Origin of the sequence: Candidatus Competibacter phosphatis (assembly GCF_012939995.1) — a bacterium.
GTDB lineage: Bacteria > Pseudomonadota > Gammaproteobacteria > Competibacterales > Competibacteraceae > Competibacter > Competibacter phosphatis.
This window is the reverse complement of the sequence record NZ_SPMZ01000026.1, coordinates 1-57,338: the sequence shown is the minus strand read 5'-3', so window position 1 is coordinate 57,338 and position 57,338 is coordinate 1. Positions and strand designations below refer to the sequence as shown.

The 57,338-nt window shown below is 58.1% G+C and carries 57 protein-coding genes and 1 pseudogene (1 of these 58 running past the window's edge); 39 read left to right on the top strand and 19 right to left on the bottom strand.

Annotation, left to right across the window (positions count from 1 at the left end; all coding sequences use genetic code 11):
- Window positions 1–320: the 3' end of a UDP-glucose 4-epimerase GalE gene (galE, locus tag E4P82_RS09775; RefSeq protein WP_169248706.1), read on the top strand. Its footprint begins 655 nt before the window's first position; only the last 320 of its 975 coding nucleotides appear in the window; its start codon lies off the left edge, out of view; it ends in the stop codon at window positions 318–320.
- Window positions 321–333: 13 nt separating this feature from the next.
- Here galE and E4P82_RS09770 read toward each other — a convergent pair whose 3' ends face one another.
- Complete coding sequence (locus E4P82_RS09770) at window positions 334–738, bottom strand: acyl-CoA thioesterase (RefSeq protein ID WP_169248705.1); 405 nt, start codon at window positions 736–738, stop codon at window positions 334–336.
- 58 nt (window positions 739–796) lie between these two features.
- On the opposite strand from E4P82_RS09770, the gene E4P82_RS09765 reads away from it, so the two are divergent.
- From E4P82_RS09765 to E4P82_RS09740, 6 genes are all read left to right on the top strand, one after another.
- On the top strand, window positions 797–1,318 hold the full coding sequence (locus E4P82_RS09765; protein ID WP_169248704.1) for a 4'-phosphopantetheinyl transferase family protein: 522 nt from the start codon (window positions 797–799) through the stop codon (window positions 1,316–1,318).
- Window positions 1,227–1,586, top strand: a complete 360-nt coding sequence (locus E4P82_RS09760) for a 4'-phosphopantetheinyl transferase family protein (RefSeq protein WP_246327483.1) — start codon at window positions 1,227–1,229, stop codon at window positions 1,584–1,586. The genes E4P82_RS09765 and E4P82_RS09760 overlap by 92 nt, the downstream gene beginning before the upstream one ends.
- Window positions 1,587–1,628: 42 nt before the next feature.
- Complete coding sequence (locus E4P82_RS09755) at window positions 1,629–3,092, top strand: nucleotidyltransferase family protein (RefSeq protein WP_169248702.1); 1,464 nt, start codon at window positions 1,629–1,631, stop codon at window positions 3,090–3,092.
- Window positions 3,093–3,122: 30 nt separating this feature from the next.
- The gene (locus E4P82_RS09750; protein WP_169248701.1) at window positions 3,123–3,782 is read left to right on the top strand and encodes a thiopurine S-methyltransferase; all 660 of its coding nucleotides are present in this window, start codon (window positions 3,123–3,125) and stop codon (window positions 3,780–3,782) included.
- A 21-nt stretch (window positions 3,783–3,803) separates the two neighbouring features.
- Window positions 3,804–4,124, top strand: coding sequence for an MFS transporter (locus E4P82_RS09745; RefSeq protein ID WP_169248700.1), 321 nt, complete (start codon window positions 3,804–3,806; stop codon window positions 4,122–4,124).
- 138 nt (window positions 4,125–4,262) lie between these two features.
- Window positions 4,263–4,997: an MFS transporter gene (locus tag E4P82_RS09740; RefSeq protein ID WP_169248699.1), complete on the top strand. Its 735-nt coding sequence runs from the start codon at window positions 4,263–4,265 to the stop codon at window positions 4,995–4,997.
- Window positions 4,998–5,043: 46 nt separating this feature from the next.
- Here the strand turns inward: E4P82_RS09740 and E4P82_RS09735 are convergent, their stop codons facing one another.
- Both E4P82_RS09735 and E4P82_RS09730 read right to left on the bottom strand, forming a co-directional pair.
- Window positions 5,044–5,496, bottom strand: a complete 453-nt coding sequence (locus E4P82_RS09735; RefSeq protein WP_169248698.1) for a YaiI/YqxD family protein — start codon at window positions 5,494–5,496, stop codon at window positions 5,044–5,046.
- A gap of 34 nt (window positions 5,497–5,530) precedes the next feature.
- Window positions 5,531–6,769: a Bcr/CflA family efflux MFS transporter gene (locus E4P82_RS09730; RefSeq protein WP_169248697.1), complete on the bottom strand. Its 1,239-nt coding sequence runs from the start codon at window positions 6,767–6,769 to the stop codon at window positions 5,531–5,533.
- A 43-nt stretch (window positions 6,770–6,812) separates the two neighbouring features.
- Here E4P82_RS09730 and E4P82_RS09725 point away from each other — a divergent pair, with 43 nt between their 5' ends.
- The gene (locus E4P82_RS09725; protein ID WP_169248696.1) at window positions 6,813–7,475 is read left to right on the top strand and encodes a response regulator; all 663 of its coding nucleotides are present in this window, start codon (window positions 6,813–6,815) and stop codon (window positions 7,473–7,475) included.
- 6 nt (window positions 7,476–7,481) lie between these two features.
- Here the strand turns inward: E4P82_RS09725 and yjgA are convergent, their stop codons facing one another.
- From yjgA to aceE, 5 genes are all read right to left on the bottom strand, one after another.
- Entirely contained in the window at window positions 7,482–7,799 is a 318-nt protein-coding gene (yjgA, locus tag E4P82_RS09720) for a ribosome biogenesis factor YjgA (RefSeq protein ID WP_169248695.1), read from the bottom strand.
- Window positions 7,800–7,858: 59 nt separating this feature from the next.
- Complete coding sequence (locus E4P82_RS09715) at window positions 7,859–8,443, bottom strand: papain-like cysteine protease family protein (RefSeq protein ID WP_169248694.1); 585 nt, start codon at window positions 8,441–8,443, stop codon at window positions 7,859–7,861.
- Between the two features lie 75 nt (window positions 8,444–8,518).
- On the bottom strand, window positions 8,519–10,297 hold the full coding sequence (lpdA, locus tag E4P82_RS09710) for a dihydrolipoyl dehydrogenase (protein WP_169248693.1): 1,779 nt from the start codon (window positions 10,295–10,297) through the stop codon (window positions 8,519–8,521).
- Between the two features lie 16 nt (window positions 10,298–10,313).
- Entirely contained in the window at window positions 10,314–11,930 is a 1,617-nt protein-coding gene (aceF, locus tag E4P82_RS09705) for a dihydrolipoyllysine-residue acetyltransferase (RefSeq protein WP_169248692.1), read from the bottom strand.
- Between the two features lie 12 nt (window positions 11,931–11,942).
- Complete coding sequence (gene aceE / locus E4P82_RS09700; protein WP_169248732.1) at window positions 11,943–14,597, bottom strand: pyruvate dehydrogenase (acetyl-transferring), homodimeric type; 2,655 nt, start codon at window positions 14,595–14,597, stop codon at window positions 11,943–11,945.
- 246 nt (window positions 14,598–14,843) lie between these two features.
- Between aceE and E4P82_RS09695 the strand changes: the two genes are divergently transcribed.
- The 4 genes from E4P82_RS09695 to E4P82_RS09680 all read left to right on the top strand — a co-directional run bounded on the left by E4P82_RS09695 (window position 14,844) and on the right by E4P82_RS09680 (window position 18,364).
- Window positions 14,844–15,701, top strand: a complete 858-nt coding sequence (locus E4P82_RS09695; protein ID WP_169248691.1) for a transglutaminase family protein — start codon at window positions 14,844–14,846, stop codon at window positions 15,699–15,701.
- A gap of 243 nt (window positions 15,702–15,944) precedes the next feature.
- Window positions 15,945–16,151 carry a cold-shock protein gene (locus E4P82_RS09690; RefSeq protein ID WP_169248690.1) on the top strand — a complete coding sequence of 69 codons (207 nt, stop codon included), beginning with the start codon at window positions 15,945–15,947 and terminating at the stop codon, window positions 16,149–16,151.
- Between the two features lie 320 nt (window positions 16,152–16,471).
- The gene (locus E4P82_RS09685) at window positions 16,472–17,296 is read left to right on the top strand and encodes a transglutaminase-like domain-containing protein (protein ID WP_169248689.1); all 825 of its coding nucleotides are present in this window, start codon (window positions 16,472–16,474) and stop codon (window positions 17,294–17,296) included.
- Between the two features lie 201 nt (window positions 17,297–17,497).
- Complete coding sequence (locus E4P82_RS09680; RefSeq protein ID WP_169248688.1) at window positions 17,498–18,364, top strand: DUF72 domain-containing protein; 867 nt, start codon at window positions 17,498–17,500, stop codon at window positions 18,362–18,364.
- Window positions 18,365–18,426: 62 nt separating this feature from the next.
- Here E4P82_RS09680 and E4P82_RS09675 read toward each other — a convergent pair whose 3' ends face one another.
- Window positions 18,427–20,697: a serine/threonine protein kinase gene (locus tag E4P82_RS09675; RefSeq protein ID WP_169248687.1), complete on the bottom strand. Its 2,271-nt coding sequence runs from the start codon at window positions 20,695–20,697 to the stop codon at window positions 18,427–18,429.
- A gap of 101 nt (window positions 20,698–20,798) precedes the next feature.
- Between E4P82_RS09675 and E4P82_RS09670 the strand changes: the two genes are divergently transcribed.
- Genes E4P82_RS09670 through E4P82_RS09660 form a run of 3 tightly spaced genes read left to right on the top strand, consistent with a single transcriptional unit; the run spans window position 20,799 to window position 28,052 of the window.
- Window positions 20,799–23,978 (top strand): hypothetical protein, encoded by a 3,180-nt coding sequence (locus E4P82_RS09670; RefSeq protein ID WP_169248686.1) that lies wholly within the window; start codon window positions 20,799–20,801, stop codon window positions 23,976–23,978.
- Window positions 23,971–26,274: an FtsW/RodA/SpoVE family cell cycle protein gene (locus tag E4P82_RS09665; RefSeq protein WP_169248685.1), complete on the top strand. Its 2,304-nt coding sequence runs from the start codon at window positions 23,971–23,973 to the stop codon at window positions 26,272–26,274. Before E4P82_RS09670 ends, E4P82_RS09665 begins: the two co-directional genes overlap by 8 nt.
- A gap of 59 nt (window positions 26,275–26,333) precedes the next feature.
- Complete coding sequence (locus E4P82_RS09660; protein WP_169248684.1) at window positions 26,334–28,052, top strand: hypothetical protein; 1,719 nt, start codon at window positions 26,334–26,336, stop codon at window positions 28,050–28,052.
- Window positions 28,053–28,089: 37 nt separating this feature from the next.
- Here the strand turns inward: E4P82_RS09660 and E4P82_RS09655 are convergent, their stop codons facing one another.
- The 4 genes from E4P82_RS09655 to E4P82_RS09640 form a co-directional block, all read right to left on the bottom strand.
- On the bottom strand, window positions 28,090–29,523 hold the full coding sequence (locus tag E4P82_RS09655) for a trypsin-like peptidase domain-containing protein (RefSeq protein ID WP_169248683.1): 1,434 nt from the start codon (window positions 29,521–29,523) through the stop codon (window positions 28,090–28,092).
- A complete protein-coding gene (locus E4P82_RS09650; RefSeq protein WP_169248682.1) occupies window positions 29,520–30,221 on the bottom strand; it encodes a tetratricopeptide repeat protein in 702 nt (233 codons plus the stop codon). The genes E4P82_RS09655 and E4P82_RS09650 overlap by 4 nt, the downstream gene beginning before the upstream one ends.
- 17 nt (window positions 30,222–30,238) lie before the next feature.
- Complete coding sequence (locus E4P82_RS09645) at window positions 30,239–30,508, bottom strand: hypothetical protein (protein ID WP_169248681.1); 270 nt, start codon at window positions 30,506–30,508, stop codon at window positions 30,239–30,241.
- Between the two features lie 295 nt (window positions 30,509–30,803).
- A complete protein-coding gene (locus tag E4P82_RS09640; RefSeq protein ID WP_169248680.1) occupies window positions 30,804–31,487 on the bottom strand; it encodes a glycine zipper domain-containing protein in 684 nt (227 codons plus the stop codon).
- Window positions 31,488–31,705: 218 nt separating this feature from the next.
- On the opposite strand from E4P82_RS09640, the gene E4P82_RS09635 reads away from it, so the two are divergent.
- Entirely contained in the window at window positions 31,706–33,148 is a 1,443-nt protein-coding gene (locus tag E4P82_RS09635; RefSeq protein WP_169248679.1) for a caspase family protein, read from the top strand.
- 21 nt (window positions 33,149–33,169) lie between these two features.
- On the opposite strand, the gene E4P82_RS09630 is transcribed toward E4P82_RS09635, so the two are convergent.
- Together E4P82_RS09630 and E4P82_RS09625 are read right to left on the bottom strand one after the other, a co-directional pair.
- Window positions 33,170–33,784: a c-type cytochrome gene (locus E4P82_RS09630; RefSeq protein WP_169248678.1), complete on the bottom strand. Its 615-nt coding sequence runs from the start codon at window positions 33,782–33,784 to the stop codon at window positions 33,170–33,172.
- Window positions 33,785–33,984: 200 nt separating this feature from the next.
- Complete coding sequence (locus E4P82_RS09625) at window positions 33,985–34,272, bottom strand: hypothetical protein (RefSeq protein ID WP_169248677.1); 288 nt, start codon at window positions 34,270–34,272, stop codon at window positions 33,985–33,987.
- Between the two features lie 102 nt (window positions 34,273–34,374).
- Between E4P82_RS09625 and E4P82_RS09620 the strand changes: the two genes are divergently transcribed.
- The 22 genes and pseudogenes from E4P82_RS09620 (at window position 34,375) to E4P82_RS23635 (ending at window position 54,640) form a co-directional block, all read left to right on the top strand.
- On the top strand, window positions 34,375–35,415 hold the full coding sequence (locus E4P82_RS09620) for a Fe(3+) ABC transporter substrate-binding protein (RefSeq protein ID WP_420887087.1): 1,041 nt from the start codon (window positions 34,375–34,377) through the stop codon (window positions 35,413–35,415).
- Window positions 35,406–37,103, top strand: coding sequence for an ABC transporter permease (locus E4P82_RS09615; RefSeq protein ID WP_420887086.1), 1,698 nt, complete (start codon window positions 35,406–35,408; stop codon window positions 37,101–37,103). The genes E4P82_RS09620 and E4P82_RS09615 overlap by 10 nt, the downstream gene beginning before the upstream one ends.
- Entirely contained in the window at window positions 37,100–38,164 is a 1,065-nt protein-coding gene (locus E4P82_RS09610) for an ABC transporter ATP-binding protein (protein ID WP_169248675.1), read from the top strand. The genes E4P82_RS09615 and E4P82_RS09610 overlap by 4 nt, the downstream gene beginning before the upstream one ends.
- Before the next feature lie 96 nt (window positions 38,165–38,260).
- Window positions 38,261–38,884, top strand: a complete 624-nt coding sequence (locus E4P82_RS22040; protein WP_246327482.1) for a thiamine pyrophosphate-binding protein — start codon at window positions 38,261–38,263, stop codon at window positions 38,882–38,884.
- Window positions 38,881–39,111, top strand: a pseudogene (locus E4P82_RS22035) (acetolactate synthase large subunit); the annotation flags it as partial. The gene E4P82_RS22040 and the pseudogene E4P82_RS22035, both read left to right, overlap by 4 nt.
- Before the next feature lie 49 nt (window positions 39,112–39,160).
- Window positions 39,161–40,057: a thiamine pyrophosphate-dependent enzyme gene (locus tag E4P82_RS22030; RefSeq protein ID WP_246327481.1), complete on the top strand. Its 897-nt coding sequence runs from the start codon at window positions 39,161–39,163 to the stop codon at window positions 40,055–40,057.
- 851 nt (window positions 40,058–40,908) lie between these two features.
- Window positions 40,909–42,636: an MFS transporter gene (locus E4P82_RS09600; RefSeq protein ID WP_211203093.1), complete on the top strand. Its 1,728-nt coding sequence runs from the start codon at window positions 40,909–40,911 to the stop codon at window positions 42,634–42,636.
- Entirely contained in the window at window positions 42,620–44,218 is a 1,599-nt protein-coding gene (locus E4P82_RS09595; protein ID WP_169248673.1) for a hypothetical protein, read from the top strand. The genes E4P82_RS09600 and E4P82_RS09595 overlap by 17 nt, the downstream gene beginning before the upstream one ends.
- A gap of 23 nt (window positions 44,219–44,241) precedes the next feature.
- Window positions 44,242–45,468: an alanine/ornithine racemase family PLP-dependent enzyme gene (locus tag E4P82_RS09590; RefSeq protein WP_169248672.1), complete on the top strand. Its 1,227-nt coding sequence runs from the start codon at window positions 44,242–44,244 to the stop codon at window positions 45,466–45,468.
- 473 nt (window positions 45,469–45,941) lie between these two features.
- Window positions 45,942–46,058, top strand: a complete 117-nt coding sequence (locus E4P82_RS22025) for a hypothetical protein (protein WP_246327480.1) — start codon at window positions 45,942–45,944, stop codon at window positions 46,056–46,058.
- A gap of 452 nt (window positions 46,059–46,510) precedes the next feature.
- Complete coding sequence (locus E4P82_RS09580; protein ID WP_169248671.1) at window positions 46,511–46,717, top strand: hypothetical protein; 207 nt, start codon at window positions 46,511–46,513, stop codon at window positions 46,715–46,717.
- A 194-nt stretch (window positions 46,718–46,911) separates the two neighbouring features.
- Window positions 46,912–47,175, top strand: a complete 264-nt coding sequence (locus E4P82_RS09575) for an ABC transporter substrate binding protein (protein ID WP_169248670.1) — start codon at window positions 46,912–46,914, stop codon at window positions 47,173–47,175.
- Between the two features lie 150 nt (window positions 47,176–47,325).
- The gene (locus E4P82_RS09570) at window positions 47,326–47,526 is read left to right on the top strand and encodes a hypothetical protein (RefSeq protein WP_169248669.1); all 201 of its coding nucleotides are present in this window, start codon (window positions 47,326–47,328) and stop codon (window positions 47,524–47,526) included.
- 454 nt (window positions 47,527–47,980) lie between these two features.
- Complete coding sequence (locus tag E4P82_RS09565; protein ID WP_169248668.1) at window positions 47,981–48,955, top strand: ABC transporter substrate binding protein; 975 nt, start codon at window positions 47,981–47,983, stop codon at window positions 48,953–48,955.
- A gap of 1,933 nt (window positions 48,956–50,888) precedes the next feature.
- The gene (locus E4P82_RS09560) at window positions 50,889–51,644 is read left to right on the top strand and encodes a sensor histidine kinase (RefSeq protein ID WP_169248667.1); all 756 of its coding nucleotides are present in this window, start codon (window positions 50,889–50,891) and stop codon (window positions 51,642–51,644) included.
- Between the two features lie 95 nt (window positions 51,645–51,739).
- Window positions 51,740–52,093, top strand: coding sequence for an ATP-binding protein (locus E4P82_RS09555; RefSeq protein ID WP_246327479.1), 354 nt, complete (start codon window positions 51,740–51,742; stop codon window positions 52,091–52,093).
- Between the two features lie 779 nt (window positions 52,094–52,872).
- Entirely contained in the window at window positions 52,873–53,280 is a 408-nt protein-coding gene (locus E4P82_RS09550) for a response regulator (RefSeq protein WP_169248666.1), read from the top strand.
- 119 nt (window positions 53,281–53,399) lie between these two features.
- Window positions 53,400–53,594 carry a response regulator gene (locus E4P82_RS09545; RefSeq protein WP_169248665.1) on the top strand — a complete coding sequence of 65 codons (195 nt, stop codon included), beginning with the start codon at window positions 53,400–53,402 and terminating at the stop codon, window positions 53,592–53,594.
- A gap of 161 nt (window positions 53,595–53,755) precedes the next feature.
- A complete protein-coding gene (locus E4P82_RS22815; RefSeq protein ID WP_281383675.1) occupies window positions 53,756–53,887 on the top strand; it encodes a response regulator in 132 nt (43 codons plus the stop codon).
- A gap of 273 nt (window positions 53,888–54,160) precedes the next feature.
- Window positions 54,161–54,307 carry a diguanylate cyclase domain-containing protein gene (locus E4P82_RS23645; protein WP_169248664.1) on the top strand — a complete coding sequence of 49 codons (147 nt, stop codon included), beginning with the start codon at window positions 54,161–54,163 and terminating at the stop codon, window positions 54,305–54,307.
- 86 nt (window positions 54,308–54,393) lie between these two features.
- Window positions 54,394–54,468 carry a hypothetical protein gene (locus E4P82_RS23640; protein ID WP_420887089.1) on the top strand — a complete coding sequence of 25 codons (75 nt, stop codon included), beginning with the start codon at window positions 54,394–54,396 and terminating at the stop codon, window positions 54,466–54,468.
- Window positions 54,443–54,640 carry a diguanylate cyclase domain-containing protein gene (locus tag E4P82_RS23635; RefSeq protein ID WP_211203092.1) on the top strand — a complete coding sequence of 66 codons (198 nt, stop codon included), beginning with the start codon at window positions 54,443–54,445 and terminating at the stop codon, window positions 54,638–54,640. The genes E4P82_RS23640 and E4P82_RS23635 overlap by 26 nt, the downstream gene beginning before the upstream one ends.
- A 60-nt stretch (window positions 54,641–54,700) precedes the next feature.
- Here the strand turns inward: E4P82_RS23635 and E4P82_RS23630 are convergent, their stop codons facing one another.
- From E4P82_RS23630 to E4P82_RS09510, 4 genes are all read right to left on the bottom strand, one after another.
- A complete protein-coding gene (locus E4P82_RS23630; RefSeq protein WP_420887084.1) occupies window positions 54,701–54,919 on the bottom strand; it encodes a nucleotidyl cyclase domain-containing protein in 219 nt (72 codons plus the stop codon).
- Window positions 54,920–54,957: 38 nt separating this feature from the next.
- Entirely contained in the window at window positions 54,958–55,167 is a 210-nt protein-coding gene (locus E4P82_RS09520; RefSeq protein WP_281383674.1) for a diguanylate cyclase, read from the bottom strand.
- Between the two features lie 178 nt (window positions 55,168–55,345).
- Window positions 55,346–55,615: a response regulator gene (locus E4P82_RS23625; protein ID WP_169248661.1), complete on the bottom strand. Its 270-nt coding sequence runs from the start codon at window positions 55,613–55,615 to the stop codon at window positions 55,346–55,348.
- A gap of 695 nt (window positions 55,616–56,310) precedes the next feature.
- Window positions 56,311–56,460: a hypothetical protein gene (locus E4P82_RS09510; protein WP_169248660.1), complete on the bottom strand. Its 150-nt coding sequence runs from the start codon at window positions 56,458–56,460 to the stop codon at window positions 56,311–56,313.
- A 635-nt stretch (window positions 56,461–57,095) separates the two neighbouring features.
- Between E4P82_RS09510 and E4P82_RS09505 the strand changes: the two genes are divergently transcribed.
- A partial coding sequence (locus E4P82_RS09505; protein ID WP_169248659.1) for an IS4/Tn5 family transposase DNA-binding protein occupies window positions 57,096–57,338 on the top strand: 243 nt, incomplete at its 3' end.

The following is a 57,338-nucleotide window of genomic DNA, read 5'->3' as shown; positions in this document are numbered from 1 at the left end:
TCCGCGACTACATCCATGTGACCGATCTGTGCGAGGTGCATCTGTTGGCGCTGCAACGGTTGTGGGACGGGGCTGGCGGCGGCGCTTTCAACCTCGGCAACGGCAACGGTTTCTCGGTGCGGGAAGTGATCGACACCGCCCGCGCCGTCACCGGCCGCGAAATTCCAGTGGTATACGGCGAGCGCCGGCCGGGCGATCCGGCGCGGCTGGTGGCCGATTCCAGACGGGCGCGGGCCGAACTGGGGTGGAACCCGCGTTACGCGGATCTGGCGACCATCGTTGCCCATGCCTGGCGCTGGGAGGGCGGTCGTGAGGGATGAGCCGCGCCCGCGCTCAAGTTGCCAGCCGCTCTATCGCCACCCGCAATTCGCCCTCCAGCGGCGCGGCCTTGTCGGTGTGGGTGTCGACGATGACGAAGGTGACGTCGGCGTCGGCAACCACGGTATCGCTGTCCTTGAGAGTGACCCGCTGGTGCATTACGCAACTGCGGGTGCCGATGGTTTTCACCGAGGTGGCAATTTGCAGGATTTCGCCCATGAAGGCGGCGCGACGGTAGTTGATGTTGATATTGACCACGGCAAAGGTGTAGCCGTGCTGTTCCAGAAGATCCATGTTGCCCCGGCTTTCCAGCAGATTCCAGCGGGCCTCCTCCAGAAATTCCAGATAACGGGCGTTGTTGACGTGGCGGAACAGGTCGAGGTGGTAGCCTCGCACTTTGATGTCGATGGTATGGCTCATGGGATGTTTCCCCTGGAATCGGTGGCTGAATGGGCGCTCACTGTAACCGTGTGCGCCGATGAACGATAGGACGATTGCGTCAATTTGGTCGGAGGCGCCCGTCGATGGCTGGAAACCGGCGCTGACCGCCGACGGCATCCATCTGTGGTTGGCGGATCTGGATCAGCCGCCGAAGTCCTTGGCGCAACTGACAGCGACGCTGACGGCGGACGAGCGGGAGCGGGCGGCGCGGTTTCACTTTCCCGCACACCGCGATCGTTTTGTCGTCGGGCGCGGCCTGCTGCGGGAATTGTTGGGCGCGTACCTGAATCGGCCCGCAAAGGCGCTGTGTTTCGCTTGTGGGCCGCGCGGCAAGCCGCTGTTGGCGGGTGAGGATGCCGACGCGGGTCTGCGTTTCAACCTGTCGCACAGCGGCGAGCGAGCGTTGTATGCGATAGCCCGTCGCGAGGTTGGCGTGGATTTGGAGTGCCTGAATCGGGTGGTGAACGATGCGTCGGTGGCCGAGCGCGTGTGCACGCCGCGTGAGTGGGCGGCGTTTCAGGTGCTGCCGGCGGAACGATTCCGGGAAGCCTTTTTTTAGCTGCTGGACCCGTAAGGAAGCGATCGCCAAGGCACTGGGCGACGGTTTGGCCAGCGGTTTGCGAAGCCTGGAGGTTTGTTTCCCGGACGATCGGTTGCCGGATGGTCGGGTCGGTTTGCGGGAGGCCTCGGGCCGGGAATGGAGCGTGTTGAACCTCCCGCTGGATGCCGGTTGGCGAGGCGCCTTGGCGGCGGAAGGCCAGGATTGGCGCTGGCAAGGTTGGTGCTGGACCCGACTTTCCTCCTTCTCGTTGCCCTTTTCCTCTTGAGACCGTGCCGGTCATGCTACTGAAGCGAGGGGTCTACTGACCATGCAGGCGCTGATTTTCGCCGACCGGCTGGGCCGGGAACTGGAGCCGCTGACCGACCGGACTTGCGCCGCGCTGTTGCCGGTGCTGGGCAAATCGGTGCTGGAGCACACCCTGGAAGCGCTGGGTGCCGCCGGCCTGAGCGAGGCGGTGGTGGCGGTTTCGCCCTTCGCCGACGAACTCCGGTTGGCGCTAGGCGACGGTGGCCGTTGGGAGATGCGGTTGCATTATGTCCTTACTTGCGGCGAGGAAGACCCGGATGCCGTGGTGGAAAATTGCCAATCCCAACTGGCCGACGAGTTGCTCGCCTTGCGAGGCGATGTGCTGCACGGCGCGGCGCTGAATGAGTTTCTGCGCTTGGCGGCCGAGGTGAGCGGTCCAGTGGTATACGGCCGAGCGGCGAATGCGCCGGTGAGCCTGTGCCTGCACCGTGCCGGCGGCCGGGGCGGGTTGGAGCCGTTGCGCTGGTCCGCCGAACCGGTTGAGATGCCGCCCACCTGGCCGGTGGTGGAAGTGCCCGGTGCCGCCCTGAATCGACTGGAATCGCCGAGTGCTTACCATCGAGCTAATCTCGACGCCGCCGCCGGCCGTTTTCCGGGCCTGATCGTGCCGGGCCAGCAGGTGGCGCCGAGGCTGACCGTGGGACCGCGTTCCAGGGTGTCACCGCGCGGCCCGGAGCAGGGGGTCGTTTTCGTCGGCGAGAACTGCCGGGTTGAAGCCAGCGCCGAGTTTTACGGCGAGGTGGTGATCGCCAACCGAGTGACCGTGGATCGTCATGCCATCCTGCGCGACAGTGTGGTGTTGTCGGATGCCTACATCGGTGAGCGGTTGGAAGTGCGGAACGCCATTATCCAAGGCAATCGACTGATTCAGGTCGATACCGGGGCGGTGCGGTCGATGATCGAGACTTTCACGCCGACCAGCCAGCACGAAACGGTGCTGGGCGACGTGCTGGCCGCGCCGTTCGATCGCTTATGGGGGTTACTGCTGTTGCTATTGTCGCTGCCGTTGTGGCCGTTGGCGCTGGTCGCCGCGCTGGTCGAGAATTTCGACGATCCCTTGCGCGAGACCCGGCTGCGCGGCAATCGCCTGGAATTCGATGAATTTGGCGTTCGGCGGCGGCGGGCGTTCGTCACCATGCAGTGGATGACCTCGATTCCGTTGCTGCGTCACCTGCCGCGCTTGTTGGCGGTGGTGAGCGGCGATCTGCGACTGGTGGGCGCGGAGCCGCTGACCCCGGAGCAGGCTACCGACAGCCAGCGGGAGGAGTGGGAGCGGCTCGCCGATCGGGCGCCGGCCGGGTTGATCGGTCCCACGCAATTGATCTTGCCGGCCGGCGCGCCCCGCGAGACACGGCTAATGAGCGACGTTTTCTACGCCTGCCAGCGTGGCGCCGGCAAGAACCTGCGTTATCTGTTGCAGGGCGCTGGCGCGCTGTTCACGCCCCGCGCTTGGTGGCCGGGCTGACTCTTTTTCACCCAACCTGGATGCACGACCATGGAACCGAGTTTTTGGCACGAACGCTGGGAGCGAAGCGAGATCGGTTTTCACCAACAGGACATCAACGTTCATCTCCAGCAATTTTGGACCCAGCTCGACCTGCGTCCCGGTCAGCGAGTGTTCGCCCCGCTGTGCGGCAAGAGCCGCGATCTGCTGTGGCTGGCCGGCGAAGGCCATCCGGTGACCGGCGTGGAAATCAGCCGGCTCGCGGTCGAAGCGTTTTTCACCGAGAACGGGCTGAGGCCGCGCCGCTGGCGAGAAGGAGCGTTCGAGATCTGGGAAGTCGATGAGATCCGTATTCTGCTCGGCGATTTTTTCGACCTGGAACCCCAGCATCTAGCCGATGCCGCCGGGATTTACGACCGGGCTTCGCTGATCGCGTTGCCGCCGCCGATGCGCGCGCGCTACGCCCGCCATCTCGATGCGATCCTGCCGGTAGGGACGCGGGTGCTGCTGGTGACCCTGGAGTACGATCAGAGTGTATTGGCGGGACCGCCGTTCGCGGTCGGCGAGGCGGAGGTGCGGGCGCTGTACCAGGCCACCCATGAAGTGGAATTGCTCTACACCCGCGATGCGCTGGCCGAGGAGTCACGCTGGCGGGAGCGTGGTTTGACTTGGTTGCTGGAGCGGGTGTATCGGCTGTCCCCGCATCGATAGACCGCGCCCGGAACCCAGGTCATGAACGGAGCGACGGCGATGGGGTTCTCCCAAGCCGTGGCGGCGCGGATTTTCCTGCCGTTCGCCGCCGGTTATTTCCTGTCCTATCTGTATCGCACCATCAATGCGGTGCTGTCGCCTTATCTGGTGGCCGAGTTGCGGCTGGACGCCACCGATCTCGGTTTGCTGACCAGTGTCTATTTCCTGACCTTCGCCGCGTTTCAACTGCCGCTGGGCATGCTGTTGGACCGATTCGGGCCACGCCGGGTGGAGGCGACGCTGCTGTTGTTCGCGGCGGCGGCGCCGGCTTGTTCGCGGTCAGCGACAGCGCGCTGGAGTTGATCGTGGGGCGAGGTTTGATCGGCTTGGGTGTATCGGCTTGCTTGATGGCTAGCTTCAAAGCCTTCGTGCTGTGGTTTCCGGCCGCGCGATTGCCGGCGCTCAACGGCTGGGTGCTGGCGGCCGGCGGCTTGGGGGGCGTTGGTCGCCACCGCGCCGGTGGAAGCCGCGCTGAGGGTGATCGACTGGCGCGGCTTGTTCGTCGTGCTGGCGGGTTTGAGTTGCCTGGTCGCGGCTGCCCTGTTGCTGGCGGTACCGGAGCGGGATGGCGACGAGACGGCAGTCGGCGATTGGCGAGCGCAATGGCGGGAGATAGCGGGTCTATTCCGCAGTCCGGTGTTCTGGCGAATCGCACCGGGCGCGGTGTTGTCGCAATCCTCGTTTCTGTCGATTCAAGGTTTGTGGGCCGGTCCGTGGCTGCGCGACGTGTCCGGTCTGGACAAGCTGGCGGCGGCAAATTGTCTGTTTTGGGTGGCGGTGGCGATGGTGGCGGGCTTTCTGGGCATGGGGCAACTGGCTTATCGCTTGACTCGCCACGGTATCCCGCCACTGGCGGTGTCGGCCAGTGGGATGGTGCTGTTCATGGGGGTGCAATTGGCGATTCTGCTCGACTGGGGACCACTGTTGCCATTGTGGATAGCGTTCGGGTTCTTCGGCACCAGCGGAGTGTTGAGCTATGCGGTGTTGTCGCAGTCCTTTCCCCTGACGTTGTCGGGACGAGTCAACACGGCGCTGAATCTGCTGGTATTCGTGGCGGCCTTCACCGGGCAGTGGGGCATGGGCGCGATGATCAATCACTGGCCGCTGGCGGGCGGCGGCTACGCCGATATCGGGTATCGCTGGGCCTCGGGTTGGTGCTGGCGGGGCAGTCGATGACCTGGATTTGGCTGGTGTTGGGGAAGGGGTGGATGCGGAAGACCCGCTAGCGAGCCCGGTGGCGTGCCAGCCAGCGATCCAGGCCGTTGGCGAACGCCTGCTTGTCGCGGTCGTTGTAAGGCGGCGGGCCGCCGGTCAGGGTGCCCGCCGAGCGCAATTCTTCCTTGAGGTTGCGCAAGGCCAGCCGCTCCCGCACGTTGTCCTGGGTGTACAGCTCGCCGCGTGGGTTGAGCGCGGGTACGCCCCGTTCCACCAGTCGTGCCGCCAGCGGGATATCGGCGGTGATGACCAGATCGCTGGCGGTGGCCTGTCGCACGATGTAGTCATCGGCCTCGTCAAAGCCTTGGCTGACCTGCACCGCCGTGATCAAAGGCGAGGGCGGCGTTTGCAGCCGTTGGTTGGCGACCAGCGTGACCGCTACGCTGACCCGTTGCGAGGCGCGGAATACGATGATTTTCACCGGAGCCGGGCAGGCGTCCGCATCGATCCAGATTTTCAAGGGCAACCTCCGTGAAGGGTCCGCGAGGCTTTGGTCATTCGGGCATTCCCTCCCCGACCAGCAGCCGATGCGCGCCGTAGGCCAGTACGCCGCAGCCGGCGATCACCGCCGCCATCGAGAGTGCCGAGCCGCCGCCCAGCAATCCGACCAGCATGCTGGAAACCGTGGCCACGCCGAATTGCAGCGAGCCGATCAGGGCCGAGGCGCTGCCGGCGCGAATGCCCTGATGCGCCAGTGCGCAGGCCATGGCGTTGGGTCCGGTGAAGCCGAGACTGGCGATGTAGCCGAACAGCGGGATCAGCAGTATCGGCAGGCCACCCCAGCCGCTGGCCGCGACCGCCAGCAGCACCAGTCCCAGCAGCACGGTCACGCGGTTGGCGCGACGCAGGATCGCATCGGCGGTGTGGTGCGTCAGCAGCCGGCGGTTGTACTGCGAGCTGGCGATCAGCCCCAGCGCGTTGAGTCCGAACAGCCAGCCGTAGTATTGCGCCGGCACGCCGTACAGTTCGATGAAGACATGCGGCGAACCGGTGATGTAGGCGAACATGCCGCCCAGCGCGAATCCGCCGCTCAGGGCGTACCCGATGAAATTCCGGTCGCGCAACAAGTCGCCGTAGACGCGCAGGGCCGCGCCGACTCCGCCGTCACCGATCGCGTTCGCTGGACGAGTTTCCGGCAGGTGGCGCCAACTGAGCAGCAGGGTGGCGAATCCGAACAGGGCCAGTACTCCGAAAATCGCGCGCCAGCTCGCCAGCGCCAGAATCCAGCCACCCATGATGGGGGCCAGAATCGGCGCCAATCCCATCACCAGCATCAGTAGTGAATAAATCTTGGCCGAGGTCCGCGCATCGAAGCGGTCGCGCACCACGGCCCGCGCGATCACCACGCCGGCGCAACCCCCTATCGCCTGCACGAACCGCAGCACGGTCAAGGTGGCAATGTCGGGTGCCAGCGCGCAGCCGATCGAGGCCACGATGTAGAGCGCCAATCCGGCATATAGCGGCGGCTTGCGGCCGTAACGGTCGGCGAGCGGACCATAGACGGCCTGACCCAGCGCCAATCCGATAAAGAAACTGGCCAGGGTGTATTGGGCGGCGGCGGAATCGGTGGCGAACGCGGCGGCAATGGCCGGCAGGCTGGGCAGATACATGTCGATCGACATCGGCGCGAAAGCGGTCAGCGCGCCAAGCAGCAGCAGCCAGGACAAGGGTGGGTTGGTCAGGATCGATTCTCCAGTCGGATGGAAGCGGAAGCCGGGCAATTGTAAGCTCATTGCCTGGGTTGTACTGACAATCGAGTGGAGCGGAGCGTTCGGGATGCGCGTATTGCTGGTGGAGGATGACGAGATGATCGGTGACAGCCTGCGCAAGGGGTTGCGCGGCGAAGGATTTACCGTGGACTGGGCACGGGACGGGCGCGACGCGGAACTGGCGCTGGAGACCACCGAATATGCGTTGGTGCTGTTGGATTTGGGTCTGCCGAGAAAGGACGGGCTGGCGGTGCTACGCGACTGGCGCCAGCGCGGCAATGCCGTGCCGGTGTTGGTGCTCACCGCCCGCGATGCGGTGCCGGACCGGGTCAAGGGCCTGGACAGCGGCGCCGACGATTATTTGGTGAAGCCGTTCGATCTGACTGAACTACTGGCGCGGATGCGGGCCTTGTTGCGCCGCCAGACCGGGCGGGCGCGCGATCTGATCGAGGTGGGAACGCTGCGGCTCGATCCGGTCGCGCATAGAGTTGAGTATCGCGGGCAGCCGGTACCCCTGTCGGCGCGGGAATTCACGTTGCTGCACGCGTTGTTGGAAACGCCGGGCGCGGTGTTGTCCCGCGAACAGTTGGAGGATCGGCTGTACGGTTGGGGCGAGGAAGTGGAAAGCAATGCCGTCGAGGTCCACATCCACAATCTGCGCCGCAAGCTCGATCCACGGGTCATTCGTACCGTGCGCGGAGTCGGTTACCGGCTGGGAGATGCCGCTTGAATGGGTTCAACTCAGATGGCGCGGCGCCACCAGGGTGGCCAGGGCGGCGCGGATCGGCTCCGGGTCGTCGAGCCGGCGCATCAGTTTGCCGATGAGTTGCAGTTGCCGCTTGCGTGCCCCCCGCTGCGGAATGGCCTGCGCCGTTCGTACCGCGGCCAACAAATCTTCCGGCAGCGGCACCCGCCGCAACTGCGTCGGGGTGAGCTTCACCAGGTGTTCGCCCAGATCCTGCAAGGCGGTGGCCTCCCGCTTGCGTTGGCTTTTGCTGGGCGGCCGGGGCGCTTCCGGGTCATACGATTCTTCATCGAAGTCGTGGTCGTGCATGATGGGAGCCTCTACTTTGTCCTTGGTTGGGCCATCACCATCCGACGATGCGTCGGCATTCAGCTTTTCTTCCACACTTGCCAAGCGCCGATGATGCCTTTGTATGCATAAGAACCAGGCAACCAGGAATAACAAGATCGCGTTTCGATGCTCGCTTGTTTGGCGCCTTTCCAATTCGGGTCGATGTACGTGACTTTCGACCGATCCTTGAGCGTGCCGACCTCGTCCCAGTCCAGGTCATTGTCGATTTCGACCCCGGTCACCACGACGACATGGAAAAAGTTATCCCAGTTGCCGGCCACCCAGATGGGGCTGGGGTACGACAAGAATCGCTTTAAGTCTTGAGTTGTCCACGGCTGGCCCACACCGTTGGCTTCCAAACCCAGCGCGTGGGCAGCCTTGCGAAAATCCTTGCCCTTGAGCCCGGTCGATACTGCATCGTTCCAATCGATTTTCGCGGCTTCGAGTTTTTCCTTGATCGGGGCGGGCGGAAATTCCCCTTTGTAATCGCCGATCTTGCCGGTGCCGTAGCCTTTCCATTGCAGCATCATTTGATAGCAGGAGAACCAGCAGGTCTGGCTGGTCTCCTGGGGAATCGCCGTCATTTGCTTCATGTCGATTTTCACGACTTCGAGTGCGGCCATGCAAGTGGGTCCTGATCGAGTGAATTCAAGAAACGGGTCCACCCGTCATTGAGAACGGGTGGACCCGCGAGATGCTTACTTTTTCTTTCTCATCGGCGGCAGGTCGGTGCAAACGCCCTCGAACACCTCCGCCGCCATGCCGACCGACTCACCCAAAGTCGGGTGCGGGTGGATGGTCAGGCCGATGTCCGCCGGATCGCAGCCCATTTCGATGGCCAGCGCCACCTCGCTGATCATATCCCCGGCATGGGTGCCGACGATGCCGCCACCGACGATGCGATGGCTATCCTCGTCGAAGATCAGTTTGGTGAAGCCCTCGTCGCGACCATTGGCGATGGCGCGGCCGGAAGCGGCCCAGGGGAACTTACCCACGCCGACCTTGATGCCCTGGGCCTTGGCTTCCGCTTCGGTCAAACCTACCCAGGCTACTTCTGGATCGGTGTAGGCCACGCCGGGAATCACCTTGGCGTCAAAGAAGCTCTTTTGCCCGGTGGCGGCTTCGGCGGCGACATGGGCTTCATGCACGGCCTTGTGCGCCAGCATCGGTTGGCCGACCAGATCGCCGATGGCGAAGATATGCGGCACGTTGGTGCGCATCTGCTTGTCCACCGGGATGAAACCCCGATCGCTGACCACAATGCCTGCTTTCTCCGCGCCGATTTTCTTGCCATTGGGCGAGCGACCCGCCGATTGCAGGATCATGTCGTACAGTTGCGGTTCGGCCGGGGCGTTGTCGCCCTCGAAGGTCACCAGCAAACCTTCCGGCTTGGCTTCGACCGCGACCGTCTTGGTCTTGAGCATGATCTTGTCGAAGCGCTTGGCGTTCATCTTCTCCCAGACCTTGAACAGATCTCGATCGGGACCCTGCATGATCGCATCGAGCATTTCCACGATTTCGATGCGCGCGCCCAGCGTCGAATAGACCGTGGCCATCTCCAAGCCGATGATGCCGCCGCCGATGACCAACAACCGCTTCGGGATGAAGCGCAGTTCCAGCGCGCCGGTGGAATCGACGATGCGCGGGTCGTCCGGGATGAAGGGCAGATGCACCGCCTGACTGCCGGCGGCGATGATGCACTTCTCGAAGCGGACGATTTTTTTCTCGCCGCTCTTGTCCTGGCCGTCGCCGGCGGTGAGTTCAACTTCCAGATGATGGGGATCGAGAAAACTCCCGTAGCCGCGCACGGTTTCCACCTTGCGCGCCTTGGCCATGCCCGCCAATCCGCCGGTCAGCTTGCCCACCACCTTGCCTTTGTGAGCGCGCAGCTTGTCCAGATCCACGGTGGGTGTGCCGAAGGTCACGCCCAGGTCGGCGAAGTGCGTGACCTCGTCCATGACCGCCGCCACATGCAGCAGGGCTTTGGAGGGAATGCAGCCGACGTTGAGGCAAACGCCGCCCAGGGTCGGGTAGCGTTCCACCAGCACGGTCTTCATGCCCAGATCGGCGGACCGGAACGCAGCCGAGTAACCCCCCGGCCCGGCGCCGAGCACCAGCATTTCGCAGTCGAGATCGGCCTTGCCGGCAAACGCACCCGCAACCGGCGCGGGCGCGGGTGGCGGAGGGGACGCGGGTTCGGCGGGCTTGGCCGGTGGGGCGGCGGCGGTGGCCGAGTCGGCGCTCGCTTCCAGCATCAGAATGACATCGCCTTCGGAGACCTTGTCGCCGATCTTGACCTTGAGTTCCTTGACCGTCCCGGCCTGGGGCGCGGGTACTTCCATCGAGGCCTTGTCGCTTTCCAGTACGATCAGCGGATCTTCCGGGGCAAGGACATCGCCTGGCTTGACCAGCACCTCGATGATATCCACGCCTTTGAAGTCGCCGATGTCGGGGACTTTGACTTCCACGAGACTCATGAGCAGCGGCCTCCGGTTAGAGCAGCACGCGGCGGAAATCCGCCAGCAGTTGCGCGAGGTAGACATTGAAGCGGGTCGCCAGCGCGCCGTCGATCACCCGATGGTCGGCACTCAGCGATAGCGGCAGGATCAGGCGCGGCCCGAACTGTTTGCCGTCCCACACCGGTTTCATGATCGATTTGCTGACGCCCAGAATCGCCACTTCCGGGGCGTTGACGATCGGCGAAAAGGCCGTGCCGCCGATGCCGCCCACCGAGGAAATGGTGAAGCAGGCGCCTTGCATGTCGGCTGGTCCCAACTTGCCGTCGCGCGCCTTCTTGGCGAGTTCGCCGGTTTCCGCGGCGATGTCGAAGATGCCTTTCCGGTCGGCGTCCTTGATCACCGGCACCACCAGTCCGTTGGGGGTGTCGGCGGCGAAGGCGATGTGGAAATACTGTTTGTAGATCAGGTTGTCGCCGTCCAGCGAGGTGTTGAACTCCGGGAATTTTTGCAGCGCCCGGACGCAGGCCTTGATCAGGAAGGCCAGCATGGTCAGCTTGGCGCCGCCGGCTTTCTCGTTCTCCTTGTTGATCTGGAGGCGGAAGGCTTCCAGGTCGGTGATGTCGGCGTCTTCGTGATAGGTGACCGCCGGGATCATTACCCAGTTGCGTGCCAGGTTGGCGCCGGAGATTTTCTTGATTCGCGGCAGCGGCTTGGCTTCCACCGGACCGAACTTGGCGAAATCCACGCTCGGCCAGGGCAGCAAATCCAGGACGCCACCGCCAGTCACGCCGCCCGCCGGGGCCGCCGCTGGGGTCGCGCCCGTCATCACCCCCTTGACGAAGGCTTGCACGTCCTCCTTGAGAATCCGTCCCTTGGGACCGGAACCCTTGGCCAAGCGGGTCAGATCGACACCCAGTTCCCGGGCAAAACGCCGTATCGAGGGGCTGGCGTGAACCTTGGCGAAGCTGGCCGCCGGCGCTGTATCGGCCGACGGCGGCTTCGAGACCGGCGGCGGTTTCGGTGCGCCTTCCGGCTTCGGGGCGCGCGGCCCGAGCGTGATCGCGCTGAGCGTGTCCGGCAATTGCGGCTTGGCGGCGGTGTCGGCTCCGCTCGTGCTCAACATCAGGATCAGATCGCCCTGCGAGACCTGGTCGCCGACCTTGACCTCGATGCCTTGCACCGTGCCGGCATGGGGCGAGGGTACTTCCATGCTGGCTTTGTCGCTTTCCAGGGTGATCAGCGGCGTGTCGATTTCGACATGATCCCCAGGTGCGACCAGCACCTCGATGATCGGGATATTCTTGAAATCGCCGATGTCCGGCACTCGCACCTCGCGCGCTTCGCCGGGACTGCTGGCGGAGGCTGCTTCACCGGCATCGGCGGCGGGACGCTCGGGCGCGGACACGCTCTCGGCGACATCCAGATACAGAATCAGGTCGCCCTGCGAGACCTTGCCGCCAGCCTTGACCTTGACTTCCCGAACCACGCCGGCCAATGGGGAAGGCACCTCCATGGACGCCTTGTCGGTTTCCAGGATGATCAGCGGTGTTTCCACATCGACGCTGTCGCCAGCGGCAACCAGCACGTCGATGACGTCCACGCCCTTGAAGTCGCCGATATCCGGCACATGAATTTCTTTAATGATGCTCACCGGGATTCTCCCTTATACCGTCAGCGGGTTCGGCTTTTCGGGGTTGATGGCGTACTTGGCGATGGCTTCGGCGACCTTGGCGACGGGAATTTTCCCCTCGTCGGCCAGTGCCTTGAGCGCGGTCACCGTGACGTAGTACTGATCCACCTCGAAATGTTGGCGCAGCTTGGCACGAGTGTCGCTGCGTCCGTAGCCATCCGTACCGAGCACCAGATAATGGCGTGGTATGAAGGGACGTAATTGTTCGGCGTATAACTTCATGTAATCGGTGGCGGCCACCACGGGTCCCGGATGGTCGGCCAGGCAGGTTTCGACGTAGCTCTGGCGCGGCGGTTCGGTGGGATGTAGCAGGTTCCAGCGCGCGGTATCCTGCCCTTCGCGGGTCAAGCCATTGATGCCCGGCGTCGCCCAGATGTCGGCCACCACGCCCCAATCCTCGCGTAGCCGGTCGGCGGCGGCGATCACCTCGCGGAGAATGGACCCGCAACCCATGAGCTGCACCCGAGGGCCGTCGCCCTCGCCCTGACGGAACAGGTACATGCCCTTGAGGATGCCTTCCGCTGAGCCTTCCGGCATGGCCGGATGATGGTAGTTTTCGTTCAGAGTGGTGACGTAGTAGAAGACGTTTTCCTGCTCCTGGAGCATCCGCCGCAGCCCGTCCTGGACGATCACCGCCAATTCGTAGGAGAAGGTCGGGTCGTAGGACACGCAATTGGGAATGAACTGCGCGAAAATCTGGCTGTGGCCGTCCTGATGTTGCAGCCCCTCGCCGGCCAGGGTGGTGCGCCCGGAGGTGCCGCCGATCAGGAAGCCCCGTGCCTGCAAATCGCCGGCCGCCCAGGCCAGGTCGCCGATGCGCTGGAAGCCGAACATCGAGTAGTAGATGTAGAACGGCATCATGTTGACGCCGTGATTGCTATAAGCCGTCCCGGCGGCAATCCACGAGGACATGGCGCCCGCTTCGTTGATGCCTTCCTGCAAGATCTGCCCCTTCTTGTCCTCCTTGTAGAACATGAGCTGGTCGGCATCCTGCGGTTCGTAGAGCTGCCCTCGGGGCGAATAGATGCCGATCTGACGGAACATGCCTTCCATGCCGAAGGTGCGGGCCTCGTCGGCGACGATGGGCACGACCGAGCGGCCGATGGTCTTGTCGCGCGCCAGTTGCGTGAGGACGCGCACGAAAGCCATGGTGGTGGACATGTCGCGCTCGCCGGTGTCCTGCAACAGGGCGTCGAAGGTGGCCAGTGGCGGCACCATGAGCGGTTCGGCGGTACGGCGGCGCTGCGGCAGATAACCGCCCAACGCGGCGCGGCGTTCCTTCAGATACTTGATTTCCGGGCTATCGTCGGCCGGTTTGTAGAACGGCGCGGCTTGGAGCTGGTCGTCGGAAATGGGGATGTGGAAGCGATCGCGGAAGTCGCGTAGCGCCTGTTCACCCATCTTCTTCTGCGAGTGGGTGATGTTCTTGCCCTCACCGGCCACGCCCATGCCGTAGCCCTTGACGGTCTTGGCCAGAATCACGGTCGGCTGGCCGGTATGTTTGGTCGCGGCGGCGTAGGCCGCATAAATCTTGTGCGGGTCGTGGCCACCGCGATTCAGCCGCCAGATGTCCTCGTCGGACAGGTGGCTGACCATCTGCTTCAGTTCTTCGTACTTGCCGAAGAAATGCTCGCGGGTGTACGCGCCGCCCTTGGCCTTGAAGTTCTGATACTCGCCGTCCACGCACTCCTCCATGAGTTTCAGCAACAGGCCCTTCTTGTCGGCGGCGAACAGCGGATCCCAATATGAGCCCCACAGTACCTTAATGACGTTCCAACCCGCCCCTCGGAAATCGCCTTCCAGTTCCTGGATGATCTTGCCGTTGCCGCGCACCGGACCGTCGAGCCGTTGCAGGTTGCAGTTGATGACGAAGATCAGATTGTCCAGATTCTCGCGGGCGGCCAGGGCGATGGCGCCCAGGGACTCCGGTTCGTCCATCTCGCCGTCGCCGCAGAAGCACCAGACTTTGCGGCCTTCGGTATTGACGATGCCGCGATTGTGCAGGTACTTCATGAACCGCGCCTGGTAGATGGCCTGGATCGGGCCGAGACCCATCGACACGGTGGGGAACTGCCAGAAATCCGGCATCAGCCAGGGGTGCGGGTAGGAACTGAGGCCGTTGCCATCCACCTCCTGCCGGAAGTTGTCGAGTTGCTGCTCGTTCAACCGTCCTTCCAGATAGGCGCGGGCGTAAATACCGGGGGCGGAGTGGCCCTGGATGAACACCAGATCCCCGCCGTGCGCGTCGCCGGGGGCGTGCCAGAAGTGGTTGAAGCCGACATCATAGAGGGTGGCGCTGGAGGCGAAGCTGGCGATGTGCCCGCCCAGTTCGGAGGTGATGCGGTTAGCCTTGATCACCATGGCCAGCGCGTTCCAGCGGATCAGCGAACGGATGCGCCATTCCATGCCGGGGTCGCCGGGGGTGTACTCCTCCTGGTCGACCGGGATGGTGTTGAAGTAGGGGGTGTTGGCGCTGTAGGGCATGTGGACGCCGGTGGCGCGGGCCTTGTTTTGCAGTTCGCCCAGGAGAAAATGGGCGCGTTGCAGCCCTTCCGCTTCCAGTACCGCTTCGAGGGCATCAAGCCACTCCTGCGTTTCCTGGGGGTCCAGGTCGCTGTAATTCTGGATCGTCATAACGAGGTCCTTTGGTGATTGGTTGTGGTTATACGTCCGTGTCGTGGAGAACAAACGCCGGTGGGGCAGGCGTCGAAAGGCGGCGTTGTCTGTCCATTCGCCTACCATCGACAAGCAGTAAAACTATAGACCGGCTGTCGGCAATTGCATCCGATATCGGCATGGAACGTGGTGGCGGTCGCGGGCGGCCAGGAGTTGGTGTTAAGCTGAATTCCAAGCTGAATCGGTAGGGTATAAAACATGCAACGTTTGAGGATCAGGCATCTCACCGTTTATCAATTTTCCGGCATGGTGACGTTGCTGCCGCATCGGCTGTTACTTCGTCCGCGCGAGGGGCATGACGTGCGCATCGAGGCTTCGAAACTCGACATCTCGCCTGCTCATCGCATCAAGTGGCATCGCGATGTGTTCGACAACTCGGTGGCCGTGGCCAACTTTACGGAGACCGCGCAACGATTGACCATCGGCAGCGAGGTGATCATCCGGCATTATGAAGTGGCGCCGCTCGATTTCATCGTCGAGGACTACGCGGTCCATTATCCGTTTGAATACCTCCAGGAAGAAAGGGTCGATCTTGCGCCCTTTCAGCAACCGGTTTATCTCGATCAGCAGCCGGTGGTGCGCGATTGGTTCAATAGCCTGAATCTGCTGCGCGACAAAGTGGAAACCTACGTGTTGCTGGATCGACTGAACCGTATCATTGCCAAGGAATTCCGGTATGTCATTCGCGAGGAGCCCGGCGTGCAGCCACCTGAAGTGACCTTGGCCATCCGCAGTGGTTCCTGTCGCGATTACGCAACCTTGTTCATCGAAACCTGCCGGTTTCTCGGCCTGGCGAGCCGGTTCGTCAGCGGTTATTCGCATGTTCCCGAGCTTGGGCCGGGCGGTGCGACGACTCACGCCTGGGCGGAAGTCTATCTGCCCGGTCCGGGCTGGAAAGGTTTCGATCCGACCGCCGGCGAGCTGACTGGCAGTCGGCATATCCCGGTCGCGGTGGCTCGTCATCCGGAAGTGGTGCCGCCGGTTGCCGGTAGTTTCGTCGGACCCAAGGGCCAAATCCCGATGCTGACGGTCGATGTCCAGGTAACGGCGCTTTGAGGAAATATTGATCTGTTATTTATACGAATTTTTTTTATTTTTCAATGAATTTTTCAATAGACGCTTGTTTTATCTGGTCCTGTGCCCTATAGTGATTGGCGCAAGATTTTTTAGTAGATTATCTGTCCATTCGCTGCAAACCCTTCTTGTCTGGTATTCGGCTCGTCAGTTCCTCTATTTTAACTCTTGTGCCCATGAGCGGCTGCTCAATTTTTTTCAATCTTTTTTCGAGATCTTAAAGACATGGCAAGTGGTACTGTTAAATGGTTTAACGAAGCAAAGGGCTTTGGTTTCATCTCCCCGGACGACGGTGGTGAGGATTTATTCGCGCATTTCTCGGCCATTCAGGGGCAAGGGTTCAAAACCCTTAGGGAAGCCCAGAAGGTTTCATTCGATGTGACCACTGGCCCCAAAGGTAAACAAGCAGCCAATATCCGCTCCATGGACTAAGCGTTCAGGATTGAGATTGATGAAAATAGCCCGGCTTCGCCGGGCTATTTTGTTTGGTCCTCGATCTCCGCCTTCCTGAGGCTGAATGACAGGCGCTTCATCGCTTGCGCGGGTCACTTCGGGCAGGGTTGGCGATTCTCTTGGTCACGAAGCGTTTCAGCTTCGACCAACGGTTTGGGCAGGATTTGCCCATCGATCGAAACCTTCCATGTCATTCCTCGCCATTCCTCCGACCTGCGTGGAATAAGCCGGTTGGCGATTCGATCCGCCGCCGTTAAGGTTTTCCAGTTACCTACTTCTCTTCACGCTGAGGAATTCTCATGCTGATCCGGGCCGGTTACGACATCATTTTCGAACATCCGGCGCCAACGCCGATCATCACAATGCTCTACCTTCATCCGTCGCGCGGACCCTCAATCCGGCGGGGCGACTATCTGCTGGTCGAGCCGCCGGTGCAGGTCAGTGACTACACCGACGTGTTTGGCAATCGCTGTGGCCGTTTGGTGGCTCCCGCCGGTCCCATTCGATTTTGGAACGACGCGGTGGTCGAGGACAGCGGCCAGCCGGACCCACGGAATCCCGCCGCCGCACAGCACGAGATCCACGATTTGCCGGATGCGACGCTTACCTTCCTGATGCCGAGTCGTTATTGCGAGGTGGATCGGATGGTGGATCTGGCCTGGCAACTGTTCGGCACCGTGCCGAAGGGCTGGGCGCGAGTACAGGCGATCTGCGACTTCGTGCATAATCACATCATGTTCGACTACATGCAGGCCAGCAAGACCCGCACCGCCTACGAAACCTACCAGGAGCGAGTCGGCGTCTGTCGTGATTTTACCCACCTGGCGATCACGTTCTGCCGCTGCCTGAACATCCCGGCGCGATATTGCACCGGCTATCTGGGCGATATCGGGGTGCCGGTGACGGGTCCGATGGATTTCAGTGCCTGGTTCGAGGCGTATCTGGGCGGTCGCTGGTACCCTTTCGATCCACGCAACAACATACCTCGCATCGGTCGAGTGCTGATGGCTCATGGCCTCGACGCCGCCGATGTGGCGCTGCTGACCTCCTTCGGCCCCAGCCGGTTGGAGCGATTCACGGTATGGACCGACGAGGTGGGTGAGGACACCCTATTGCCAGTTTAGGACACGGCACTCACCGCAAGTGATCCGAGGAAGGAGAGTTGGGGGATTTTCATTCGCAAGCCGGCCACAACTCGTTCGCGATGACCACCAAACTGTTGGATTCCGGTGGCATGAAATGGCGCAATGCCGGTTCGACGAGGAGGCGGCTTTGGGGCCACGTTTGGACAATGTTCGCACCCCTGGAATTTAGCAGGATCGATCATGACACGCGCCCGTCATCACCTCGGCTGTCCGGTGTGGAGCAACCGCGACTGGGTCGGTGAGCTGTTTGCCCCCGCCGCCAAGCCTAGCGATTTCCTGCGCCAATATTCGGCGGTGTTCGATACGGTTGAAGGCAACAGTTGTTTCTACGGATTGCCCAAACCGGAAACCGTCTTGCGTTGGCGGGACGAGGCCGCGCCGGGGTTTCGGTTCTGTTTCAAGTTTCCGCGCGTCATCAGTCACGAGCGGCGACTACGTGGCGTCGCGGCGGAAACGACGGAGTTCCTGGACCGGTTGACACCACTGGCGGAGGCCGGGCGCTTGGGTCCGAGCTTTCTGCAATTGCCGTCCCGCTTCGGCCCGGACGATCTGCCGGTGTTGCGCGATTATCTGACCGCGCTGCCGGCTGGGTTTCAGTACGCGGTCGAGGTGCGGCATCGTGCCTTCTTCGCTAAGGGCGAAGCGGAGCGCCAGTTGAATCGATTATTGCGGGATCTCGATCTCGACCGAGTCATGCTGGACAGCCGCGCCTTGTTCGACGCCGACCCAACCGATCCGGATACCCAGACCGCCCAGGGCCGGAAGCCGCGCCTACCGGTCCACGCCATCAGCTTGGGTCCACGTCCGTTCATCCGTTACATCGGCCATCCCGTCCCCGAGGCGAACCGGCCGTATCTGGCGCCTTGGCTGGACAAACTCGATCTTTGGTTGAACGAGGGCCGGGAGCCGTATGTCTTCATTCACACCCCCAACAATCGACAGGCTCCGCGCTTGGCCCGGCTGTTTCACGAGTGGCTGCGGACCCGCCGTCCCGAGGTGGGCCTACTGCCGCCTTGGCCGGCGGAGGCGACGGGCGACGACGGCTAACCGTCGGTCGCTTGGGTCGTAACCAAGCGTGAGGAGAGGTGCTCGGCCCTTCTGTTGCGAGGTCAGCGGTATTCCTGTCGCCGTTGCGGAAGAGAATCCGACTGTTCGACATAGCGGGGAGACCAGTGATCGCGACGTTCGACCTGAGCGGTCTCACCGTTACCGTTCAGCGCCCGGTTGACGCTTTCCAGTCCACGTTGCACTTCCGACCCTACTGCCGTGCTGGTGCGGCTGACCCAGCGGGTAAAGGTTTCGGTCGGACCGGAAACGCCGCCGGTCGTGCCTGCCGCCGGCTTGGAGCGGTTCATCGGCGCGCTGGGCGGTTTGGCGGGAGCGGTGGCTGGCGCGGTGCCGCTGGAGTGGCTCACCAGCTTGATCGGCGGCAGGGTCGGTGGCGCCGGTTGCGAGCGCGATTTCAGTTCGATCGGCGGTAGCTTCAACGCCGTGGGTTGCGAGCGCGATTTCAGTTCGATCGGCGGCAGGGTTGGCGACGCTGGTTGTGGGCGCGGCGCGGCGCGGGCGATCGCTGGCTTGACGGGCACGGTGGCGGGTCGGGTCGCGCGCGGAGTTGCGGTGGCGGGTGCCGCTGTGGCGGTGCGACTGGCGCGGGTGGCCGGAGTGGCTTTCGCGGTACGCTGGGTGCTGTTGGAAGTCGCCGCCGTTGGCGCGGTTGGTTTCGATGCCGATTTCGTGATCCGCGAAGCGGGTGCCGGCGCGCGCTCCTCGACGATGGGCGCGGCAGGAGCCGCTTTGGCGGTTCTGGCCTTGATCGAGTATTTGGGCTGAGCTGACGGGGCGGGTTTCGGCGTGGCGGGCGTCACGATCGCGGGCGGAGCGACGATAACCACCGGTTCGACGGGTTCGGCGGGTTCGGCGGGTTCGATCTCGGACGGAGTGGTGACAGTCGTTGCCAGTTCGGGTTCGGGTTCGGTTCCGGCATCGGTTTCGGCGGGCGCCGGTGGATCGGTATTGGCCGCGACCGGCGCGGTGTCCACATCCTGGAGCGGTTCCGGCGCGGTGGTGGCGGCCGGCGGTGGTGGCGTGTCGGCGACCATGGGTGTCGGAGTCGGGGACACGGTCGGTTCCGTCGGTGGCACGGTATCGGATACCACTGGGGCGCTGGCGACGGCGTCCGGCGACTGCTGGCGATCCTGTCGGATCTGACCGGCTGGCTGGAGGAGGAGCGTCCAGGCCAACACGCTCGCCAACCCAAGCATCCCAGCCAGTCCCACCGATCGCCGCAGCCAGGGCGAAAAAGTCGGTGCGTCGGCGCGGCGCGGGTGCCGACGCGGTGGATCGGCCGACAGCGGCAGGTCCCAATCCGGTTCCGCAATCGGGGCGGGCAGGATGGACTGGCCGGAACGCGCCGCATCCAGCACGGCGCGGATGGCGTCACCATCGCTTGGCCGGTCGGCGGGATCGCGCGCCAGCAATTGCTCGATCAGGTCCGTCAACAGGGTCGCCGCGCCGCCGTGTCCATGCTCCGGTAGCGCTGGTACCGTCCAGAATTCGATGGAGCGCCGCAGTTGCTCTTGTTCGTCCTCGGTGAGGCCGCCCAGTTGCTCGCCTCGCTGGGCAGCGCCTTCCTGACCATGCAGGGTCAGCAATTGGCCGAGCCGGCGCTGGGCCTCGGTGGTCGGCTGTTCGGTGATGAGGCTGAACAGCAGCAGACCCAGAGCATAATAATCGGCGCGGTAGTCCACCGCATACTCGCAGCCGCCCGCGCCGTGACCGACCGGCAGGATCTGCTCCGGCGCCATGGTGGCGGGAGTGCCGATGAACGAACGGGTGCTGTCGCCGTTCTCACGTTTGAGTGAACCGAAATCGGCCAGCTTGAGCAGATCGCCGTCGTCGCCGATCAGGATGTTGCTGAGTTTAAGATCGCGGTAGACGAAGCCGGCGCGGTGGATCACCGCCAAGCCCGTCAAAATCTGCCTGGCCCAGTCGAGAATGCGATCCAGTTCCTGGGGCGGCGCGCCGTCCCGCCGCTGTTGTGTCAGCCATTGACCGAGGTTGGCCTGCAACCGTTCCAGTACCAGCACCGGCTGACCGTCGATTTGACCGTGGTCGAGCAGGTCGACGATATGCCGCGACTGTTCGGCGCCCAGGCCGTCCAGAAATGCGATCTCCCGCTCCAGGTGCGCGCGCCAATGACCCTGGAAGGCGGGGTCGGCCTGTGACATCGCTTCGGTATTGATGAACTTCAGGGCGACAGCGCGCCCGGCGTCATCGGTGGCCGCCCAGACTTGACCGTAACTGCCGGCGCCGGGCGAAAGAATGGCGCCGAGCCGGTAACTTCGGCCATTGATCGCGATCCGTTCACCACTTTGCATGGGGCATTCTCCAGGCTGGGCATTCTCGGGGCAGAATGGTAATCCAGTAAACTAATCGATAGGCGCCGGGTCAAGCTGGTTCCCCCTTTATATCATTGCACATGAAATCTGTATCGACACTGAATTGCGCCGCGTCGCGCCGGCTGTTGCCGTCGGTCCTGTTCGCGCTGGGCATGGCTCTCGGCGTGGGGGCCTTGTGGGCGCAACTGGCGGCGATTTATACCCGGCCGACGCCCCTGCCGGCGGCACCGGCGCGGTTGCCGACGGGCTTGCCGGAGGAGGCGGTGACCATTCCCGCCGGCCCGGGATTTCATCTGATTATCCCACGCCACGGGCTGCTGCTGGTACGAGGACCGGGCCAACCGATCGGTCAGCAGGATCTGGCTTTGTGCGACCAAAGCGTCGATTCCGCCGCCGGACCTGTCATGGCGCCACTGTACGTCGGCTGGGACTGGTCACGGCTGCGGGAAGTCGCCGCCGCCAATCGTGCCGCTCATCCTTCCCAAGCGATGGATGGCGGTCTGAAGAACCCGTTGCTGGATGACGGTCCCGATGGGGTGGACGTGCCGGCTTTCGTCGTGACCACGGAACCGGCGGGCATGCCGCCGCGATCGTACGCCGACGCGGGGTCGTTGCGGGTGACCTTGCATGATCAGCGGCCGGTCTTGCTGCTGGCGGACACGGCGGAAACGGGCGCGGGGCCGGCACTGGCGTTCCAGCGCGATTTCTGGTTGCTGTGGAACGTCGGCCCGGTGATCGCCGGGCGCTGGGATCGCGCGCTGCGAGTGCGAAGGTTGGAGGATCGCGCCTGTTCGCTTGGGCGGCTGCGGATCGAGGTATACGGCCCTCCGCTGGAAAAGCTCGGGATGGCCGACGCGGAACCGCGAACCGTATTGTGGTATGCGGGCGACGGTTCGGCGCGGGAATTCCGCCTGGCGCCCGGCCAGTATGCGCCCGCCGTGCCGCCCCCGCCTCGCGAAGACGCCGAACTGTTCGAGCGGTCGCTGGCCGCTGGTTTGCTGCGGTCGGGCGAAGATGGTCGGATCGCCATCGCGCCGGCCGATCTACCCTTGCGCCGCGCGTTCGCTCGTGTCCGTCCCGACCTGCTGGCGTCCGGTGACGGTGAACACGCTTGGTTGGATGGACCGTGGAATGATGAAATACAACGTTTGCATCAGGCGTTGCATTTCAGCACCACCGGCCGCTACGTACGCCGCCAAGTGGCTACGTTCAACGCGCGCCAACTGCTGGCGGCGGTGCGCTGGCGGCCGGAGAATGCCGATCTGAACGGAGATTGGCGGGCGGATTGGAAGGAGGTGCCGCTGATGCTGACCGAGTCCATGCCGCTGCTGGCCGGACGCTTGTTTATCGAAGCGCCACACGGTTGGCAAGCCTGGCGACGGGTGGCGCGTTGGCCGGAGCTGGAGCAGCGGTGGCCGGTGCGGTTTCGGTTGAGCCTGCCGCGACCGGCCCAGGCCGGCGAGCGGCTGGAACTGCTGGTGGTGGGCGGCCCCCCGGCCGTGACCGGCGCCACGGTGCTGGCCAGCGCCCCGCGTTGCGTGGACGCGCGACCCTGCGCCGGGCGGGACGCGCTGGCCCGCTGGTTGCGGTTGGAAATGCGGGACGGCGCCACGGAATTGGAACTGGTTTTTCAACCATTGCCGGCCGAGGCATTCCCCGGTTTGTACCGTTACGACTTTGCCCATATCCGCCGAGTCGATGGTCGCCTGCGCTGGTACGATTCGCCGGCGGCCAATGGTGGCGACCCGTCCCGACCGTCGCCGGCCGAAGTGACGTTGCGCGACCGGGCAGGGACGCTGTTGTGGGAAGCCGGCCAACCGACCGGAGCAGTGTGGGATCTGGGGTTAGCGGCGTTGGTCGGCCTGGGTCCGGTCCATGCCGGTTCGGTGGGCGGCGTGCTGGCGCGGTTGGGTCGGTATGGCGCAACGGCGGTCGAGGCCCGCCTGACCGTGGACCCCCGCTTGCAGCAGGCGGCGCGGCGGGCGCTGCTGGAACGATCGCCGGCCATCGGCGTTGCGGCGAGTGAAACCGATGCCCGGCGGGAAGAGCGCGTGACGAGCCTGATCGTGCTGGATGCCGACCAGGGCGATATCTTGGCCGTGGCCGGTAGCCCGGAACCGCCGGTCGGCGTTGCCTGGAGCGATCTATCCACGTTCGTGGCGGCTGTGCGACCGCGCCGCAATCCGTTGTGGGTTCGAGCCTGGCAGCACGACGGCGACGGCTCGGACTCGGTTGGCTCGGTTTTCGAGCTGGTCGATGCCTTGTTGCTGGAGCGGGAAGCCGGTCACCGGCCGCAACTGGCGGCGGCGCTGGTGGGCTTGACCGCCGACGCACTGGCGAGCTGGCCGCTCGCGCTGGCCCATGGTTTTGCGGCGGACGCGGCGTGTTATCCGAGCCACGCTGGCGGTCGCGAACCGTCGGCGGTTTGCGATGAACAGGATGGCGGGCAGACTTTGCTGGAACGGATGCGTCGCCATGGCGATGAGCGGTATGGCCTGATTCAGGCGCTGCGCGATTCCGCGCGCGGTTGGTTTGCCTGGCTGGTGGAGACCACCGATGCCACGTTGCTGGACGATGCGGGCTCGTCGGGCTTGGCCAGCGCGCGAGCCCTGACTCCGGCGGCGTTGCGGGGGGTACGGCCGCTGCTGAATATCATGGCCGAACTCGGTTTCGACTCGACCCGGGATCTGGATGGCGGTTTGTTGCCGGCCAACCTGATCGAGGCGAGCGATGTCCTGCGAGCCAGCGCGGCGACGCTGGAACCGATGAGCGATCGCGGACGAGTCCGGCGCGCGGCGCTGGGACAGGGCGTGTATGTCACGCCGCTACAATTGGCCGAGCTGGCGGCGGTCATCGCCACCGGCCAGCGGACGCCGCCGAGAGTGCTGGTCGAACTGAACGGTCAACCGGCGCGAGACGCGGCGGCAACCGCGCTCGACATCGCCACCGACCGCATTCGGCGGGGCATGCGGTTGGCGCTGGACGAGGAACCGCTGCGCACCGCTTTCGCGGATTTGCGCTTCGATGCGATCCGGTCGTCGCTCTATTTGAAGGCTGGCGCCGCATGGTTGGATTCCACGAAAGCGGCGGCGAATGCCTGGCTGGTGGGCTGGCTGGAACCGGGCGCGCTGCCGGGCGAGAATCGACGTCTGGCCTTCGCTTGTTGGATCAGTCCCGCCATCGGTCCCGACGGTACGGAATGCGGCGAGTTGACGGCGGCTTGGCTGACGGCGCTGGCCGAGGCGAAAGGCGATGAGTGAACCCGGACTCCGTGCCGGTGGCGATTCCGTCGCGCCTCGCTGGCCGGCGGCGCTGGCTGGTCGCTGGTGGCTGACGTTGCTCTGGTTGTTGCCGGTGTTGGCGGCGGGGTGGACCGTGTATCGAGCACCAGCCTGGCTGGAGCCCTGGGTGCTGACCGTCACCCTGGAACCGGGCCAAACGGTCATGTTGGGTCGCGAGGCATTGCGGGCGCCGCAGGCCGACAGCGAACATATTCTGCTGTGGCGCGAAGTCGGCGGCGGTTGGCGGCTGACCAATATCGCCACCGACAAGCAGGTGTTGTGGCAACCGGCCCGTGGCGGCGACGAGCAGCCGATCCGGGAATGGTCACTGCGAGCGGGAGCGGCCTTTGTCGCGGACGGTCAGACCTTTACCGTACTTGGCGTGGAAGGTGGGCGATTGGCGCTGCAAGAGGGTGGGCGGCGTTGGGAATACGATGGTTTTCGTTTGCGCCTGGATGGCCAACCGCTGCCCGAATGTTACCCGGACTGGCGGAGCCGTTGGCGCGAGCGCATGGCCGATCTGGGATGGCTCGGCCTGGTCCGGCGACCGCTGCGCTTGGGGGGCGGCGTCCATTGCGCCGACCGGTTGGGCTTGGTGGGGGTGCCGCTGGATACCGTGGTGCTGGCGCCCGTCGACTCGGGTTTCGTGCTGCGCCCCGGCGAGGCCGGGCGGCCGGACGGTCCGGCGGTGACGGTGGCGGCGGGCGGACCGGAGGCCGAATCGCTGTGGCGGCGCTCCGTCCCGCTGGCGATCGGCGACGACTTGATCATCGGTCGTACCCGGTATCGGGTATTGCGGACCGTCCCGGTGCTGGAACTGGCGGTCGTGGCCCGCGCCCAGCGCTGGCCCGCCGCGATAGCCCCGCGTCCGGTCACGCCCCCAGTGGAGGTGCACTGGCACTCGGTGACTTGGCTATGGCCGCCCGGCCTGGGTGCGTTGGCCTGGCCGCTGGGTCTGGCGCTGCCCCTGCTGGCGCTGGGGTTGATCTGGCCGGTTCGGACGCGCGACGGGCGCTGGCCGAGTGCGGGCGATCGCGGCCGGATCGCGGGCGCGCTGGCGCTGGCCGGGGTTGGTCTGGGTCTCTATCTGAGCAGTTTGACCGTTCCGGTGCTGTGGCCCTACTTGTTGGCATGGCCGGTGCTGTTGCTGTGGCTGACGGCGGTACGCTCGCCGTGGAGCGTTGGTTTGCTGGTCGTGCTGACGCTGTTGCTGGGCGGTGGGTGGATCACCCTGCTGCAATTGGGAACCGGCGCCGAAGAGTCCGGTTGGCCGCGCTTTGGCGGTGGCGGGGCGGCGCTGGCCGGGGCATTCGGCTGGCTGGCGTGGGCTTGGCGGAGCGTCTGGCGCCGCTGGCGGCCGGTCGACGGACTGGGTTTTCGGCTGGCGCGCTGGGGACCGCTGGCGCTGGGTGGCGCGGCGCTGATATTGCTGGCGGCGCAGGCCGCGTTTGGCGACGAGGGCGGTTGGAGCGGTTTCCAGCCGTTCGAACTGGCCAAGCTGGCGTTGGTGTTGTTGGCGGCTCATGCGCTGACGGTCGGCGCGGGAGAGGGGGGCGCCCGAAAACTCTCCCGGTGGCCGCTCTCTTTGGGGCCGGTGCTATTGTTGCTGGTGGCGAGCGGTTTTGCGCTGGGAATCCTGCGCGATTTTTCGCCCTTGGTTTTGTTGCTACTCTGGGTGCTGGCATTGGCATGGAGCTACCTGCGGGTGCATCCTCGGTTGGGTTGGCGGTGGGGCGGCCGATTGGCGTTGCTCGTGCTGGTCGGGTCGCTGGCGAGTGGGGTGATGGGGTTGCGTCAATGGCCGGACAGCTTGCCGCCGAGTTTGCAGCCGATTCGGATTCGAGCCTGGATGGCGCCGGAGCAATACCCGCACGCCGGCTATCAACCGCGCCGGGCGCTGGAGGCGATCCGGGCCGGCGGCTGGACCGGCGCGGTCTGGAGCGATACGGCCAACGGGCGGGTCATGACCGTTCCCTTGGTGGAAAACGACTTCACGCCGACGTTTTTCCTGAATCGCTACGGCGGTCTGGCGGCGTTGCTGCTGGTGGCTACGCAGACGGCCTTCGTTTTGCTGCTGGTGGCTATCGCCGATCGCGCCCTGAGACGGACCGACCGCAATGACCAACGATTGGTGGCGTTTGGCGGCTTCGCCTATTTTGCGCTGTGCGGCGGCGCGGCCTTGCTCGGCGCGCATTTTTTTGGTGTCATGGGGTACCAATCTGGGATTTCTGCCGGTGATGGGCCAGCCGATGTCGCTGCTCTCGGCCGCCGGTAGCCATCTGGTGCTATTCGTGTTGCCGATCGTGGCGCTGGCCGTCGCGGTCGAGGAAGGAAATGATGACCACTCACCCTAATGCCCTGATTGCTTCCGATTATGTCATCTGCGTGAACTTGCGCGCGGTGCCGGATATCTTCAACGCCGAATGGTTGTGGGATCGGGTTCGGATCGGCCAGGAGGGGGTGTTGCTGCTGGAAGCACTCAAGCGCCATCCGCGACGTATCGCGCGTTCCGCCGGCCAGCGCCAGGAAATCTACTACAGCCACGTCGTCATCCGGATTTCGGAACGCGATTCCATTCGTGACGAACGACTGGAGGATGGGTTCGGTCGCCATTTGCTCCTGCGGGAACTGCGGCGTTTGCACGAACGGGATCTGGGCGAGCATCTGGCCGAGAACGCGACGATTCGTTATCGCCTGGAGCCGGACCCGGTGTTGCGTCCGGGCGAGGTGCAGGCACTGTTCGGTCGGGCGATCCATCTGCCGGCCGATGATGAAGCGCCGGTCTTTCGGATCGAGGTGACGGCCGATGGGCAAAGCGATTGGCGGGAAGTGGGATCGATCTATCCCGGCCAGCGGCTGACGCTGCTCAACGGTGATCGGCGTGCCAGCAGTTACGCGGTGGTGGCTTGGCCGTTCCCAGGCAACGAATCGATATTGCTGCTCCAGCGATCCGAGGCGCCGACCCTGGTGGATGTGGTGGAGGAGCCGCCGGCCTGTCTGAATCTGACCGGCGACGGCCAGGGTGGCTTCGTGGCGCGCGACCATCGTGGTCGTGGTTTGCGGCTGCGGGTCGTGGCGCTGTCGGCGGATGTGGAGCTCCCAACGTTGCCGGAACAGGCGTCGCCAGAATCGCCGGCGCGGCCGGAACGGCGGCCCGTCGCCCCGGTCGCCGATTTGGGCAAGCCGGCATCGGGATCGAAGCCATCCGCCCCGGCGGACGGCGATTATACGATGATCGATCATTGGGGCCGGCGCGAGCCGGTGTTCGGCATCCCAATACATTTCGAGGAACCGTCCGCGCCGCCGGCCGCCATTCTGGAGTCTTCCCCGCCACCCGCGCCCGCGCCGCCGGCCGGACTCGACCAGCACACCTGGATTCCCCGTCGACCGGCGGCTTGCTTGCAGGTGGTGGGCGTCGCCTTGCAACGCTTGTCGACCTATGCGGCGGCCGGTATCAGCGACTGGCGGATCAGCTTCAACCGCGCGGGTGGACTGGTGCTGGACAACCATCCCGACGCCGCCGCCTGGCTGCGGATCGACAGCGCGGATCGGTTGTTTGGCGAGGTCGTGGGGCTGTCGGCGCCGCTGGAGCTGCCCGGCGTGTGGCGGCCGTTTCCGGAGCTGGAATTGGAATTCCTCGCCGCGCCATCGTCGATGACGGGGCATTATCTCGGCTGGGTGCGGCTACCGGCGCCGCTGGCGTTGCCGGTCCCGCGCGAGCGGGCGGTGAGTTTCGGTCGTGGCTCGGAGGCGGATATCGCGCCACGCCTGCTGGCCGATCCGCGTTCTCTGCGTTGGGAGGGCAAACCGAACAAGACGGTCGGTATCAGCGCCGAATATCTGGGGTTGTCGCGTCGCCATCTGCGGGTGCAGGTGCGGCGCGAGGATTGGTGGGTGCAATTGGAAAGCCAGAACATGTCGGTTTACCGGTTGGCACCGTCGGGCGAGGTGCTGGACGTGCTCAGTCCCGGCGTGGACACCGCCGCCGCCGCCAAGCCGGGCGATCTGCTGGTGGCGGGGGGCTACGTACTGGCGCTGGGGGCGGTGGAGTGAACGCCGCCCGCGCGTCCGAACCGGAACGGGCGTGGATTCAGGGCGCGCTCACCGAGCGGACTTGCATTTGCTTCGGCGCAAAAATCGGGGACGCAATGACATCGGCCGCGGCGATGGCGAAATTGAGGTTTTGGCCGACTTTCAACCCCATGGTGGCGACGCCGATGACGGTACCGTCCCGCAGGATGACCGGTCCGCCGCTGTTGCCAGGGCTGATCGGCGCGGAAATCTGAATGTAGCGGACCCCATCGATCTCGCGCAGTCCGCTGATCACGCCGGTCGAAAAGGTACTCTCCAAGCCGTAGGGGTTGCCGATCACGAACACATCCAGCCCGATCAGATCCTGGCTGTAGGTTTGGTTGAGAATAAAGCTTTCCTTGCTTTTGAGTTTGGTTGCCAACAACGCCAAGTCCGGTTCCTTGCTGCGTTTGCGGATGCGAGCCACCGACTCCCGGTCGCCGCAGCGGACCGCCAGGTTCTCGGCTTTATCGATGACGTGGTTGTTAGTGATGACCAGCCCATCCTTCGATACCAGCAGGCCACTGCCCAGATTGGCGGTTTTGCCATCCTGGAAAGTAACGATCAGGCAGGTGAGCGGCATGCCGCGTCGGTAAATGCGTTGCCCAGGATTGCCGTTATCCGCCGCCGGTGACGCGGTTGGCTCCGCCGTGGCGGGGTCGGCCGGTTTTGCCAACAAGGCCAAACCTTGTTTCAGCGAGCCGAGTAGGTCGCGGGTTGTCGTGGTGGAAGGGGTGGTTTGGATTTCGGAAACGTGCCTGGAATCACCCCCAGGCTGGACCGGCACGGCCGGTTGAGGGGGTGGGGAATCAGTGAGCGGAACGGGCTTGGTAGCGGGCGCGGGCTTCGTAGCTCGCAAGGCTTGCAACGCGCCGATGCGGACGGCATCCGCCGGGTCGGCGGTGGCCAGTTGCCGCAGTTGTTCGGTCGCTTGTGGCTGGTCCTGGGCGAAGCGGAGGGCGTTGACGAACGCGCCGGTCGCTCGGCGGACGTCGCCCTGCTGACCATAGACTTGTCCCAGGGCGAGCCAGGACGCCGAACGGGTCGGTGCCAGGGACAGCGCGTAGACCAACAAACGTTCTGCTTCCTTGAAACGGCGTAACCGCAAATAGGTCAGGCCGAGCGCGCCGGCAATTTCCGGATCGGCGGGATCGGCGATGAAGGCCTGGCGGAACGCCGCCAACGCTTCCTTCAATTGGCCGCCCGCTAACCGCTCCTGGCCGTGCTGGCTGAAAGGGCTGGCCTGCCGGGCATCGCCCGGTTCCGGTCGTGGCAGGTTTTCTATTTGTTCCCGGAAGATCAGTACGCCAGCTTCTTCGTTGGCGCTGGCCAGGGCGATCATTTGCTGGACGTAATAATCGATCGTTTCGTATTGACTGGCCGAGGCGGGCAAAGCGCCGGTCAGCGCCAGTGCCAGCGCCACGCCACGAAAGGCGAGAAGCGGGAAATTCATGGCGCGCGGGTGGGGATCGGCGCGCTGTTCATCGGCACGATACCGTCGGGGTTGGCCGGCAGCGGCGGGACGATGACGGCTTCCGCCGGCAGATGGAACAGCCGCAAGGTTTCCAGAGCGGCGTTGCGCAGGATGTCGGCCGCCTCGTTTTCGGCGATGTTGCGCAGGATTTCCTCGGCGCGCATCTGATTCTGGGCAAAGCGGTAGGTGTTGGCCAAGGCGCCCAGTGCGCGGTCGGCGTCGTTGGTCAGGCCGTACACTTGGGCGAGCTGGAACCAGGCCACGGCCCGGGTGGGTTCGAGGGCGAGCGCCTGTTGCAAGGCGGCTTCCGCTTCGGGAAAGCGACCCATCTTGCGGTAGACCAGCCCCGCATAGTTGGCGGCGTCGGCGTTACCGGGATCGTCCCGGCTGGCCTGCTGGAATGCCTCCAGCGCCGCGTCCAGCGCATCCTGCCCAAACAGGGCCAGACCATGCTGAAAGGCGGCGCGCGCCGCCGCCTGATCAGGCGCCGCCGGTCTCGGGTTCTGTTCCAGCATCCGTTGCATGCCCGCCACTCCCTGCTCGTTGTTGGTGGCAGCCATTTCGATCATTTGTTGGACGAAATAGCGGTTCCGCTCGCTATCCTGGGCCAAGGCGGCCGGCATCGCGATGATCCATGCCGCCAGCAACAGTGCCGGCATCCGGCAAGCATCGTTCATGCCCCACGTCCCGCGTCTCACAGATTCTTGATGGCGTCGTACTGCCGTTCCAGGCTGAGCCGTTTGGAATTGGCCTGGGCGGCGGTCAGTTGGCCCTTGTCGAGCTGGACTTCGAACTCCTGGATGTCGCGGTTCAATTGTTGTTGCTTGCGCTGCAACTCCGCCGTGCGCTGATCGGTGGCGGATTTGGATCGCTTCAACTGATCGACCCGCTTGGCGAGTGCTCGGTTTCTGGCCTTGAGCGAGGCCAACTGGCGGCGCTGCTCGGCCACCTCGTCGGCTTTCATCTGTCGCTCGCTTTCCAGATAGGCGCCTTCTTCCCGCAGCGCGCAGTTGGTTCAGGCTGTCGTCCCGCTGCTCTTGCAAGCCCTGCTGGCGCGTTTCGTAGTCGCCGGCCGCCAGCCCGTGCACGCCGCCGAAGAATCCGCCGCCGTGCGGATCGTTGGTCGGATCGGCGGCGCAGCCTCCCAGCAGGAGCAGACTCAGGATACCGGCATAACCGCGTGTGAATGCCATGATCGTGATCTCCCCATCCCCGGCTTGCCCGATGGCGGGCGGGGGGATGCTTCGAGCGTTGTTGTGCTAGATGGACATGCTGTCGTAAACCCGTTGCAAGCTGGCGACGTTCTGACTGGATTTTTGCCGGGTTTCCTTCAGTTCCACCAGATTGGACTCCAACTGCCGGGTATATTGATCCTGCGGTCCTCGCTTCTGCTGGGATTCCTGATGGACCTGCTCGGCATCGGCCAGTTGTTTCTCGGCCAGTGAGTTGATCTGTTTGGCCTTGGCCAGTTGCTTTTCCACGGTGGCTTTCTGCTGGACGAGGGCGTCCCGCGAGGCTTTGCCCGCCCGATATTGCCGCGCCAGCCGCTGCGATTCGCGGTCCAGTTGGGCAATTTCCTGGTAAAGCTGGCGGTTCTGGGCGTCGGCTTCCTGAATGAACTCCTGATTACGGCGGATTTCCGCGACCAGGAAGTCCTCCTCGTTGGCGTACTGAGCCTTGCGTTCGGCGATGGAACTGCCGATGCCGGCGCCGATCAAACCACCGGCCGCGGCGCCGATCAAAGCGCCTCGGCCCCGGTTGTCGCCGCTGACGGCGGCGCCGAGCAGCCCGCCCACAAGCGCCCCGAACACCGCGCCCTGAGCGACGGTCGCCTGCTGGTCGTTCGTGTTCGTGGTGCCGTCGGGGTTGGTGGCGCACCCCGACAAAGTCGCGCCGATCGCGACGGCGACGAGCCATTTCGTGCCTGAATGGTGAACGTGCATGAGTATCTCCAAACCGTGGTCGTGGTTGGTTTTATATCCTTTCGACAATTCTGGAAGCGGCGGGGTGCGAAATCAACGCGCCGGCCAGCCGTTCGGAGAAAAATCGCCGCCCCCGGCGCGGTTGGTGGCTTGCCAAGGTAGTACCATTCAGCCGGTGGCGCGCAAACTCGCCAACGGTTCCCTCTCTCCGAAAACCACTGCCCCCGAATGATTGCAATATGAACTTCGTGCTTGCAATGCGTTTGCTGATCGAACGTGAGAAAAGAAGCTGTTCCTGGTCGAAAATGGTTTTGGCCGGTTGGGTCGGTCTGGTCGCGCTGCTTGCCCCCGGAGCGGTGCTGGCGGAATCCCGCACCGCGCTGGTGGTCGGCAATGGCGCGTATCAGGACGCGCCGCTGAAGAACCCGGCCAACGACGCCCACGACATGGCGGCCAAACTGCGGGAATTGGGGTTTCAGGTCATCGAACGGCTCGACGCCGACCGCCAGACCCTGCGGTTGGCGCTGCGGGAATTCGAGCAACAGTTGCGGCAGCGGCGCGGCGTCGGTCTGTTTTATTACGCCGGGCACGGCGTCCAACTCAAGGGGCAGAACTACCTGATCCCCATCGGCGCCGACATCCATCAGGAGTTCGAAGTGCCCGACGAGGGTGTCGACGCCGACATCGTGCTGCGGGCGATGGAGTCCGCCGGCAACGAACTGAACATCGTGATTCTGGATGCCTGCCGCAACAATCCCTTTACCCGGGGTTTCGGCGGAAGCCGGGGGTTGGCGCGGATGGAGGGTCCGGCCGGGACCTTTATCGCCTACGCCACCGCGCCCGGCGCGGTTTCGCAGGACGGCGCCAGCCGCAACAGCCCCTACACCCGCCATCTGCTGGCGGCCATGAGCATGCCCGGCCTTAGCCTCGAACAGGTGTTCAAGCAGGTGCTGGTGGCGGTGGAGCAGGAGAGTGGCGGGGGCCAGATTCCCTGGGTCGCTTCCTCGCTGCGTGGCGAGTTCTACTTTGCCCCGGCTTCGGCTTCGGCTTCGGCTTCGGCTTCGGCTTCGGCTTCGGCTTCGGCTTCGGCTTCGGCTTCGGCTTCGGCTTCGGCGGCGCCGACGCCCGCCGGCTCACAGCCTGGAGCCTCACCGGCCGCTGAGTCGACTCCGGTCGCGACCGTGCCTCCGGCGGCCAGCGGTGCGGCTGCTCAACCGCCGTCCGCGCCGCCGGAGTCGGATTGGGTGGCGGTGCCTGGCGCTGACTTTGCGATCAGTCGGTACACAGTCAGCCTGGATGCGTACCGTCGTTTTGCCGAAGCCAGCGGTCGGACCGCGCCGCCGGCATCCGGCGCGATGTCCGATGGCCCGGTTCGGGTCACCTGGAGAGAGGCCATGGACTACGCCGCCTGGCTGTCCGCGCGGACGGGCAAGGTCTACCGCCTGCCGGCCGAACTGGAATGGGAGTATGCCGCCCGTGCCGGCGTGATGGCCGCCGCGCCGGATTCGGATGAGCAGGTCCGGGAGTGGACCTGCTCCGAATACCGGCGGGAGTACGAGGGTCAGGAGCAGCGCTGCGCCAGTCGGTTGCCGGAAGCGGTGGCGATTCGCGGCGGCAACTGGCGGGCAGGCGCCGATCCGCTCAGTGACGATCTGGAGTTTCGGTTGGTGCGGGAGCCCTAGCCGGAACGAGCTAGGCGGTACTCACTCCTGTTGGACGGTCACCAGACCTTTGGGTTGGCTAGCGAAATAGCTAGCGAGATCGGTGATGTCCTGCGGCGACAGCGGTTTGGCCATGCCGCCCATGATCGGGTTCGTGCGGGCACCGCTTTGGTAATCGCCCAGCGCCTTGCGCAGATAATCTTCTTGCTGGCCGGCCAGTCGGGGATAAATCGGGATGTTGCCGTTGCCATCCGCGCCATGGCAGGCTGCGCAGGTCGCGCTTTTGGTCTTGCCGGCGGCGGTGTCGCCCCGAACCGGGTAGGGTGCGGCGGCGGCCGGGAAGCTGGACAGGTAGGCGGCGATGTCCTGCATGTCCTGCTCGTTGAGCGGGAAGGCGTTGGCGTGCATGGTGGGATGCTTGCGCTCGCCGGCCTGGTAGGCTTTGAGCGCGACGATGATGTAGTCGGCGTGCTGACCGCCCAGCCGGGGGACATGATAAGTCGGATAGGCGTTGGTATAGCCGGGGATGGCATGACAGCCGGCGCAAGTTGCGAACTTGGATTTGCCGGCGGCGGGATCGCCAGCGGCCTGCGCGGCGCTGGCCAAGACGCCGCTGATCCCCAGGACCAACAATTGCCATAGTACGGATCGGATCATATCGTCCTCTGCAGTGGATTTCGGATTGGAGTTATTTGAAATGCGGTAGCGCCGTTCGGCGCGTCCGGCCAAGAGCTTCATTGCGCCGCATGATCCTGCAAAAGCCTTTCAAAATCAATAGCTAAAACAAGATTTGAGGTCGGGCGTCATCAGGAAATTCGCACGTAATTTTTTAACGATAGTCGTCTCTCTGTCAGGTATCAATCATCAAGGCCAATTTCTTTCATCTTTCTCCACGGAGTGGCGCGACTCACGCCGAGCAATGTGGTGGTTTGGTTGCGCTTGTCATGGGTTTTCGCCAGTGCATCTGGCATCCGTCCGGTTCCAGGGCAAGCATGTCGCCACGACCGCCAGGCGGTTGGTGAAAATTTGAATGACCCCCGATCCTCTCCCTCAAAATAGAGAGAGGAGTCGTACATGGTGTCGGAAAAGCTGGGCAGCAACGCGGAGGTCAGCGCGGCCTCCAGGTGAAGCCAATGTTCGATCAATCCGGTTGCTGGGCAATTCTTTACAGCGCAAATGAGAATAACTATCATTTAAAAAATAATCGCGCTCAAATGAAGTTCTCGACGTCCATCGCATTCCCGGAGATGTTTATGCCCAAGCTATCGAAACCCCGCGTTTTATTACCCGTGCTTTGTCTGTTGGTCGGCCTGCTGACCTCGCCGCTGCTGGCGGCCGAGGAAGTCAATGTTTATTCGGCGCGCAAGGAAGACCTGATCAAGCCTTTGCTGGATGATTTCAGCAAACAGACCGGCATTACCGTCAATCTGGTGACCGGCAAGGAGGAAGCGCTGTTACAACGCCTGCAAAGCGAAGGCGCCAACACTCCGGCGGATGTGCTGCTGACCTCGGATGCCGGCCGCTTGGCCGCCGCTCGTCAGGCGGGCGTGCTGCAAGCGGTACAATCCGAGGCGCTGGCGAAGCACATCCCGGCCGCCTACCGCGATCCTGAGGGGTACTGGTACGGACTGTCGGTTCGTGCCCGGCCGATCATTTACGCCAAGGACCGGGTCAAGCCGGCACAGCTCTCCACTTATGAGGATCTGGCCGCGCCGCAATGGCGAGATAAGATTTGCGTGCGTTCCTCCGACAGCATTTACAATCAATCGCTGGTGGCGGGGATGATTGCCCACCACGGTGAAGCCAAGACCGAGGCCTGGGCCAAGGGTCTGGTCGCCAATTTCGCCCGCCCGCCGAAGGGTGGCGACCGCGACCAGATCAAGGCCGTGGCCGCCGGCGAGTGCGATGTGACTCTGGCCAACACCTATTACCTGGGCGGCATGGTGAACTCGCCAGATCCGGCGGAACAAGCGGCGGCGGCCAAGGTAGCGGTGTTCTGGCCCGATGCCAAGACCACCGGGGTACATGTCAACGTCAGCGGCGCTGGCGTGACCGCCCATGCCCACAACCGCGATAACGCGCTCAAGCTGCTGGAGTTTCTGGCCAGTGATTCGGCGCAGCGCTGGTATGCCGATGTCAACAACGAGTATCCGGTCAATCCGGCCATTCCGCCCAGCGCCACCCTCGAATCCTGGGGCACGTTCAAGGCCGACACCCTGAACGTGGCCAAACTGGGCGAACTAAACGCCGCCGCCGTGCGCTTGATGGACCGGGCTGGGTGGAAGTAGACCCAGCCCGAACGCTTTCTCGCCCTGACCCTCCCTCGCGAAAGGGAAGGCGATTTGGAGCACGGGCCGATCGTTGGACGCTGTGGGTGGTTGGGGTCGCTGTCTTACTGGCGCTGCCGGTATTGACCGTGTTCGTCACCGCGCTGCAACCGGCGGGCGCGGTATGGCGGCATCTGGTCGATACCGTGCTGGCCGACTATCTCGCGAATTCCTTGTTGCTGATGCTCGGGGTCGGGATCGGTACCTTGCTGGTCGGGGTGCCGGCCGCGTGGTTGACCGGCGTATGCGAGTTTCCGGGCCGGCGGCTGTTCGAGTGGGCGCTGCTGCTGCCGATGGCGATTCCCGCCTACATCATCGCCTACACCTATACCGGCTTGCTGGATTTCGCCGGCCCGCTGCAAACCGCCTTGCGCGAAACCTTTGGCTGGACCCGGCACGATTACTGGTTTCCCGAGGTTCGCTCGCTGCCGGGCGCGGTCGCGATGCTGACGCTGGTGTTGTACCCCTATGTTTATCTGTTGGCGCGAGCGGCGTTTCTCGAACAGTCGGCGGCGGTGCTGGAGGTCAGTCGCAGTTTGGGCGCTGGTCCATGGCGACGTTTTCTCGACGTCGCCTTGCCCTTGGCGCGGCCGTCGCTGATCGCTGGCGTGTCGCTGGTGCAAATGGAGGCGTTGGCCGACTACGGCACCGTGCAGTATTTCGGCGTCGGCACTTTCACCACTGGCATTTTCCGGGTTTGGTTTGGGATGAACGATGCCACCGCCGCCGCGCAACTGGCCACGCTGTTGCTGTTGTTTGTCTTCGCCTTATTGGTGATGGAGCGACTGTCGCGGCGGCAAGCGCGTTTCCATCATACCAGTGCCCGCCAGCACCGACCGCCGCGCGTGCCGTTGCCGGGCAAACGCGGCGGACTGGCGGTACTGGCCTGCCTGATTCCGCTGCTGATGGGTTTTGTGATCCCAGCGAGTGTCTTGGTGGTTTGGGCGACACGAACCGCGCCGCGCGTGGTGGATGAGCGATTCCTGCACCTGACGGCAAACAGCCTGTTGCTGGCGGTGGGGGCGGCCGGATTGGTCTTGCTGCTGGCCTTGCTGCTGGGCTATGGGCAACGCCTGCGACCGCGACCGCTGGTGCGGTTGGCGGTGCGCGGCGCCGGTTTGGGTTACGCGGTGCCCGGCACGGTGATCGCCATCGGGGTGATGTTGCCGTTCGCCGCCATCGATCGGAGCGTGGATGGCTGGGCTCGCGCTGGGTTCGGCGTGTCCACCGGCTTGCTGTTGAGCGGGACGCTGATCGCGCTGCTGTTCGCCTACTGCGCGCGGTTTCTGCCGGTGGCGCTGCACAGCGTGGAGGCGGGATTGACCCGCATCCGGCCGAGCATGGACGATGCCGCCCGCGCGCTGGGGGCGACGCCCCGAGCGGTGTTGTGGCGGGTGCACGCGCCTATGCTGCGCGGTAGTTTGTTGACCGCGTTGTTGCTGGTGTTCGTGGATGTGTTGAAGGAATTGCCGGCGACGCTGATTCTGAGGCCGTTCAATTTCAACACGCTGGCGGTGCGGACTTACGAATTGGCCTCGGACGAGCGGCTGGCGGATTCGGCCAGTTTCGCCCTGGCCATCGTGTTGGCCGGCGTCGGGCCGGTGATCCTGCTCAGTCGTGCCATCGGCCGTGGGAGGACTGGACAGTGACGACCTTTCTCGAATTGATCGATCTCGATGTTGCCTATCCGCCCCGCAAGGTCATCCGGGATCTGACGCTGCGGATGAGCCACGCCGGCATCGGTTGCCTGCTGGGACCCAGCGGTTGCGGCAAGACCACTTTGCTACGGGCCATCGCCGGTTTCGAGCCGTTGCGGCATGGCTCCATCCGGTTGGAGGGGATCGAACTCAGTCGGCCCGACTGGACCTTACCGCCGGAGCAGCGGCGGATCGGGCTGATGTTTCAGGATCTGGCGCTGTTTCCCCATCTGCGTGTCGCTGACAACATCGCCTTTGGTCTGCGCGACTGGAAAACGGGTGAGCGGCGGGCGCGGGTGGTCGAACTACTGAAACTGATCGGGCTGGAGGAGTATGCGGGACGCTACCCGCACCAGCTTTCCGGCGGCCAGCAACAACGGGTGGCGCTGGCGCGAGCGCTGGCGCCGCGACCACGATTGCTGTTGCTGGACGAGCCGTTTTCCAATCTGGACGTGACCTTGCGCGAGGATTTGGCGCGCGAGGTGCGGACCATTCTGCTGCGGGAAGGTACCAGCGGTCTGCTGGTCAGCCACGATCAGTTCGAGGCATTCGCCTTCGCCGACGAGATTGGCGTGTTGCATCAGGGCCGGCTGTTGCAGTGGGACAGCGCCTACAACCTTTACCATCGACCGGCCGACCGCTTCGTCGCCAATTTCATCGGGCAAGGCGTGCTGTTGCCCGGCCGACTGGGTGGCGAGGGGCGGGTGAACACGGAATTGGGCGAAATTGGGGGGAAGTCGTTGGATCGCGGCTGCGTGGCGGGCGAGCAGGTGGAGGTGCTGGTTCGGCCGGACGATGTGGTGCATGACGACGACAGCCCGCTGCGGGCGGAGGTGGTGGAGCGAGCGTTTCGAGGAGCGGAGTTTTTGTACACCCTCAAACTACCCAGTGGCGCGCGGTTGCTGTGTCTGACGCCCAGTCATCACGACCATGCACTGGGGCAGCGCATTGGTATCCGGCTGGACATTGATCATCTGGTGATGTTTCGGCGGGATGGCGGCGGGGATGGATGATGCGGGTGTCCGCTGGGTTCGAGTGCTGGCAAAATAAGCCCTTGATTGCCAGCATTCATGAAAACCCAGTGATGGATCAACCCGGAAGAGAGAGTCATGTCGGAATTGCAAGAACCCGTTGCTCAGCCTGAGGTGCAAACGCCGTCCGAGCAAAGCGGCGCCGAAATCGCCATCGACGTGCTGAACGAACTCGGTGTCGAGTATCTGTTCGGCCATACCGGCGGCGCCATCATCCCGCTGCACGCCGAACTCAACCTCAGAATGCGGCAGGGACGAAAAGCGCCTCGCTTCGTGCTATTCCGGCAAGAGGGTGGGGCGGGCCACGCCGCCGAGGGCTACGCCCGAGCCAGCGGTCGGATTGGAGTGGCGTTAGTCACCTCCGGGCCGGGTGCCACCAATCTGGTCACTCCCATCGCCGACGCCTACAAGGACTCGGTGCCCTGCGTGTTCATCACCGGGCAGGTGCCCAGCGCCATGTTGGGCAAGGACGCCTTCCAGGAAGTGGACATGGTGGGGATTACCCGCTCCATCACCAAGCACAACTACCTGATCAAGGATGTCACCGAACTGGCCGGTGTGTTGCGCCAAGCCTTTTTCGTCGCCGGCAGCGGCCGACCGGGACCGGTGGTGGTCGATATCTGCAAGAACGCCCTGGTCGGTTGCGACACGACCAGCGGCAAGCCAGACCCTTGCGCGGTTATCGCCCGCGAGCCTCCATGAAGCGGCTTGCCGCCGATCGCTTGCTGGCGGCGTTGCGGCAAGCCAGGCGGCCGGTGATTCTGGCTGGTGGCGGTGTCGTCAGTGCCGGGACCGGCCAAGAACTGCGGCGATTCGTGGAAAAATACCATCTGCCGGTCGCGCTGACTTTCATGGGGTTGGGCGCGGTTCCGCACGATCATCCGCTATGCTTGGGCATGCCCGGCATGCACGGGACTGTCGCCGCGAACGGGGCCTTGCGGGAGGCGGATTTCATCCTGTCCATCGGTGCTCGTTTCGATGATCGGGTTGCGGTGCGGGAGTTCGGTCGGGGGCATCGAGCTGGCCCATGTCGATATCGACGCGACCGAGATCAACAAGGCCGTTCCGGTCGGTTATGCGCTACGGGCCAACGCCCGCGATTTTCTCGCCTACGCCAACGATCTCGACCTGGACGGCGCCGACCTCACCGAGTGGTTGGACACGGTGCGGAGTTGGAAACAGCGGTTTGCGCCCGGTTATCGGGCGGACGGCGATTTCATCAAGCCGCAGCGATTCATCGAGGAACTTTCCAACTTGACCCATCGGACCGGCGTCGTGGTCACCGGCGTGGGCCAGCATCAGATGTGGGCGGCCCTGTTCTACAACTATCAGGAACCGCGCCAATGGATCAGTTCGGGCGGGCTCGGCACCATGGGTTTTGGCTTGCCGGCCGCCATCGGCGCCTGTTACGCCCGGCCCGACAAGACGGTCCTCTGCATCGATGGCGACGGCAGCTTCCAGATGAATCTCCAGGAACTGGCCACCATTGCCGCCAATCGGATTCCGGTCAAGGTGTTCATCCTCAACAACGGTTTTCTGGGCATGGTCCGGCAGTGGGAGGACATGTTCAACCAGGGCCATCATTACGAGACTTGTCTGGTTCGGACGAGCGACTGCGATCCGGCCTGCATCGAGAGCAAGGAATGCCGGATGCCCAATCCCAATTTTCTCAATCTGGGACGGGTGTTTCCCGGTATCGAAACCGTGCGGATCGCTCGCCCGGAGCAGATCCGGGCAGGCATCGAACGGGCGCTGGCGCATGACGGCCCCTTCGTGGTCGATGTCTGGGTCGACCGGACCGAGGATGTCAAACCGATGATTCCGCCCGGTGGGTCCCTGGCCGACATCATCCACGATTTCGACGACGAATCCTGATCGGAGGGTTCCGTCCCCGCCGAGGGAAAGTCTCTTGGGGACTTCGGCGTTTCGCGCGACAACCAGCCGTACTCGACGCGATACTCATTGTCGAGACGGTCCGGGGATGACGATATGAATGCCTTGATTGGCCCTGGTTGGGGCTTATGGGGCCGTCATTTGCTGACACCCGGTTCATTTTGGCCCTAAGCGCCGAGCAAGCCACATCGCTGTTGAACTTGACTGCCCACCCCGGGCCGCTGAAATCGATCAGGCAGGGTTCGGGGGGTAGGGCGACGACTCCCTTGTGCCTGCTTTATGCCGCGAATTTGTCCTAGTTGAATTGTTGTTGGTATCCAGCCCTACCGAATGTTGGTGCTTGATCATCATTCCGGCCACCTTATCCCACCACACGCATCGTCATACAGATAAAACAAGCTGTTACGAGCCATTGATCCTGCGAAATATTCAATTTTTAGCCGAAACGAGGATCGAGGTGATTTGTCTGTGTCTGAATTTGTTTACACTTATGCTGATTTCCTAGGTTAATCCGATAATCACGATTGTGGGTAATGGCACAAATAATGCCTTGTTTAAATTACAACCAGCTCTTGAAACGACACTACTCTATCTGCTGGAAACCCGATTTCATGAAATCGCCGCGTGCGGATTTATCGCAGGATATGAGACAGTCGTTTATTGAAATATATCAATTAAGATGCGTTATCAGGATGGGATCGGGGCCAGGAAGGATGTCATGGCCAAATTGAAACTGTTTTGTGGCTCGGTCGTGCTACTGATACTAAGCGTGAGCTTCAGTAGCTTTTTTTACCCTGACGGCGCTTGCCAAGCTGTATGGGAAATCGTCGGGCGTGCTCGATCCTTCCGTCGAGTTCGAGGTGCTGGTCGTCCCGCATGGACGCGGCGCGATTATCGACATACCCCTTTGTATCACCCTGGGGATTCTGTTGATTGGCTGCCTGGCATTGTTGGCGATGATCGTTCGGCGAGCACCGTCGATGCCGGAACAGTGGTCGTTGCAAAATGTCGGCTGGCCATTGGTGGTGGTCAACAGCGCGGCGCAACTGCTGGCACTGTGTATGTATATGAGCAATTTTACGCTGATGGCGTCCGGCGACCCGGCGATCGTGTCCGGCTTGCTTGATGTCGTTATCGAAATCGCCATAACGCTGGTGATCGCGGCACTGTTGTTCGTCGAACTGCTGATCTTGCTGTTCAAAGTCCTGCAGAGTGATAGTGCCGGCGGCTGTTCGCCATCCCCGAGGGTCGATCCCGGCCGCATTCGTCCCGTGGTTTTCTTGTTATTGTTCGGTGTCGATTTATCGGCCGCCTTCGTCCCGCTGCACATGAAAAACCTCTATCAGCCTCTCTGGGGGCTGCCGGAGGATGTGGTGCTGGGATTGCCGATTTCCGTGATGTTTCTGTGTGTCGGCATCAGCATCATATTGTCGGGTATTTGGCTGGATCGGCGCGGCTGGCATGAGCCTTTGCTGGTGGGTCTGGCCCTGGGCGTCAGTGCCATGTTGTATGCTTGGTTGGCGCCCAGCGCGATACATTTCATTCTCGCGATGGGTCTCTGTGGCCTCGGTTACGGTTTGGCCCTGATGGCCCCACAGGGTTTTGTCATGGTGCATACCGACGATAAAAACAAGGCGCGTGGCCTGGCTTATCTGTTCGCCGGCCTGTATGCCGGCAGTATCTGCGGGACCGCCGCCGGCGCCATGTTGGCGGAACGAATCGGCTATGGTCCAGTGTTTTTACTCAGCGCGGTCATGATTCTTCTCGCAATGGGCTACACCTGGTTCGCTCTGCATGGGGTTTTCAAGCGGCGGGGCGGTTATGAGAGAAGGACACTCCATCGCTATCGCGGCTTGATCCTGGGTGGCCTGTTCAAACCCACCCGTTCGCGCGACGAGTCCGCTGGGTCTCGACCGACCTTGGCATCGGTGACGGCAAGGCATTATTGGGATTTTCTCAGCAACCGCTATGTGCTGAGCCTGGTCTTTTTAAGCAGCCTGCCGTCAGCCATTGCTGTGATTGGCCTGCTGAATTATTTCATCCCCGTTTATCTGGACCGCTTTGGGATCTCTCAGTCGATCATTGGCGGTGTGCTGATCCTGTACGGCTTATGCATGGTCTATTTAGGCCCTCTCATCAGTCACTATATCGATGCCTCCAACAATAAACGTTGGTTTGTGATCGCCGGCTGTGTGCTGGGTGGCTGCGCGTTTCTCGGGTTTCAGTTCTTTACCGGGCTGCTCGGAACGATCGTGGCGGTTTTGCTGCTGGGTTTGTCGAGTTGCTTGGTGCTGGCGTCACAAACCACTTATGCGCTGACGCTCGATGTCACCCACCGACTTGGTCAAGGGCGTTCGATCGGGATATTTCGCGCCACCAGTCGCGTTGGCCAGATGCTTGGACCGATTCTGTTTGGTTGGCTCATCATGTCAACCGATATCCATCAAGGTCTTGTCTATTTCGGTCTGGGGTATTTGGCCACGGCGGTACTGTTTGCGATAGCGACCAGCGCGAGTCTTCTTTCGGATAAGGGAAGCTTTTGCCATGCACGCCCGCAGTGAAGTGAAACCGGTGCTTGAATCCGATTCCCTCGACCTCGCTCATGTGCTTGCCCAAGTCCGCGCGCGGTCGCCGGTGATCCAGCGCGCCCTCGACCAGCACGGATCGATTTCGCTCGTTGACTATCTAGGGCGGATGCTGTCGATTTGCGACGATCCTCCACAGCCGCGTCATGACTTGCTGGAGGCGGTCCATCGCTCCGTCCTTCCCTTGTTGGGCGAAACGGTTGCGGAAAAAGCTGCCCAGGAATTGCAAGCACTCCCAGCGATATTGACCGCGCATCACCATGGCGTGGATTTTCAGGCGCAATCCGTGCAGACGAGCTTGATCTTTTCGCTCAGGGCCGTGGGCGGCAAGCCCGCGACCACCGTGCCGGTATTCGCTTGTGGCAACATTGCGCTCAATAATCCGACCTATCCGAGAGGCTTGTTGCTCTACCACCCGGACCGGCAAGGGACGGAGTTCAAACTACCGATCAAATTACCGATCTTTCCAGATCGGGGAAAAAGAAGATCGGTCAGCCTGGTCGCCCCCTATGACAACGGCCTGATCGCGTGCGCCGAGAAACGTTTCAAGACCATGACCGCGAGCCAGAGCGTATCGCCGGCATTGGCGGCGGCGGTTGAAAGTATCCTGCGCGAGGATTATCGAAACGAGGCGATTCTGGGATTAAAGAGCTACTCGCAGCAAGCCGTGGTATTGAACAACCGAATTTGGAAACGCTGTTTTCGCGAGCCGGACAATGCGCCGGAGATGATTTTTCTGGAACTGGAACAAATCACCAACATGCTGTTGCAAGCGGATCTGCACAACGAAGACAGCTTGATTTGGCAAGTGATGTTCAACCCGACGATCAGAACCCGGGTATTAAACCAGTTGGATGGCGCCAGGGCTTGTTGGGATCGGAGCAAGATGACCCAGCGCCTATTGCGCGCCCATCAAACCATCCCCGATCCGGGGAGTTGTGGAACCTTGTTTTTCTGGGGAGTCTGCGATAACGGCTATCGGATTCCTCTATTGCTTACGGGCGCCACCGACCGTACGGCGACCCTGCAAGGGCGGGACGATCGGGGTCAAGCATGGAGTTTCACGTTCCGTCCCGCCGATATTCTCGAAGGGCTGCGTGCCGGACGGCTATTGCCTTCGCTGTTCACCTGTTATACGGCGATTGGATTCGCGCGTGGAATCAGTTGCTGTGGAGGGTATTTCCAGGCTCATTATCTATCGGTCATGCAGCAGGCTCTGATCCGGGTATTCAATGAAACAGCGGGTTGCGCCGAATGGGCCGAGCGTCTATCCCTGGTGCCGAGCAATCTTTATCTGTCGGGCATGCAGACGGTAATGCACGGTTTGGATGACCAGCTATTGCTGCCGGCGGGTCCGGTGGAAATGATCGCCAGCGGAGGATTGTCGCGAAAACAATTGGAAAAGATCCGTTCGCTCACCGTGCAAGACGCGCATCTGGCCAGTCTGATGGATACTCTGCCTGACATTCTTCCTCCGGGAGAACGGCCGGACCGATGGCATCCGCGACTGGCGCAAGCCAACAACCGTCTGCTGAGAGAGCGGGTCGTGGTGATCTGACAACCGGCCGCGTTGAGACTCCCATGGAAATCTTTGGCTATCGTGACTCGGGATTCGATCCCATCGGCGTTTCGGCTTCGCTGTCCCGCCCTGGATCGCGGCAGGGACCGGTCGCGCCGTTGCAGTCCTGGCGACGACGACTGCCAAGCCATCCTTCCCTGAGCGAGCCTGTGTCTTACCGGCGGTATACGCCGCGGCTGGAAATCCACACTGGGCGCATCCGCGACAATGCCGCCACGATCCTCGAACTGTGTGCTCGGCATGACGTTGATGTGGCTTGTGTGACCAAGGTTGCTTGTGCGCATCCAGAAGTAGTGCGCGCCTTGCTCGAAGCGGGCGCGACCATGCTCGCCGACTCTCGACTCGAAAATCTCTGGGCTTTGCGCGAGATGGGGGTTGACGTACCGTTGCTTCTGTTACGCCTGCCCACCCTCAGTCGCGTTGCCGAGGTGGTGCGCGTGGCCGACATGTCGCTGGTGAGCAGTCTGGTCACCATAAAGGCATTGGCTGGGGCCGCGCGAAGCGAAGGACGTTGTCACCGGGGCATTCTGATGGTCGATGTCGGCGATCTGCGCGAGGGGGTCTGGCCGGATCGAGCGGTTGAGATCGTTCGGTCGACCAAGGAGCTGTCTGGCTTCGAGTTGGTCGGGTTGGGCTGCAATCTGGCTTGTTTCGGCGGTGTCATGCCCACGCCCGAGAATATCGGTCAACTCGTGGCGTTGCGCGAGATCTGCCGGCGGGAGACGGGTCTGGAGCTACCGTTGCTCTCGGGTGGGAGCACCAACGCCCTGCCGCTGCTCGTCTCGGATCGCCTGCCTCGCGAGATCAACCACTTTCGTATCGGCGAGGGCATCATGCTTGGGCGTAATCCCAGCGATCGTTCTCCCTGGCCGGGTACCCGTCAGGATACTTTCGTGGCGATCGCCGAAGTGATCGAGGTCGAGCGCAAACCCTCGATACCGGTGGGCCCTCGCGGCCAGGACGCCTTTGGGGGTTGCGAAACGTTCGTCGACCGCGGCTTGCGCCAGCGCGCGATTTGTAACCTCGGACGTCAGGATGTGGCCATTACCGGTTTAAAACCCGTGGAGTCGGGTATCCAAGTGCTGGGTGGCAGCAGCGATCATCTTATTCTCGATGTCGACGAAATGAACCCGGAACCTCGAGTGGGTGACGAGTTGGCTTTTTATCCCAGCTACGCCGCGCTACTTGCTTTAGCCACCTCTCCCTATGTGTATAAATCGGTTGTCTAAGTTGCGGAGAATCAGTCGTGTACCCCTCACTTTCGTTAGGAGAGGTCGTGACCGGTGAGCGTGCCAAATTTTTGCATTGGTCTACCGATGTTGTTAAAGAGATGATATGACTATCACTTTTTTTTAAATGGTTGTGGGAGTATTGCAATTAGTTAAAAATGAATAGCCTAATGCTGAAATTTGAGCCTGGAATGAATCTATCACTTTTGAAAAGATTAATCGCCACGGTTATTTTAGCTATGTCAAGCCAAAAAACTTTATAGATAATCAAATTATGAAAACAAAACGTCCTTATTCCGGTATAGTCGCACACTATGAAAATTGCTTAAAATTATTTGGTGACTCCCACTTGGGGGTTGATTGGCAAAAATCCGAGGATGCTGATAAGCGATATCAGGTGATGTTGGATATAATCCAACATAAAAAAAAATGACTGCGTTACCCTGCTTGATTTTGGTTGTGGTACTGCGGCTTTGCTTGATTATATCAATAAAAATAACATCCATCATATTCAATATGCTGGTTTGGATATCTCTCAAGCTTTTATTGATATTTGTAAAAAGAAATATTCCAATATTTCCTTTTTTTAATATTGATATTTTACAACCAAATATTTCGCTGCCTAGCTTTGATTATATAATCATGAATGGGGTATTTACTGAAAAAAATTGATCTAACATTTGAACAAATGTTTGTTTATTTTTGTTCAATGATCGAAAAAAATTTACCCTTATTGTAAGCAAGCCATGGCATTCAATTTAAGATCAAAACAGGTTGAGCTGGAGGATGCTGAGCTATTTCATTTGTCACTTGACGAGCTGGCTTGGTTTTTTAACCAATAAATTCGGTCGTTGTTTTAGGATTCGTAATGATTATGGGCTTGAGGAATATACGGTTTATCTTTATAAAAATTCATAGTGAATACTAACTCTTTGACGGAAAGCTGATCGTCATTTAAGGCTCATTATTTTCTTAAAAAAAGCGAGAGTTTGTTTTTTCTACCCATAATGATGTCAACTAACCTGGTTTGGGGATTAATTACATGAAAACCTGCGCAAAATATTTGCTTTCTATATTTGTTGGTATTGGTTTGTTGAGCGCTACCGCGCTTGCTATGGAAAAGAGTCTTCCTAACTCTAGTAATAAGGATATTTATTCCATGGCGCCTGTTACTAATAATGGTAAGAAATGGCGTATTGCGTACTATGAAGGTGGCCCTTTTACCGATTACCAACAAGTTTTTTACTGAGACAATTCGTGGGTTGATGCAGCTAGGCTGGATTGAAATATCTGAGCTGCCTAAACAAAAAGGAGAAGAAAATAAAGTGCTTTGGGATTGGTTGGCAACAAAGGCAAAAAGTAAATATATAGAGTTTCCAAAAAGATGCTTTTTACTCACCAAATTGGGTTAGTAAGCAGAGAGAAGAAACCGTCACACGCTTAATGCAGCGATTGACCAAGGCCAAAGATATTGATTTGCTGCTTGCTGTTGGTACTCAGGCAGGGCAAGATTTCGCTAATAACAAACACACAACTCCTACTATGGTATTAACTGCTAGCGACCCTATTTCATCAGGAATCATTAAAAGCATTGAAGATTCTGGCTTCGAAAACGTTCACGCAACCATTGATCCAAAGCGCTACGAGCGTCAAATTCGAATTTTCCATGAGATTGTCAATTTTAAAAATCTTGGAATGTTTTTTTGAGGATTCTATTAATGGAAGAAGCTTTTCAGCCATTGATATAGTACAAAAAAATTGCGAATGAGCGTAATTTTAAAGTTACTATCTGTTATTCCTTTGATGAAAGAATTGATGATACTAAGATCCGCGACGACAGTGTTAGAAAGTGTATGAATGAGTTGCTCGATCAAAAAAGTTGATGCTATTTATATAACTCAACAAAATGGTGTAAATAGTAAAACACTTCCCGATATTGTTAAAATAGCTAGTACTCATCATATCCCAACGTTTTCGCAAGCCGGTTCTACTGAGGTCAAAGCTGGTTTGCTTCTTAGTCTATCTCAGGCTGGGTTTAAATACGTAGGTAATTTTTGAGGCACAAAATATCGCGAAAAGTACTTAATGGTGCCAAGCCTAATCAGATAACGCAACTCTTTGAAGAGCCTCCAAAAGTTGCCATCAATTTGAAGACCGCCGAAACTATCGGTTTCAATCCTCCTATCGTTATATTAGGGGCTGCTGATGAGATCTATAGTGAAATAGAACCCCTTTCAGAATAATAAGATAGGTTAACCATAGTGATGATTGTATGTGTACATGCCTGTTTAATTTTAGGGGATAACAATGAATAACCATCATGCATCTATGATAGTAATAGTGTCTTTGATCTTGGTTTTTCTATCTTTTGGACCTATGGAAGTCGAGGGGAAAAATGATAACTATAGCTATCAACCCGTGACCCATCAAGGAAAAAAAATGGCGTATTGCTTACTATCAAGGCGGTAATTCTTACGCCTATTATCCTTACCTTGCTGCTGTGGTTAAAGGCTTGATTGATTTAGGTTGGATTGAGCGTATTGAATTACCGATAATTGTAGATAAAGATCCGAAAAAGCTATGGTCCTGGTTAGGACAAAATATAAAAAGCCCTTACATCGAATTTCCCATTGATGCGTTTTTCAATGCAAATTGGAGCAATACTACTCGGATAGAAGTAGTTAACACTATTCTGGAGCGTCTGAATAAAAAGAAAGACATTGATTTGATTATTGCTATGGGTACCTGGGCAGGTAAGGATCTGGCCAATAATAAGCACAATACACCCACTATGGTGATGTCTTCAACCGACCCGAAAAATTCAGGCATCATTGAAAGCAATGAGGATTCTGGTCAAGACCATTTATTTGCTCGGGTTGATCCCAATCGTTGGGAAAGGCAAGTTCGAATTTTTTACAATACCATTGGGTTTAAAAAACTGGGAATCGCGTATGAAGACTCTCCATTGGGTAAAACGTACGCCGCAATCGATGTGATCGAATCCCTTGCTAAGGAGAAAAATTTTCAAATTGTCAGATGTTTTACCAAGGATGATATCCCGGATAAAGAGCAAGCTGGACAGAGTGTAGTAAAATGTTTTGAGAATCTTGCCCCCCAAGTTGATGCTATTTATGTCGTTATCCAACAAGGTGTCAACTCTACAACGATTCCAAAATTAGTCTCTATTGCGAATCGATATCGAATTCCAACTTTTTCCCAACAGGGATCAGATGAAGTTAAGGCTGGTTTGTTAATGAGTATTGCCCGAGAAGGAGGCTTTGCGCCGGTTGGTCGGTTCTTGGCGGTTTCCATGGCCAAGATTTTAAATGGCGCCAAGCCTCGGGAGCTTAATCAGATTTTTGAGGAAGCACCTACAATTGCCCTAAACCTTAAAACGGCTGAAATCATTGGCCTGTATCTTAAAGCTGAAATATTAGCTGCTGCTGATGAAATTTATCAGGATATTACGATCCCCACGTCTAATTAACGCGAACTTTGAATAAACAAGGAGGGTGACGCCTGGAGCGACTAAGGTTCCGAGTTATGCCTCGACTATTCCTGGAGAGCTGGGTACGCTTTAACCTGTGAGAGAGGCATCGCAGGTGTGAAGCGCGGAGCGTGTAAAATAGAATTGCCGTAGCTAAGGTTGTCAGTGAAGCGGTCAAACAAGCGCTGCCGGCCGAGAAGATAGTTCGCTAGCTAGTTAGTAGAGATACCCTGGAAGTTGTCATCTGGCTCTCGAAGCTGAAGTCGCCATGGTTGGTGCTTCGAGTACGCCAGATGCCGTCCCTACCTTGGCATGATGGATGGTGATGAGGAAAGCTCCACACGTCATGCTTAGCCTCGTGGCTACATACTCCAGTAGACCGCATTACCATTCGTTTCTTAGTATCCCAAGCATCGCGTCGGTGTCCAGCGCAGCTCCAGACTCCGGTCAGCACTAGTACCCTGAAGTAAGGCAAACTTGGGCTGAATGGATTTGCATCTCGCGCAGTGGCGCAACAGTCGTCTTCTCTGCTCTATCTTGGCTTTTGCTTCGCTGCTGCTTCGGAAAGCGGCATACTAAACCACCTTTCCTTTTCCAGAGGCTCCTGCTCTTGAGAGGATAGAAGCCCCATGAAGACATTGATAAAGTATTTCAATGGAGTACGGAAGCGAGAGGCTCGGATAACCCTAACCTGTGTCAGTATACTTTACCGGTATACTTTATAAGATCTAGTAGCTTTTTACATTTCACCTGACTCATTTTATGAGATAGTCAGAGAATCAATTCATGATTTATTAGGTGAGTGACTGGATGCAGCAACCCATAAATTGTCATAAACTACGATATCGTTGGATTTACCAACGGTCTAGCTTAACCTTGAGGAATGATTATTCCATTTCTAAAAAATGGAATAATCATCATGCTCTTGCATTGATTTCAACCTAGTTTAAGATGCAATATGTTTAGTTCATTACGGATCAAAATTATTTTATTAATTTCATTGATCATGATGATCACTTCTATTGCAATCATGTATTACAGCCATAAAGATGTAGGTAACGCGATTCTTCAGGTTCAAGTAGAATCGGCTGATAATGTTCTGAGATTAGTTGAGCTGAATATTTCTGCTGGATATAATAGGTTATTATCTGATAAATTTGAAATACTTACGAGGCTAGCAAAAAGAATTAAAAAAATTTATCGATTATTTGTAGTACTTTTTATCAATGAACAGAGAATATTGATCGAGAAAAAATAAAACTAAAAAGAAGATGATGCAAAAAAAATGCTATTTTTAGCGTGGATCAGGGCAGTTGATTTAGGTAGGGAAGAATTAATGGTTTTTTGATAAAAAACTCTATGATATTAGGCCATACGAATAAAAAAATATGAAAAATTTGTCTATTGCAAATATTGAAGAATTGAAAGGTAGGAATTTAGCGGAAATCACACATTTTTGACAATCTTGATGAAAAAAGGATTGTCGGCCGTATTTTATTGGGATTTGGATAAAAATGCGGCAATTAGTAAAAAAAATTGGTTACTTTATTCCAATAAAAAGACTGGGGATGGACATTTGGAGCAATTATCAGTTTTGATGATATTGAAGCTGAAAGTCAGAAGAAAAATGGATAAAAATATTAGAAATTCTGACTAAAACTTTTGCTGATATTCACATTGCTAAAACAGGCTATGCGTTTTTGTTCGATAGCAATAAAAATATGTTGATTAAGCCTCCAAATTTATTGCTACCAGACTCGAACTTACAGTTTAACTATATCAATGCATATACGGGAAATTTATTATTTGATGATCTAATAGCTACTGCTAAATCAGAAAAAAAATTACATTCGATATATAGATCCGTTTTCTGCTGATAGTCGAATCATGGAGGGTTTTGTAAGCTATTTTTAAAGCGTTTGATTGGTATATTATGGTTGCTGTTCCCTTGAGAGAAATTCAAGAACCTGGAAAAAATTCTACTCACTCGTCAAAGTGTAATAATCAGCTTAATATTTTTGGGCGGCCTTATTTTGAGCTTAATTCTTGTTTCAAAAAATATCGAGCCCTATTAAAAATCTTGACTTCTTACGCAAAACAATTGCCAAACCAGGACTTTACAGATAATGCAATAGAGTATGGCAAGCTAATTAAAGAGTTGCCTATGAAATATACTGATGAAGTAGGGCGATTGGCTGAATCATTTATATTTATGGAAACGGCCTTAATTAAAAATATTAGGAATGCTATTGAGTCTAATGCAGCTAAGGAGCGTTTAGAAAAAAGAAGCGGCGGAAGAAGCAAATCGAGCAAAAAAGCGAGTTTTTTAGCTAATATGAGCCATGAGTTACGCACTCCATTAAATCATATTATTGGTTTTACAGAATTAATTGTGGATAGAAGTTTTGGTGAATTAAACGAATTACAAGATGAATATTTAAATGATGTGCTCACCAGTAGCCGCCATTTGTTATCATTGATCAATGATATACTGGATTTATCCAAGGTTGAAGCGGGAAAATTAGAGTTGCACATTTCTGAAATTGATCCCTCCTCCGTTCTTGAAAGAAGTTTATTGATGATTAAAGAAAAGGTTTTGAGGCACAGAATTCAGCTAACCACGCAAATCGATAATATACCAAATCTCATCTATGCTGATGAACGAAAATTGAAACAGATTTTTTTATAATTTATTATCTAATGCAACTAAGTTTACTCCAGAGGGTGGTGGTATTAAAATTTCTGCAAGATTGATTAACATGCCTGAAAAAAAATCAACAGCATTTGCTCGATAATTATCGATATCCTCCACAAGATCCCTCTTTTAGCAGTGAAAAACATCTAGTTCAGAAAAGATCCTGTGATAGCCAATATATCGAATTTTCCATATCGGATACAGGAATTGGTATCGCTCTGGAAGACCAAGAGCGGATTTTTTCGCCTTTTGTTCAAGCAGATGGATCATCAAGCCGAAAGTATCAGGGAACAGGGTTGGGCTTGTCGTTAACCAAGAAGCTTGTTGAATTACATGCGGGAAAAATTTTTGTTGAAAGTGAAGGAAAGAATAAAGGTAGTACATTCAAATTTATTATCCCATATTACCCAGTATCCATAAGGCAGGTCGTTAGTAAACAATAAGTGTTTATTCTCCTATCGGTAGTGACCGATACCCTCCAAGAAGCAGATATGGAAAAATTCGAAACCCCTGATTGACTGTCAGGCGCCTGAGCGTCGTAACTAATTATGTGGCCAACTTGATTGATAAATGATTGATAAAGACTGTAGCGGAAATTAGAGTTGTTCACGCAAATTTGGTGCTGTGCAAGATAGTGTATGCTGATAAAGCGTCGTGGCTCGAACATAGTCGATTGCTGTAGCTATAAGTATTTCGGTTGTTGATTAAGGTTCGCGCCTTTACGAGTTTGAAGGTTGTGATGGTGATGTCCATGTTGCCTGTGAAGGCGGCAGTATGGTCTACCCTCGATGGATTCGTCCACCCAGCACGTTCCCCTGCCTTGGTTATACCGGGTACCACTCGCGGGCGGCGCTAGGGGTAACGGCCGCGCTAAAACTGATGTCTTGACTGTGGCTTTGCTCAACGATTGGAAGACCATCTGTTTGTACTATCCCGAAATCCCCACAGACGAGTAACGAAGTCGAGCATGCCTCTGTGATATTGGATGATCGCTCGCAAGATCCACGGCATATACCCCCCATCAGCTTGTAGATCTCCGCCTTGCTTGCAGACCTGATCGAAGTCGCCAGCGCGGCCACTCATGTTGATGCCACTTTCGAACGTGCCATCCCGACCATCACTGCTGGCTAGGCGCTCGTTGCCTTGCCGGGCAAGGTGGCTAAACGGTACGTGAAGATCTATCTATAAGTTGGTATTATAAAATTTTTTATTGGGAGGATTTATGGCCCCAGTTATTTTAATCATAGAAGATAATGAAATGAACATGAAGCTGCTTAAGAGCATCATCAATAAGGCGCAATGTCAAGTTATTGAGGCTACCGATGCAGAGAGTGGGATTCTTTTAACTAAAATACACGAGCCTGATTTGATATTGATGGATATACAACTCCCTGATATGGATGGTTTGCAAGCAACCCGTATCATTAAACAAGATCCTGACTTGAATCATATTCCAATAGTAGCACTTACTTCACATGCTATGATAGGAGATGATAATAAGGCAAAAGCAGCAGGTTGCGATGGATATATTACCAAGCCTATTAATACTCGTACATTTATGAATGAAATATTTTATTTTATTAGATCAAAAGATGAGAAAGATATAGAGCAAAAAAAAACAGGAACCTGATTATAAGCCTCGAATTTTAGTCGTTGATGATGAACCAAATAATGTAAAATTAATTAGTGCCATGCTTTTTAAAGAGCATTTTGATATTATTACAGCTTATGATGGAAAGGCTACATTGGATGTTGTTAATAGTAGAAAAAATTGATTTGATTTTGATGGATATTATGATGCCAGAGATCAATGGCTATCAAGTGACTCAATTGGTTAAGCAAAATCCACAAACAAAAGATATTCCGATTATTTTAGTTACAGCCTTACAAAGTGAACATGATAAAAAAGCTTGGTTTCGATGCTGGGGGCTGATGAGTTTTTAACCAAGCCAATCAATAAAATTGAAATTATTGCACGTATTAGATCCATGTTGAGACTTAAACAGTACCGAGAACAAATGGTTGTTCGTATACAATCAGAGGGCCAAAAAAACTATTTCTTCGTTGAATGAAAAAATCTTTTCGAAATAAAAAATGTGCAGAGTGTGCTTCTTGTCGAAGATAATGATAAAGATTCAAAGCTGATTCAGCGGCTAATCATGAATGAGCCTTATCAGTTAATGAGAGTAAAATCAGGTGAGGAAGCAATTTCTCTTGCCATGCATGAAAAAAATTGACTTGATATTGCTCGACATTATTTTGCCCGGGTTAGATGGCTATCAAGTCTGTCAGCACTTAAAAAAATAACGATCGAACTCGCGATATACAAATAGTGATGATTACTGGTTTATCTGATTTAGAAAGCAGGTTAAAAGGGGTGGAAGAAGGAGTGGATGATTTCTTGATTAAGCCTATTGATAATCGAGAACTGAAGTCGAGAATAAATGCCTTGCTGAGAAAAAAAAGCATATCACGATTTACTTCAGTCACACCGAGAGCAGGCGCTCAGTTTGGCGGTTACCGATGGACTGACACAGCTTTATAATCAATCATATTTTAAACGCTATCTTGATATAGAAATTGCTCGAGCGCAATGTCATCAATATAATGTTGGGTTATTAATCGCAGACTTAGATGATTTTAAAAAAATACAATGATGAATTAGGTCATTTGTTTGGTGACGAGATTCTAAGATTTTTTTGCTCGGCTTATTAGGTCGCATATCCAGGAAATAGATTTTCCGGTGCGTTATGGTGGAGAAGAGTTTGCTATAGTTTTTCCCTATGCTGAGGTTGAAAAAAGTTATTGCCGTTGCTGAAAGAATTAGAAAATCTGTTGAACAATATGTTTTTCCAGAGGTTGAAAATCCTTTGCTGGCACGTATTACCGTCAGTATAGGTATTGCTTTTTGTCCGATAGATGCTATTAAGTCAAATGAGCTTATAGAAAAGGCAGATCACCGACTATACCATGCTAAAAAAATCAGGTAAAAAATCGGATCTTTATAAATTAGTACGATGCTCTAATTTCTGATGCTGTTCAACTTATCGTTACTCTATCAAGGCTGCTATCTTACAATTAATCAATATTTTTTGGTAATTAGGTGCCTTAGAGGCAAACCTTATTTTTTTCCTGTTTTTTTTTGCTTGATAAAGCATGAGATCTGCTTTATTGAGTAGTTCACTTGACGATGTTGCGCAGCATGGAAACTCTGCGATCCCAATACTGACCGTTAGCTTATTAAGAATACTTGGAAGATTTGAAGGCAAGGGTATCTCTAGTAGGGCGGACTGTATTCTCTGGGCGATTAATAAAGCTTTTTTCTTTTTTTGGTATTAGGTAATAGAATAATAAATTCTTCTCCACCGTACCGGGCTGCTTGGTCAATATCCCGAATATTATTCAAAATAATTTTGCCGAACTCATACAAGATAGCATCCCCTGCTAAATGACCAAGATGATCATTAATTGCTTTAAAATTATCGATATCGATGATCATTAACGAGAGGCATCCCATCGTGCGTAATGTTCTTTTTTATTTCATGATCTAAGCATCTTATAAAGTAAGAACGCTTAAACAAATTGGTTAGCCCATCTTTGATTGCCGAGTTAATCGCCGCCTGATAATTGTCATATAATTGATCTGTATATGTTTTTCTTTTTTTAGTAATAAATTGATTTTTGCTATAAATTCTTTATTGTTGATGGGATTGATGAAAAAAATCATCTGCGCCATATTCGAGGCACGCTAGTTTTAATTGATAGTCATTGGTATTGGATACAAATATGATTGGTATATATTGATAAAGATCTATGCGCTTGATTATTTTATAAATATCCAGTCCATCCATATCAGGAAGCACCGTATTGATAATTATCAAATCAAATAATTTGTTGTGTACAAGAGCGATCGCTTGTTCTCCTGTGTTGGTCAAGGTGATAATAAATTGTTCCTGATTTAGCATATTGAATATTAAGCTTTTTTTCTGTCAAGTTATCTTCTATAAGTAAAAAATGATTCCTGGTGTCGCTGCTAATTGATTTTGTTTTTTACTATGCCGTCCTCATTGGTGAAATTGCATTCAATATTCTTTCGAATTTCAAGTTGATCCCTATATATTTTTTAATTTGAACATAGTGTTGACACGAGTCAATAATTCAATTGGATTGACTGGTTTAATTAAAATTTCATCGGTATTATTGTTGAAATCCTGTTTGGCACTGTATGAGTCCAAATCGGTGGTTATTATAATAGGAATGTTCTTTGTTTCAGGGGTATTTTTTTAATACTTGAGCTACTTTGAGTCCATTATAACTCGGTATCATGGAATCTAATATAATCAGGTCGGGTTGGTGTTGTTGGGCATGCGCTAAAGCTTTTTTGGCAATTGATGGTGATTTGAACCCTATAATTCTCGCTTTCAAGGATTTCGGCAATTAATTTTGCATTGGTTTCGTCAATATCGATTATTAGTACCTTGGGGTGATAATTTAAATCTTTTCTGTTGCTTAATGTGCTCATGATAGCATGCCTTAAAATATGTCGGTGTCGGTTGTATGCATGGGCACGCAACGTTCGAAGTTGATCAACCGCTTATTTTCGAATGTGTAAGCATCGTAAGGGAGTTGAATTGTTTGTTGGGCAAAAAAACGCGCCATCTTATTGGTTGCCGGTCATGAAGTTGCGTGCTTTGATAAAGGGCTCCAGCCAAAACAGGGTTTCAGCCAAAATCATCCGTTGTGGTTCATTATATGCGTGTTGCGTTGCGACATGAAAAGTTATTGAATCGATTAAAATTTCGTTATTCATGAGGTTAGCATCTTGTGTGTAGTCGATAGGCCGCTCATGGGGTTTCACTTGGCGCGTGTCCATAATGCAAGGTTGGAGAGGTTGGACCGAACCAAGGGCATGACCTCGACCACCTGATTTCCACCCATCCAATCGTATGATATTAAAAAAATTTTTCTGTCCAGCTTTTCGAGGATATACAGTGTTCTCTTTTGTACAGCCTATCGGTGCTAGCCGCAGTCTCGTGGATTCGCTGTCAATGGGCGTACGAGAGGCTTGAGATCGGTTCATTGCGAGCCCGTACGGATCGCTTTGATCGGTTCATTTCAACCCGAACCTGGTTTCTGTTTCGTCCACGCCTGCCATCGGTGGTTGGCCTTGGAGGTTGCGGGTGGCCAAGTGGTGCGAGCCAGTCGCCAGCGTGTGACATGTCGGGTGGCTGGCAAGTCCGATCGATCAGTGTTCCGCTGCCCGCCCAGGGTGTTTGCATGGAATTATTCGATGGTCGCCTTGCCTTCTCGGTCTATCCATTACACAGATCTTGATAGCGAGGGTAGCGGCCTCCATTTTGAGGGAGCGAACAAGCGGCACAAGGTGAAGAATCATGGAGACGGTGGAGGTGGGTTGGGCGGCGGCGGAACTGGGGGGGAGCGGATTTGGGTGATGCCCGGTTGAATCGACGACTGGTGCGGATGGCGGAACGGTTAGGGGCGCAACCGAATGCCAGCATTCCGGTCGCCTGCAATGGCTGGGCGGAAACCCAGGCCGCCTATCGTTTGTTAGCCCATGAGGCGGTCACTTGGGAGCGCGTACTGACCCCTCATTGGGACTGCAGCGTCGAACGGATGCATGGCCAACCGGTGGTGTTGTGCATCCAGGACAGCACGGAACTGAACTAT

Coding starts and splice junctions, on each gene's coding strand:
- E4P82_RS09655 (WP_169248683.1), bottom strand. CDS start 29,523: ATGAATTTCCCGCTTCTCGCCTTTCGTGGCGTGGCGCTGGCACTGGCG.
- E4P82_RS09560 (WP_169248667.1), top strand. CDS start 50,889: ATGGTTGCTGTTCCCTTGAGAGAAATTCAAGAACCTGGAAAAAATTCT.
- E4P82_RS09665 (WP_169248685.1), top strand. CDS start 23,971: ATGAGTGAACCCGGACTCCGTGCCGGTGGCGATTCCGTCGCGCCTCGC.
- E4P82_RS09695 (WP_169248691.1), top strand. CDS start 14,844: ATGCAACGTTTGAGGATCAGGCATCTCACCGTTTATCAATTTTCCGGC.
- E4P82_RS09575 (WP_169248670.1), top strand. CDS start 46,912: ATGCAGCGATTGACCAAGGCCAAAGATATTGATTTGCTGCTTGCTGTT.
- E4P82_RS09580 (WP_169248671.1), top strand. CDS start 46,511: ATGAAAACCTGCGCAAAATATTTGCTTTCTATATTTGTTGGTATTGGT.
- E4P82_RS09690 (WP_169248690.1), top strand. CDS start 15,945: ATGGCAAGTGGTACTGTTAAATGGTTTAACGAAGCAAAGGGCTTTGGT.
- E4P82_RS09765 (WP_169248704.1), top strand. CDS start 797: ATGAACGATAGGACGATTGCGTCAATTTGGTCGGAGGCGCCCGTCGAT.
- E4P82_RS09635 (WP_169248679.1), top strand. CDS start 31,706: ATGAACTTCGTGCTTGCAATGCGTTTGCTGATCGAACGTGAGAAAAGA.
- E4P82_RS09630 (WP_169248678.1), bottom strand. CDS start 33,784: ATGATCCGATCCGTACTATGGCAATTGTTGGTCCTGGGGATCAGCGGC.
- E4P82_RS09620 (WP_420887087.1), top strand. CDS start 34,375: ATGTTTATGCCCAAGCTATCGAAACCCCGCGTTTTATTACCCGTGCTT.
- E4P82_RS09680 (WP_169248688.1), top strand. CDS start 17,498: ATGACACGCGCCCGTCATCACCTCGGCTGTCCGGTGTGGAGCAACCGC.
- E4P82_RS09685 (WP_169248689.1), top strand. CDS start 16,472: ATGCTGATCCGGGCCGGTTACGACATCATTTTCGAACATCCGGCGCCA.
- E4P82_RS09725 (WP_169248696.1), top strand. CDS start 6,813: ATGCGCGTATTGCTGGTGGAGGATGACGAGATGATCGGTGACAGCCTG.
- E4P82_RS09645 (WP_169248681.1), bottom strand. CDS start 30,508: ATGAAAGCCGACGAGGTGGCCGAGCAGCGCCGCCAGTTGGCCTCGCTC.
- E4P82_RS09640 (WP_169248680.1), bottom strand. CDS start 31,487: ATGCACGTTCACCATTCAGGCACGAAATGGCTCGTCGCCGTCGCGATC.
- lpdA (WP_169248693.1), bottom strand. CDS start 10,297: ATGAGTCTCGTGGAAGTCAAAGTCCCCGACATCGGCGACTTCAAAGGC.
- E4P82_RS23625 (WP_169248661.1), bottom strand. CDS start 55,615: ATGCTAAATCAGGAACAATTTATTATCACCTTGACCAACACAGGAGAA.
- E4P82_RS09760 (WP_246327483.1), top strand. CDS start 1,227: ATGCGTCGGTGGCCGAGCGCGTGTGCACGCCGCGTGAGTGGGCGGCGT.
- E4P82_RS09755 (WP_169248702.1), top strand. CDS start 1,629: ATGCAGGCGCTGATTTTCGCCGACCGGCTGGGCCGGGAACTGGAGCCG.
- E4P82_RS09730 (WP_169248697.1), bottom strand. CDS start 6,769: ATGAGCTTACAATTGCCCGGCTTCCGCTTCCATCCGACTGGAGAATCG.
- E4P82_RS09770 (WP_169248705.1), bottom strand. CDS start 738: ATGAGCCATACCATCGACATCAAAGTGCGAGGCTACCACCTCGACCTG.
- E4P82_RS09745 (WP_169248700.1), top strand. CDS start 3,804: ATGAACGGAGCGACGGCGATGGGGTTCTCCCAAGCCGTGGCGGCGCGG.
- E4P82_RS09545 (WP_169248665.1), top strand. CDS start 53,400: ATGTTGTTAATAGTAGAAAAAATTGATTTGATTTTGATGGATATTATG.
- yjgA (WP_169248695.1), bottom strand. CDS start 7,799: ATGCACGACCACGACTTCGATGAAGAATCGTATGACCCGGAAGCGCCC.
- E4P82_RS09595 (WP_169248673.1), top strand. CDS start 42,620: ATGCACGCCCGCAGTGAAGTGAAACCGGTGCTTGAATCCGATTCCCTC.
- E4P82_RS09675 (WP_169248687.1), bottom strand. CDS start 20,697: ATGCAAAGTGGTGAACGGATCGCGATCAATGGCCGAAGTTACCGGCTC.
- E4P82_RS09660 (WP_169248684.1), top strand. CDS start 26,334: ATGATGACCACTCACCCTAATGCCCTGATTGCTTCCGATTATGTCATC.
- E4P82_RS09570 (WP_169248669.1), top strand. CDS start 47,326: ATGAGTTGCTCGATCAAAAAAGTTGATGCTATTTATATAACTCAACAA.
- E4P82_RS09650 (WP_169248682.1), bottom strand. CDS start 30,221: ATGAACGATGCTTGCCGGATGCCGGCACTGTTGCTGGCGGCATGGATC.
- E4P82_RS22030 (WP_246327481.1), top strand. CDS start 39,161: ATGATCGGGTTGCGGTGCGGGAGTTCGGTCGGGGGCATCGAGCTGGCC.
- E4P82_RS09670 (WP_169248686.1), top strand. CDS start 20,799: ATGAAATCTGTATCGACACTGAATTGCGCCGCGTCGCGCCGGCTGTTG.
- E4P82_RS09715 (WP_169248694.1), bottom strand. CDS start 8,443: ATGGCCGCACTCGAAGTCGTGAAAATCGACATGAAGCAAATGACGGCG.
- E4P82_RS22040 (WP_246327482.1), top strand. CDS start 38,261: ATGTCGGAATTGCAAGAACCCGTTGCTCAGCCTGAGGTGCAAACGCCG.
- E4P82_RS09510 (WP_169248660.1), bottom strand. CDS start 56,460: ATGAATAACGAAATTTTAATCGATTCAATAACTTTTCATGTCGCAACG.
- E4P82_RS09750 (WP_169248701.1), top strand. CDS start 3,123: ATGGAACCGAGTTTTTGGCACGAACGCTGGGAGCGAAGCGAGATCGGT.
- E4P82_RS09550 (WP_169248666.1), top strand. CDS start 52,873: ATGGCCCCAGTTATTTTAATCATAGAAGATAATGAAATGAACATGAAG.
- E4P82_RS09520 (WP_281383674.1), bottom strand. CDS start 55,167: ATGGGATGCCTCTCGTTAATGATCATCGATATCGATAATTTTAAAGCA.
- E4P82_RS09590 (WP_169248672.1), top strand. CDS start 44,242: ATGGAAATCTTTGGCTATCGTGACTCGGGATTCGATCCCATCGGCGTT.